At 70.7% G+C, this 56828-nt stretch carries 50 protein-coding genes (2 of these 50 running past the window's edge); 26 read left to right on the top strand and 24 right to left on the bottom strand.

Going from position 1 to position 56828, the window contains the following annotated elements; all coding sequences use genetic code 11:
- The 3 genes from C8E83_RS02900 to C8E83_RS19725 all read right to left on the bottom strand — a co-directional run.
- Window positions 1-1898, bottom strand: partial view of a DUF262 domain-containing protein gene (locus tag C8E83_RS02900; protein WP_121368354.1) — the 5' portion only. The gene continues 223 nt to the left of window position 1, outside the view; 1898 of the gene's 2121 nt are visible here — the first part of the coding sequence; its start codon is at window positions 1896-1898; its stop codon lies off the left edge, out of view.
- Window positions 1899-1990: 92 nt separating this feature from the next.
- Window positions 1991-3274, bottom strand: a complete 1284-nt coding sequence (locus tag C8E83_RS02905; protein ID WP_211331652.1) for a hypothetical protein — start codon at window positions 3272-3274, stop codon at window positions 1991-1993.
- Window positions 3275-3351: 77 nt separating this feature from the next.
- A complete protein-coding gene (locus tag C8E83_RS19725) occupies window positions 3352-3684 on the bottom strand; it encodes a DUF4190 domain-containing protein (protein WP_211331653.1) in 333 nt (110 codons plus the stop codon).
- A 161-nt stretch (window positions 3685-3845) separates the two neighbouring features.
- On the opposite strand from C8E83_RS19725, the gene C8E83_RS02915 reads away from it, so the two are divergent.
- Window positions 3846-4118, top strand: coding sequence for a hypothetical protein (locus C8E83_RS02915; protein WP_121368355.1), 273 nt, complete (start codon window positions 3846-3848; stop codon window positions 4116-4118).
- Between the two features lie 104 nt (window positions 4119-4222).
- On the opposite strand, the gene C8E83_RS02920 is transcribed toward C8E83_RS02915, so the two are convergent.
- Window positions 4223-4705 carry a MarR family winged helix-turn-helix transcriptional regulator gene (locus C8E83_RS02920; protein WP_121368356.1) on the bottom strand — a complete coding sequence of 161 codons (483 nt, stop codon included), beginning with the start codon at window positions 4703-4705 and terminating at the stop codon, window positions 4223-4225.
- A gap of 73 nt (window positions 4706-4778) precedes the next feature.
- Between C8E83_RS02920 and C8E83_RS02925 the strand changes: the two genes are divergently transcribed.
- The 3 genes from C8E83_RS02925 (at window position 4779) to C8E83_RS02935 (ending at window position 8109) form a co-directional block, all read left to right on the top strand.
- Window positions 4779-6002: an FAD-dependent oxidoreductase gene (locus tag C8E83_RS02925; RefSeq protein WP_170159826.1), complete on the top strand. Its 1224-nt coding sequence runs from the start codon at window positions 4779-4781 to the stop codon at window positions 6000-6002.
- 638 nt (window positions 6003-6640) lie between these two features.
- Window positions 6641-7201 carry a GNAT family N-acetyltransferase gene (locus C8E83_RS02930; protein ID WP_245981374.1) on the top strand — a complete coding sequence of 187 codons (561 nt, stop codon included), beginning with the start codon at window positions 6641-6643 and terminating at the stop codon, window positions 7199-7201.
- An 80-nt stretch (window positions 7202-7281) separates the two neighbouring features.
- Window positions 7282-8109: a phosphotransferase gene (locus tag C8E83_RS02935; protein ID WP_121368358.1), complete on the top strand. Its 828-nt coding sequence runs from the start codon at window positions 7282-7284 to the stop codon at window positions 8107-8109.
- A 390-nt stretch (window positions 8110-8499) separates the two neighbouring features.
- Here C8E83_RS02935 and C8E83_RS02940 read toward each other — a convergent pair whose 3' ends face one another.
- The 4 genes from C8E83_RS02940 to melA all read right to left on the bottom strand — a co-directional run bounded on the left by C8E83_RS02940 (window position 8500) and on the right by melA (window position 13358).
- Entirely contained in the window at window positions 8500-9420 is a 921-nt protein-coding gene (locus tag C8E83_RS02940) for a carbohydrate ABC transporter permease (protein ID WP_245981376.1), read from the bottom strand.
- Complete coding sequence (locus C8E83_RS02945) at window positions 9417-10424, bottom strand: carbohydrate ABC transporter permease (protein ID WP_121368360.1); 1008 nt, start codon at window positions 10422-10424, stop codon at window positions 9417-9419. The genes C8E83_RS02940 and C8E83_RS02945 overlap by 4 nt, the downstream gene beginning before the upstream one ends.
- On the bottom strand, window positions 10421-11770 hold the full coding sequence (locus C8E83_RS02950) for an ABC transporter substrate-binding protein (RefSeq protein WP_121368361.1): 1350 nt from the start codon (window positions 11768-11770) through the stop codon (window positions 10421-10423). The genes C8E83_RS02945 and C8E83_RS02950 overlap by 4 nt, the downstream gene beginning before the upstream one ends.
- 136 nt (window positions 11771-11906) lie before the next feature.
- On the bottom strand, window positions 11907-13358 hold the full coding sequence (gene melA / locus C8E83_RS02955; protein ID WP_121368362.1) for an alpha-glucosidase/alpha-galactosidase: 1452 nt from the start codon (window positions 13356-13358) through the stop codon (window positions 11907-11909).
- Between the two features lie 91 nt (window positions 13359-13449).
- On the opposite strand from melA, the gene C8E83_RS02960 reads away from it, so the two are divergent.
- From C8E83_RS02960 to C8E83_RS02970, 3 genes are all read left to right on the top strand, one after another.
- The gene (locus C8E83_RS02960; protein WP_147430066.1) at window positions 13450-14394 is read left to right on the top strand and encodes a helix-turn-helix domain-containing protein; all 945 of its coding nucleotides are present in this window, start codon (window positions 13450-13452) and stop codon (window positions 14392-14394) included.
- 76 nt (window positions 14395-14470) lie between these two features.
- The gene (locus C8E83_RS02965; protein ID WP_121368364.1) at window positions 14471-15127 is read left to right on the top strand and encodes an HAD family hydrolase; all 657 of its coding nucleotides are present in this window, start codon (window positions 14471-14473) and stop codon (window positions 15125-15127) included.
- Window positions 15128-15297: 170 nt separating this feature from the next.
- On the top strand, window positions 15298-16575 hold the full coding sequence (locus tag C8E83_RS02970; RefSeq protein WP_170159827.1) for an MFS transporter: 1278 nt from the start codon (window positions 15298-15300) through the stop codon (window positions 16573-16575).
- A 16-nt stretch (window positions 16576-16591) separates the two neighbouring features.
- Here the strand turns inward: C8E83_RS02970 and C8E83_RS02975 are convergent, their stop codons facing one another.
- Together C8E83_RS02975 and C8E83_RS02980 are read right to left on the bottom strand one after the other, a co-directional pair.
- A complete protein-coding gene (locus C8E83_RS02975) occupies window positions 16592-17641 on the bottom strand; it encodes an NAD(P)-dependent alcohol dehydrogenase (protein WP_121368366.1) in 1050 nt (349 codons plus the stop codon).
- Between the two features lie 99 nt (window positions 17642-17740).
- Window positions 17741-18346: a TetR/AcrR family transcriptional regulator gene (locus tag C8E83_RS02980; protein ID WP_121368367.1), complete on the bottom strand. Its 606-nt coding sequence runs from the start codon at window positions 18344-18346 to the stop codon at window positions 17741-17743.
- Between the two features lie 151 nt (window positions 18347-18497).
- On the opposite strand from C8E83_RS02980, the gene C8E83_RS02985 reads away from it, so the two are divergent.
- Window positions 18498-19967: a sugar porter family MFS transporter gene (locus C8E83_RS02985; RefSeq protein WP_121368368.1), complete on the top strand. Its 1470-nt coding sequence runs from the start codon at window positions 18498-18500 to the stop codon at window positions 19965-19967.
- Between the two features lie 151 nt (window positions 19968-20118).
- Here the strand turns inward: C8E83_RS02985 and C8E83_RS02990 are convergent, their stop codons facing one another.
- Window positions 20119-21315 carry an MFS transporter gene (locus C8E83_RS02990; RefSeq protein WP_121368369.1) on the bottom strand — a complete coding sequence of 399 codons (1197 nt, stop codon included), beginning with the start codon at window positions 21313-21315 and terminating at the stop codon, window positions 20119-20121.
- Between the two features lie 56 nt (window positions 21316-21371).
- Between C8E83_RS02990 and C8E83_RS02995 the strand changes: the two genes are divergently transcribed.
- A complete protein-coding gene (locus tag C8E83_RS02995) occupies window positions 21372-21695 on the top strand; it encodes an ArsR/SmtB family transcription factor (RefSeq protein WP_121368370.1) in 324 nt (107 codons plus the stop codon).
- Window positions 21696-21820: 125 nt separating this feature from the next.
- On the opposite strand, the gene C8E83_RS03000 is transcribed toward C8E83_RS02995, so the two are convergent.
- Genes C8E83_RS03000 through C8E83_RS03015 form a run of 4 tightly spaced genes read right to left on the bottom strand, consistent with a single transcriptional unit; the run spans window position 21821 to window position 25353 of the window.
- Window positions 21821-22882 (bottom strand): zinc-dependent alcohol dehydrogenase, encoded by a 1062-nt coding sequence (locus C8E83_RS03000; protein ID WP_121368371.1) that lies wholly within the window; start codon window positions 22880-22882, stop codon window positions 21821-21823.
- Window positions 22883-22885: 3 nt separating this feature from the next.
- Window positions 22886-23746 carry a fumarylacetoacetate hydrolase family protein gene (locus C8E83_RS03005; RefSeq protein WP_121368372.1) on the bottom strand — a complete coding sequence of 287 codons (861 nt, stop codon included), beginning with the start codon at window positions 23744-23746 and terminating at the stop codon, window positions 22886-22888.
- Window positions 23747-23791: 45 nt separating this feature from the next.
- Window positions 23792-24601, bottom strand: coding sequence for an IclR family transcriptional regulator (locus C8E83_RS03010; RefSeq protein WP_121371702.1), 810 nt, complete (start codon window positions 24599-24601; stop codon window positions 23792-23794).
- Between the two features lie 5 nt (window positions 24602-24606).
- Entirely contained in the window at window positions 24607-25353 is a 747-nt protein-coding gene (locus C8E83_RS03015; protein ID WP_121368373.1) for an SDR family NAD(P)-dependent oxidoreductase, read from the bottom strand.
- Between the two features lie 89 nt (window positions 25354-25442).
- On the opposite strand from C8E83_RS03015, the gene C8E83_RS03020 reads away from it, so the two are divergent.
- Together C8E83_RS03020 and C8E83_RS03025 are read left to right on the top strand one after the other, a co-directional pair.
- Window positions 25443-27155, top strand: a complete 1713-nt coding sequence (locus tag C8E83_RS03020; RefSeq protein WP_121368374.1) for an IlvD/Edd family dehydratase — start codon at window positions 25443-25445, stop codon at window positions 27153-27155.
- A complete protein-coding gene (locus C8E83_RS03025; protein WP_342768897.1) occupies window positions 27142-30108 on the top strand; it encodes an FAD-binding and (Fe-S)-binding domain-containing protein in 2967 nt (988 codons plus the stop codon). Before C8E83_RS03020 ends, C8E83_RS03025 begins: the two co-directional genes overlap by 14 nt.
- 111 nt (window positions 30109-30219) lie before the next feature.
- On the opposite strand, the gene C8E83_RS03030 is transcribed toward C8E83_RS03025, so the two are convergent.
- Together C8E83_RS03030 and C8E83_RS03035 are read right to left on the bottom strand one after the other, a co-directional pair.
- The gene (locus C8E83_RS03030) at window positions 30220-31524 is read right to left on the bottom strand and encodes an MFS transporter (RefSeq protein ID WP_211331654.1); all 1305 of its coding nucleotides are present in this window, start codon (window positions 31522-31524) and stop codon (window positions 30220-30222) included.
- A 37-nt stretch (window positions 31525-31561) separates the two neighbouring features.
- The gene (locus C8E83_RS03035; RefSeq protein ID WP_121368375.1) at window positions 31562-32245 is read right to left on the bottom strand and encodes a cyclase family protein; all 684 of its coding nucleotides are present in this window, start codon (window positions 32243-32245) and stop codon (window positions 31562-31564) included.
- Between the two features lie 134 nt (window positions 32246-32379).
- On the opposite strand from C8E83_RS03035, the gene gad reads away from it, so the two are divergent.
- Together gad and C8E83_RS03045 are read left to right on the top strand one after the other, a co-directional pair.
- Window positions 32380-33801 carry a glutamate decarboxylase gene (gene gad, locus C8E83_RS03040; RefSeq protein ID WP_121368376.1) on the top strand — a complete coding sequence of 474 codons (1422 nt, stop codon included), beginning with the start codon at window positions 32380-32382 and terminating at the stop codon, window positions 33799-33801.
- A 3-nt stretch (window positions 33802-33804) separates the two neighbouring features.
- On the top strand, window positions 33805-34629 hold the full coding sequence (locus C8E83_RS03045; protein WP_121368377.1) for a class II glutamine amidotransferase: 825 nt from the start codon (window positions 33805-33807) through the stop codon (window positions 34627-34629).
- On the opposite strand, the gene C8E83_RS03050 is transcribed toward C8E83_RS03045, so the two are convergent.
- On the bottom strand, window positions 34626-35303 hold the full coding sequence (locus C8E83_RS03050) for an ABATE domain-containing protein (protein WP_121368378.1): 678 nt from the start codon (window positions 35301-35303) through the stop codon (window positions 34626-34628). The two genes, C8E83_RS03045 and C8E83_RS03050, sit on opposite strands and share 4 nt — an antisense overlap.
- 106 nt (window positions 35304-35409) lie before the next feature.
- Between C8E83_RS03050 and C8E83_RS03055 the strand changes: the two genes are divergently transcribed.
- The 3 genes from C8E83_RS03055 to denD are packed head-to-tail and all read left to right on the top strand — an operon-like array spanning window position 35410 to window position 38899.
- Entirely contained in the window at window positions 35410-36573 is a 1164-nt protein-coding gene (locus tag C8E83_RS03055) for a lactonase family protein (RefSeq protein WP_121368379.1), read from the top strand.
- Window positions 36574-36591: 18 nt separating this feature from the next.
- Window positions 36592-37875: a four-carbon acid sugar kinase family protein gene (locus C8E83_RS03060; RefSeq protein WP_121368380.1), complete on the top strand. Its 1284-nt coding sequence runs from the start codon at window positions 36592-36594 to the stop codon at window positions 37873-37875.
- A 34-nt stretch (window positions 37876-37909) separates the two neighbouring features.
- Window positions 37910-38899: a D-erythronate dehydrogenase gene (denD, locus tag C8E83_RS03065; protein ID WP_121368381.1), complete on the top strand. Its 990-nt coding sequence runs from the start codon at window positions 37910-37912 to the stop codon at window positions 38897-38899.
- On the opposite strand, the gene C8E83_RS03070 is transcribed toward denD, so the two are convergent.
- From C8E83_RS03070 to C8E83_RS03080, 3 genes are all read right to left on the bottom strand, one after another.
- Window positions 38900-41095, bottom strand: coding sequence for a phosphocholine-specific phospholipase C (locus C8E83_RS03070; protein ID WP_121368382.1), 2196 nt, complete (start codon window positions 41093-41095; stop codon window positions 38900-38902).
- A gap of 29 nt (window positions 41096-41124) precedes the next feature.
- Window positions 41125-43194 carry an endonuclease/exonuclease/phosphatase family protein gene (locus C8E83_RS03075; RefSeq protein WP_121368383.1) on the bottom strand — a complete coding sequence of 690 codons (2070 nt, stop codon included), beginning with the start codon at window positions 43192-43194 and terminating at the stop codon, window positions 41125-41127.
- A 265-nt stretch (window positions 43195-43459) separates the two neighbouring features.
- Window positions 43460-44773, bottom strand: a complete 1314-nt coding sequence (locus C8E83_RS03080) for an MFS transporter (RefSeq protein ID WP_121368384.1) — start codon at window positions 44771-44773, stop codon at window positions 43460-43462.
- A gap of 98 nt (window positions 44774-44871) precedes the next feature.
- Between C8E83_RS03080 and C8E83_RS03085 the strand changes: the two genes are divergently transcribed.
- The 3 genes from C8E83_RS03085 (at window position 44872) to C8E83_RS03095 (ending at window position 47515) form a co-directional block, all read left to right on the top strand.
- Window positions 44872-45228 (top strand): VOC family protein, encoded by a 357-nt coding sequence (locus C8E83_RS03085; protein WP_121368385.1) that lies wholly within the window; start codon window positions 44872-44874, stop codon window positions 45226-45228.
- Window positions 45229-45295: 67 nt separating this feature from the next.
- Window positions 45296-46216, top strand: a complete 921-nt coding sequence (locus tag C8E83_RS03090) for an aldo/keto reductase (RefSeq protein WP_121368386.1) — start codon at window positions 45296-45298, stop codon at window positions 46214-46216.
- Between the two features lie 162 nt (window positions 46217-46378).
- Window positions 46379-47515, top strand: coding sequence for a hypothetical protein (locus tag C8E83_RS03095; protein WP_121368387.1), 1137 nt, complete (start codon window positions 46379-46381; stop codon window positions 47513-47515).
- 18 nt (window positions 47516-47533) lie between these two features.
- On the opposite strand, the gene C8E83_RS03100 is transcribed toward C8E83_RS03095, so the two are convergent.
- Window positions 47534-48901, bottom strand: a complete 1368-nt coding sequence (locus tag C8E83_RS03100; RefSeq protein ID WP_170159828.1) for an NtaA/DmoA family FMN-dependent monooxygenase — start codon at window positions 48899-48901, stop codon at window positions 47534-47536.
- 130 nt (window positions 48902-49031) lie between these two features.
- On the opposite strand from C8E83_RS03100, the gene C8E83_RS03105 reads away from it, so the two are divergent.
- From C8E83_RS03105 to C8E83_RS03115, 3 genes are all read left to right on the top strand, one after another.
- Window positions 49032-49877: a helix-turn-helix domain-containing protein gene (locus C8E83_RS03105; protein ID WP_121368389.1), complete on the top strand. Its 846-nt coding sequence runs from the start codon at window positions 49032-49034 to the stop codon at window positions 49875-49877.
- Window positions 49878-50092: 215 nt separating this feature from the next.
- On the top strand, window positions 50093-50410 hold the full coding sequence (locus C8E83_RS03110; protein WP_147430067.1) for a hypothetical protein: 318 nt from the start codon (window positions 50093-50095) through the stop codon (window positions 50408-50410).
- Window positions 50411-50528: 118 nt separating this feature from the next.
- The gene (locus C8E83_RS03115) at window positions 50529-51302 is read left to right on the top strand and encodes a hypothetical protein (protein WP_121368391.1); all 774 of its coding nucleotides are present in this window, start codon (window positions 50529-50531) and stop codon (window positions 51300-51302) included.
- A gap of 96 nt (window positions 51303-51398) precedes the next feature.
- Here the strand turns inward: C8E83_RS03115 and C8E83_RS03120 are convergent, their stop codons facing one another.
- A complete protein-coding gene (locus C8E83_RS03120) occupies window positions 51399-51749 on the bottom strand; it encodes a cupin domain-containing protein (protein ID WP_211331655.1) in 351 nt (116 codons plus the stop codon).
- Window positions 51746-53185, bottom strand: coding sequence for an NAD(P)/FAD-dependent oxidoreductase (locus C8E83_RS03125; protein WP_245981378.1), 1440 nt, complete (start codon window positions 53183-53185; stop codon window positions 51746-51748). The genes C8E83_RS03120 and C8E83_RS03125 overlap by 4 nt, the downstream gene beginning before the upstream one ends.
- Window positions 53186-53400: 215 nt before the next feature.
- Between C8E83_RS03125 and C8E83_RS03130 the strand changes: the two genes are divergently transcribed.
- The 4 genes in view from C8E83_RS03130 to C8E83_RS03145 are tightly spaced (each overlapping or abutting the next) and all read left to right on the top strand, a layout consistent with a single transcriptional unit that may run on beyond the window.
- Entirely contained in the window at window positions 53401-54513 is a 1113-nt protein-coding gene (locus C8E83_RS03130) for an ABC transporter ATP-binding protein (protein ID WP_121368393.1), read from the top strand.
- Window positions 54513-55712, top strand: a complete 1200-nt coding sequence (locus C8E83_RS03135) for an ABC transporter substrate-binding protein (RefSeq protein ID WP_121368394.1) — start codon at window positions 54513-54515, stop codon at window positions 55710-55712. The genes C8E83_RS03130 and C8E83_RS03135 overlap by 1 nt, the downstream gene beginning before the upstream one ends.
- Complete coding sequence (locus C8E83_RS03140; protein WP_211331656.1) at window positions 55709-56656, top strand: ABC transporter permease; 948 nt, start codon at window positions 55709-55711, stop codon at window positions 56654-56656. Before C8E83_RS03135 ends, C8E83_RS03140 begins: the two co-directional genes overlap by 4 nt.
- Window positions 56653-56828 carry the start of an ABC transporter permease gene (locus C8E83_RS03145; protein ID WP_121368395.1) on the top strand. It continues 706 nt past the right edge of the window, so the window shows 176 of its 882 coding nt (coding positions 1-176); the start codon lies at window positions 56653-56655; its stop codon lies beyond the right edge, outside the window. Before C8E83_RS03140 ends, C8E83_RS03145 begins: the two co-directional genes overlap by 4 nt.

The following is a 56828-nucleotide window of genomic DNA, read 5'->3' on the forward strand; positions in this document are numbered from 1 at the left end:
CCGGCAGAGACCGCGCCGGCGCGGAGTAGGTCGGCCACTTCAACCCGATACTGAGCCCTCTCAACGGCTGAGTCTGTCGAGCTCACGTGGCCCTGTGGCACCGGCCAGATCGCGAGGATGCTGTCGATCAGGCTCGATGTGCGGGTACGGATGTCCTCTTCGGTCCACGCCTCGGCGTGCTCGTGGACCACGTTCCGGACGAGCAGCAGGGTGTCGTGCCGAATCAAGGACGCGCGCTTACCAGCCTCGCCGGTCCAGCCTGCATTCGACAGCCGCGTGTTGAGGGACTGCGTGACCAGCGTCAGATTTCCGAGCGTCTGGACGAGCTGGTCACGATCGGTGTCGTTGACAGTGTCGTCGCCCCAGTTGGCGCGCCACTCCTGAGGCATGATGTGCTCGATCGTGCACACCCCGCGCGAAACCGGTGCCGCTGAGAATGGCCGTTGGCCATCGATCCCGAAGCCCCGATAGCGGTCCTCGACCGCCTCCAGCACCATTCGAAGACGGCCCCGACGAAGGCGTCGATAGGCCTCGAGGTCGACGAGCTCACGACGCACTTCGGCATCGTCGGGCCAATAGCCGACGGTAGATCGCTGCGACGTCAAGAAGTCTCGGGCCACGTCGTCGATGCGCGCTCCGGCAGGGCGCTGACTCAGCGTCGTCAGCAGGTCGACGATGAATCGGTTCGCGCCCTGCGACTGCACGCGCACGAGCGCTCGACGCACGAACCACGACTCCAGCACACCCAGGAACCGGTCGCGTTCGTCGTCAGTGATCGCGGCTTGCTCCCGCTCGCCCAGCCAGATCAAAACAGGCTTGGCCAGCTCGGAATCCAGGGTGCTGATTCTGTAGACGAAGAGCGCGACGCGGTCGAGGGCTCCGTCGTGCGACTCCGAGGCCTCCGTGAAGGCACGGTAGCGATCTGCCGCCGCCTTGAGGTCCTTCAGAAGTGCGTTCACATCACCCGATGACGAATTCACGTAGCGCTTGAACTGAGCGAACACCTCCCGCGCCGGGATATCGAGCAGTGTGCGCGCGGTGAGCCACTGAGTGAGGAAGAGCGAGCTCCGGGTGTAGCGGATGCGGCCCGCCGTGACTTCGGCCTCCCAGAAGGGGGTCTCGAAGGCGTACCAGTACTCCAGGTACGCCTGCTCGGTCGCCTCGTCAGTCCCATCGAATCTCTGGAAGACGAAGTTCTTGATCAGATCCGCGGCGGTCAGCGGCGTGCCGCGGGCATTCAGCGTCTCGAAGATCTCCTGCGCATCTTCATTCGCCTGCAATTGGATGGAAACGAGCTGGAGCCGCGTCGTCACGGCAGGCACGAGCAGGCCGGCTCGAGAGTCCGCGGTCGAGGCGTCGGAGTCGAGCCACGAGGCGATGCTTCGGGCGAAGAACTCGTGAGCGTCACGGAGTCGTCCTGCCGGGAGCACGCGGTAGTCGACGGGCGACGGAGCCGACATCACCGCGGCGAACGTCTCGCGGTCACGGTTGGTCGGCCACACCTTGAAGCGATCTTCGACGCCCACACGGAACGACTCACCGTTTTCGACAAGGCCTTCCACCTGGCCCGCGAGACCGACATAGCCACGATCGACCAGCTCGGCGTGGAGGGCGTCGAGCAAGACCTGGAGCGTTGTCAGCCGCTGCTGCCCGTCGATGACCGTGTGCTGTGGCAGGCCACCGAGGACGGTCTGCTGGGTCTGCAGGACCACGGCGCCGAGGAAGTGCGTGGCCTGCGAGTCGCCCGCTGCGATCGCGTCGACAAGTCTCGTGATGTCGTTCCACAGCGGCTCCCATTGGAGCTCTCTCGACCAGACATAGGGCCGCTGGAAGAGCGGAACCACCAACCTCTGAGGTGCGAAGAAGACCTGCTGCGGGGAGGTGACCTGCGTGAGCATTCGGGAGCTTTCGGTCGAGCGGGCGGGGCGGGTGATCCGACGATCTCACATCAGACCGCTCTCGGGCGGCGACGTGCAGGCGAATGTCCCGGTCAGTCCCTGTCGTCGTCAGCAGCGCTATCGAATAAACGCCCTCGAAGCGACCGCCCGCGACTCAGCGCCGCCGCGCCGAACTTGCCGGCGACAGTGACGCCCTCCGTGCCCAGACGGCTGGCGACCCTGATGCCCTCGGCGCCGAGCTGCGCTGCGGCCTCGACCCCCTCGGCTCCTGCCTCGAGAGCCTTGTCCTTCGTGTCGACGGCCGCTTCCGACCAGCGCCTCGAAGAGATCGACTCTCGGTCGCCCTCGATGCCGAGGCGCTCGTGGAAGGCGACGACGTCGGCGGCCACACCGTTGCCCGACTGGACGATGGCGCCGGGAGCGAACGGATGCAGCAGCACCTTCGAGTTCGCCGACGAGGCGGCTGCGTCCATGCGGCGCAGGAGCCCGAGCGTGGTCTGGCTGATGACGTTCCGGCGCTTGTCGCGTGAAAGCTCGACGCCGCGGCGGTGGGCGTCCAGCTCGTCGGGCGACGAGTCGAGGACGCGATCGAGTTCGAGGACCGCGAGGGCATCCTGCAGCTGGAAGCATCGCGCGATGACCGCGAGCCACTCCTCGACGGTCCCCTCGGCGTCGATGAAGGTGTCGTGGAGGTCGCCGACCTTCGAGTGGCGCTCCATCTTGTCGGCGAGGGCATCGAGCTGCCGGAGTGCGTAGGCCTGGGTGGTCTTGAGAGTCGACGACGTCCCCTGCACCTTCGACCAGGTCACCTCGGACACGCGGCCGACTTCTTCACGCAGGATCATCGCCTCGTCGATCTCGAGTTCGGCTCCGATCATGCCCGCCACGGCTTCGTCCTTCTGGGCTCGCAGCACGTCGTCGACCTTGGCGTCGATCGTGGCGAGATAGGCGGTGATCTCGTCCATGGACTGCTTCATGGCCAGCTGCGCCATGATGCCCGCGGCGCCGGCGAGGACGGCCGGGTTCGTCAGCATGGCGCCCGCACCGCGTGAGTACTCGAGAATGCTGCTGATCTGACCGTTGTTCGTCATGATCGCGCGTGCCAGCCCGGGCGTCGAACCCGCCATCGGTACTCCGGAGGCGAGGGCCGCGGCTGATGCCTGCGAGAGCTGGATCCAGCGACCCGAGTTGGCTGCGATCGTCGCGCCGGACTGCGCGGCCGCCGCGCCGACGCTGAGAGTCGACCCGAGTCGGGACAGGCCGAGGTCGCGCGACTCGGTGATGCCCTGACCGGTCAAGAATCGCTCGATCGCCCCGGGATCGCCGATGACGGCGATGCCGTTGCCATCGCGGATGAGTTCGAGTTCGTCGTTCATGCGTCCCCCCAAGGAAGCCGTGCTGGTGATCGTTGTCGTGATTGTGTCGTGAGCCGCCGACAGCGCCGGGTCGTTCGTCAGGACCCGCTCGACGCCGAGAACGGCACGACCAGCGCTAGCAGGATGAGGATGATCGGGACCGGCAGGAAGCCGCAGACGATGCCGGCGATGGCCTGGGTGCGGCGGAAGCCGCCGGCGCGGTTCGCGGTGCCGACGCCGATGAAGCCGAAGATGATGGCGAGCAGGGCCGGCAGCCAGCAGAGGAAGATGCCGGCGATCGGGATCAGCGACAGCGCGGCGCCGACGATTCCGAGGATGAGTGACGCGATCGCGAGGCCGTTCGACTGGGGCTTCGGCGCGAACTGGACGTAGACCTGCTGAACCGGCTGGTTCGGGTCGAAGTTCGACATGTGTGGCCTTTCCCGACCGAACCGCTCGGTCTCCCCGTCGACCATTCTGGTGGCTCGGGCGGGGCGTGAGGGAGCCCCAGGGCGGGGGATGGGGGTCGACCCGCGGGGCCCGCGACTGTCGGAGGCCACCCGTAGAGTCACGCATGACGAAAGGACCGCGCATGACCTCACCGTTCGAAGAAGCCCTGCTCGAGAGCCTCCGCGAGAACGCGGTCGTGCTCGACGATCCGGAGTGGAATTCCACGTCGATGCTCATCGACGGGCTCGTCGACGTGAACGCGCTGGCGATCCTGGCGTACCACCTGGCGGCCGACTTCGTCGACGAGAACACCTACGTCACGATCAACGGCCGGCGGCAGCCGCAGACGCCGATGGAGATCGCGCGGGCGCTGCGACGCAACGCGGTCGACTTCGACTCGTACACGGCGATCTAGGCCCGGCCCGCGCGGCAGACAGCGCAGCGGGCCGCTCGGCGGACCGGGAGCCGCGCGACGACGAACGCGTCCACGGCGGACGCGGCGCAGGAGCCGAAGCACACCTACCCCTCCCGCAGCACCCTCTCCTCCTCCCGTTGCACGGCCTCCGCGCGCGTGAAGAAGTCGATCATCGTGGAGAGTTCCGCGGGGGAGTATCGGGCGAGCAGCTCTGCACCGCGCCGGACGATGGGCTCGTGGAGGGCCCACGCGTGCTCCTGCAGCGACTTCGTCGTCGTCACGAGAACACGGCGCGCATCGGAGGGGTGAGGGGTGCGCACCACATGGCCGGCCGCGACGAGACGGTCGACCATCGTCGTGACACTGCCGCTCGTGAGGCCCAGGGCGGCACCGAGCTGAGCCGGAGTCGCACCGTCGGCGAACTCGAACATCAGGAGTTCGACGCAGCGTCCGTCGGTCTGATTGATGCCGAGCGCCGCCGCCACCGCGCGATCGAAGTCGTCGACGGCCGCCTGGTAGCGCCGGATCGCCTCGCCGAATGCGCCGACCAGATCAGCGGGCGCCGCCGCGTGACTTTCTCTTGACATTCAAGAGACCTTCCCTCATGCTCGTGTCGACCGATTTCACTTGAAAATCAAGATACACGGGAAGGTGGCGACAGTGAAGGTACTCATCATCGGCGGGGGAGTCGGCGGGCCCGTGCTGGCCCTCGCCCTGGCGAGGGCAGGCCTGGATGCCGAGGTCGAGGTCGTCGAGGCCCGCACGCCGAGCGAGGTCGAGGAGGGCTCGTGGATCACCTTCCAGGCCAACGGAATGGACGCCCTCCGCGCCATCGACGCCGCCGGCCCGCTCGAAGAGCAGGGCTACCCCGTCGAGACGATCTCGTTCGTCAACGGTCGCGGGCGCTCGCTCGGAAGCATGCCGCTCGCGGCGAGTCGCCCCGACCGCCTGACGTCGCGGATGCTCGCCCGCCGCACGCTCGCCGGCGGCATCGGGCAGCTCGCACGCGACCGCGGCATCACCCTCACGCACGGTGTCCGCTTCGTGAGCGCGCGCTACGAGGGCTCGCAGGTCGTCGCCACCTTCAACGACGGCAGCGAGCGGCGGGCCGACCTCCTCGTCGGAGCAGACGGCATCTGGTCGCGCGTCCGCACCTTCATCGACCCGAGCGCCGCGCGGCCCCGCTACGTGCCGGTGCTCAACGTCGGCGGCCACCTGCCCGGCTTCCGTGTCGATGTGCCGCAGGGCGAGTTCCGCATGCAGTTCGGAACCCGCTGCTTCTTCGCGTGGATGCCCACGCCCGACGGCGGCACCGTCTGGTTCGCCAACCCTCCGCACCCGGGCGAACCCGAGCGAGGGTCGCTCGAGCGGATCTCCGACGCCTCCTGGCGCTCCACGCTCCACACCCTCATGGCGCAGGATCACGGACCCGCCCACGACATAATCGACGCCGCGCCCGAACCCCTCCGCGCGTGGGCCACGTACGACCTCCCGACCGTGCGGCGGTGGCACGATTCCCGCGCGGCGGTGCTGCTCGGGGACGCCGCCCACGCGGTCGCGCCGTCCGCCGGCCAGGGCGCGTCGATGGCGCTGGAGGACGCGGTGACCCTCGCTCGGTGCCTCCGCGACGCGCCCGGAGCCACGGACTCCGCTCGCATCGCCGCCGCCCTGCCGCGGTACGAGGCGCTGCGCCGGGCGCGCACCGAGAAGATCGTCGCGTACGGGCATCGGTCGTCGAACTCGAAGGCGGCCGGGCCTCTCGGGCGGGTGGTGCGTGACGCGATCCTGCCGCTGATGTTCGCCCGTGCGGCTCGTGACGGCGGGAAGTCGATGATGTGGCTGCAGGGGCACCACGTGGAGTTCGATGCGCCCGTTGAGTTCTGAGGTCGCGGTGACGGTTCCGAGCTCGTGGTGACGCTTGCAGGCGGGCGTGCTCGCCGGCGCGCCGGCGCGCGTGCGTGCGTGGGCGAGGCGATGACGCGTGCTGGCCACGGGGCGCGCCCGCGCGCGGCCCGGCGGGGCGACGCGCCGGAGGGGGAGTCGCGCCGGGGGCGACGCAACGGTTTTCGGGCAACGGCAGGGTGCCGCGGCGGTGCGTCTTGCCCGAAAGGCGTTGGCTTGGCCGGCGGACGTTGCGTGAACCGGCGGACGTTGCGTGACCCGGCGGGCGTTGCGTGGCCTGGGGGAGCCTGCACGGACGGTCGAGCCGGCGCCTGGGCGACGAGGGGGTTGTGTCGCTCTGCGTTATACAGGTTCGCCTGAATTCAGGAATTCCTGAAGCTGGCCTCACCCTCGACTTGAACCCCAATTTCAGGTGCGCCTGAATTCAGGCGAAGCTGAAGGACGCCCGCGGGCACAGGACCCTGGCCGCCGGGCGGGCCGGCGGCTGGTGAGCGCGGGGGCGCGGCCGACCGGTCCGCGGGCTAGCGCGCGAAGGGCACCCCGGGGTCACGCCCGCAGGCGGTCCACGGGCGCGCGATCGGACCTGTCGCCGCGGGGGAGAGGCGCGGCACGATGAGGGCATGACCACGCTCCGCTTCAGCAACGACCCCGCCGACATCGACATCGAGGTCGTGCACCGTTGGTTGTCCGAGCAGTCGTACTGGGCGGCCGGGCGCAGCCGCGAAGCGCACGAGCGCGCGATGGCGGCGTCCCGCAACTACGCCGTGCTGGCGGACGAAGCTGCGCCGGGCGACCCCGCGAAAGGAGAGCGTGTGGCCAGCGACCCTGCGCCGGGCGACCCCGCGGCAGGCGAGCGTGTGGCCGGCGACTCCGCGCCGGGCGACCCTGCGCCGGGCGACCCCGCGACTGGCGAGCGCATCGTCGGCTACGCGCGCGTGATCACCGACGAGGTGACCTTCGCCTGGTTGGCCGACGTGTTCGTCGATCCTGGGTCCCGGGGCCTCGGAGTCGGCAAGCTCCTCGTGGCGGGAATCGTCGCCGAGCTGGAGCCTCTCGGCCTCAAGCGGATCGCGCTGCGGACGTCCGACGCGCACGGTCTCTACGCGCAGTTCGGCTTCGCGCCCCTCGGCGGCACGCCCGACGAGGGCATGTGGATGCAGCGCACTCCTGCCCCGGCCTGACGCCGAGTGGCACCGTTCTGCTGATGAAGCACGCCGCGCATCAGCAGTTTTCTGGCACTCGAGGGCGGCAGACTGAGGGTGTGATCGGCGACGAGGCTCCGGGCGATGAGACTCTGCGGGCGTTCGGGCTCGATCCGGGCGAGGCGGGCCTCCCCGTGCGGCTCGAGGGCGGGCGCGGGCTGACGTGGGCGGCGGGAGCCGTGATCCTGCGCCCCCATGACGAGCCCGACGAAGCGATCTGGAAGGCCGAGACCCTCGAGCGCCTGCCTCCCGGCGACGGGTTCACGGTGCCGGCGCCGCGACGCACGGTCGACGGCGGCTGGCTCGCCGACGGGTGGGAGGCCCAGGCCCGGGTCGCAGGAGCAGCCGCCCCGTCCCGCGTGGCCGACGTCGTCGCGGCCGGCACCGCCTTCCACCGAGCGTTGGCGAACGTCGAACGGCCGGCGTTCATCGCCCGCAAGACCAACCGCTGGAGCATCGCCGATCGCCTCGCCTGGGGCGACCCCGAGCCGCCCGGCGCCCCGGCCGCCGCGCTGCCGGACGACCCTCAGCTCGCCGCGCTCGTCGGCGCGCTCGAGCCCCTCGACCTCCCCTCGCAGGTGATCCACGGCGACCTGCTCGGCAACGTCCTCTTCGCGCCGGGGCTCCCGCCCGCCGTGATCGACTGGGCGCCGTACTGGAGGCCGGTCGGCTTCGGCGCGGCGGTCGCGGTCGCCGACGCGGTCGTCTGGCACGGGGTCGGGCTGCAGGAGCTGGCGCACGACCACGGCCACACCGGGTGGCGCCAGCTCCTGCTCCGCGCCCTCGTGTACCGCATCGCCACACAGCACTTCGCCGGCCGGTGGGACTCGCGCTTCGCCGCCCGTCACGCCCCCGTCGTCGCTGCCGCCCTCGCCCTCCCGCGGTAGCCCGCCGCCCTCGCCCCCGCCCGCCCTCGCCCCGCCCCGCTCCAGGGCGCCGAGTGGCAGAAAACTGCGGATGCGCGTCGCCCGACATCAGCAGCTTTCTGCCACTCGGGGGAGAGCAGGTGGGCCCGAGCATCGTGCCGGGCGCCCCGAGCTGGGCGTGGCGTCGTGTGCCGCGTCCAACGTCATTTCAGATCGCGTTGAATCCAACGCGATCTGAAATCACCGGGAGGACAACACATCCCGTGTCACGTGCCGAGCCTCCACGCTCCCGGCGAGTGGCAGAAAAGTGCGGATGCGCGGCACCCGGCATCAGCAGATTTCTGCCACTCGCGGGAGCGGGGGCGGGGCGGGGCGGGCGAGGGAGGCCAGCAGGAGCCAGCAGGAGCCCGGCTACTTCAGCCCCGACTCCGCAATACCCTGCACGAACTGCCGCTGGAAGATCAGGAAGACGATGATCACCGGGATCATCGACAGCAGCGTCACCGCCATGATCTGATCCCACGGGTGCGAGTACGCGCCGTTGAGCGAGTTGAGCCCGACCGACATCGTGAAGCGGTTCGACGTCTGCAGCGTGACCAGCGGCCAGATGAAGTCGTTCCAGCGCCAGACGAAGGTGAGGATCGTCAGCACCGCGATCAGCGGCCCGCTCATCGGCAGCACGACCCGCAGGAAGATCCGCAGCTCGCTCGCCCCGTCCACCCGCGCCGCCTCGATCAGCTCGTCGGGCAGCGCCACCAGGAACTGCCGCGCGATGAAGATGCAGATGCCCTGCGCGGCCGACGGCAGGATCACCGACCAGTACGAGTTGACGAGCCCCAGCTTCGAGATGATCACGAACTCCGGCACCACGATCACCTGGATCGGCACCATGATCGTCAAGAGCATCAGCGCGAACAGCGCGTTGCGGCCCCGGAACCGGTACTTCGCGAACGCGTAGCCGGCGAGCAGCGAGATCGACACCGAGATGAGCACGCTCGCGACCGAGATGATCGTCGAGTTCAGCATCCACGTGCCGATCGGCTGATCCTCGAACACGCGCGCGAACACGCTGAGGTCGAAGTGCTTCGGCCAGAGCGAGAAGCCCGAGCCCTGCGACAGGCCGCCGGGGCTGATCGCGGTGACGAACACCCAGTACACCGGGAAGAACATCACCAGCGCACCCAATGCCAGCAGCGCCCAGACGACCCACCTCCCGACCGCCCCGCGCGTCGACCCGCGTCGACGACGCCCCGCGCCCGACGAACCCGACGCGCCGGGCGCAGGATCCAGTACCCGCACCCCCGACGTCTTCCCTGCACCGACAGCCGTCACGACTCCTCCTCCGTCCTCTTCGCGATCCGATTCCGCAGCAGCGTCAGAAGCAGCAGCACCACGACCAGGAACACGCCGATCGCCGACGCGTAGCCCATCTGACCGTTGGTGAAGGCCGAGCGGAAGATGTACTGGATGAGCACCGTGGTCGAGAACCCGGGCCCTCCGCCCGTCATCACGTAGATCACGTCGAACGCCTGCAGCGAGAACACGACGTTCAGGACGATGAGCATGTACGTGGTGGGGTTCAGGAGGGGCCAGGTGATGCCGGTGAAGCGTCGCCAGGATCCTGCGCCATCGATCTGAGCCGCCTCGAGCAGCGACGGGTTGATGCCCTGCAGCGCGGCGAGGTACGTCACCATGCAGAAGCCGATGCGGCCCCAGACGACCGCGAGGATCACCGTCACCATGGCCCAGTCGGGCGACGTCAGCCAGCCGATGCGGGGCAGCCCGATCGCCTGGAGGAAGGCGTCGACCACGCCGTCGTTGCTGTCGAACATCCAGATGAACACCAGCGACACGGCGACGCCCGAGACCACCATCGGCAGGAAGTACAGGCTGCGGATGATGCCTCGGCCCGGCAGCTTCCGGTTCAGCATGATGGCGAGCAGGAGCCCGAGAGCCGCGCTCGTGGGCACCGTCCCCACCGTGAAGATGAGGGTGTTCTTCACCGCCTCCCAGAACAGCGGCGTCGTGAGCATCGTCTGGTAGTTCTGCAGCCCGACGAAGGTGCCGCCGCCGAACACCTGCACGTTCTCGAAGCTGAGCACGACGGAGGCGAGGATCGGGGCGAACGCGAACACCGAGAACAGCACGAGGCTCGGGGTGACGAACGCCCACGGGGCGACGCGCGACTCGCGCCGCGAGCGACCGGAGCGGCCGGAACGACCCGCGCCGCCGGTGCCTCCGACGGCGCCGGCGCCGCGACCGCGGGACGGGCGGCGCCCGCCGACGGAGATCCTCCCGTCGGCGGGCGCTTCACTGCGGGTGGGGACGCTCGTCATGACGCCGCGTTCTGGATGCCCGACGCGATGGCCTTCGCCGTCGCCGTCGGAGTCTGGCTGCCGATGAAGCACAGGTCGAGCTGGTCGGCCAGCACCTCGTTGATCGTCGCGAAGTCGGGCAGCGTCTCGACCTTCGCCATGGCCGCCGGCACCGTCTTCGCCTGCTCGCTGAACAGTGCCATCTGCTTCGACTGCGACGAGAACGTGAGCGTCTCGTCCTGCAGCGCGGTCCGGACGGGGAGGAAGAGGTCGGTCTCGCAGAAGTACTTCATGTTCGCCTCGTTGCAGACGAACTGGATGAAGTCGGCCGCGACGGCCGGGCTCTTCGACGACTTCGACACCGACAGCAGGTTGCCGCCGAGGTCGGAGGCGCGCGACTTGTCCTGCGGCATGTAGGTGATGTCCCACTTGTCGGTGGAGAAGCCCTTCGCGACCTCGCCCATGATCCAGTCGCCCCAGATCATGAGGCCGACCTGGCCCGACGTGAAGAGGTTCTCGACCGCCGCCGTCGTCGACCCCTTGATCGTGTTCGACTTCGGGATCAGGCCCTCGTTGTAGAGGTTCTGGAACCACGCGATCGCCTCGATGCCGGTGGCGTTGTCGATGGCCGGCGTCTTGCCGTCGTCCTCCAGCAGCTTGCCGCCGTGCATGTAGAGGAACGGCAGCCACCGGTACGCCGTGTTCGCCCCCTCGAAGCCGTACGCGACGGCGGCCTTGCCGGTCTCCTGCTTGACGTCCTTCGCCAGCGACAGGAACTGGTCCCAGGTCCACGCGTCGTCGATCGTCGTCGGGATCTTCGCACCGACCTTCGCCATGACGTCCTTGCGGTAGTACGTGCCGAAGGTGTCGGTGTGCTGCGGGATCCCGTGCACCTTGCCGTCGACCTGCGCGGCCTTCCAGAACGTCTCGCCGAAGCCGTCCCCGTAGCCCTTCTTCAGGTAGTCGTCGAGGGCGACGAAGCCGCCGTTCTGCGCCCACCGGCCGAAGCCCTGCCAGGTGTTGCGGATGATGTCGGGCGCGTTGCCGCCGGCGAGCTGGGTCGACATGTACTGGTTGAAGTCGCCGTTCGGCGTCACCTGCACCTTGATGTTCACGCCGGGGTACATCTTCTTGTACTCGGCGGCGAACTTGCGGTACGCGACGACGTCGGCCGGGATGTTCCAGGTGGTGAGCACCAGGTCGGCCTTCGTGCTCTTCGTCACCGCCGCGGTCCCCGCGCTGGCACCGGTCGAGGTGCTGCAGGCGGCGAGAGCGGGAGCGAGGGCCGCGAGGCCGGCGGCGCTCGCCGCGTACTTCAGGACGGTGCGGCGACTGACGCCGGGTGTCTCGCTGTCGTGTCCGGGCATGGGAACTCCTTTGTTCGTGGTGGGTGCGCGCGAGGGCGCGCGGGAGCGAGCCGGCGGCCGCTGTCGTTCCGCCGGGCGGGGTGGGTCTGAGTTCTGGTCTCTGGGGTCTGGTCGGGTGAGGTGGGGTGGGGTGGGGTCAGTGGGCGGCGTCGGCCAGCGCGGCGGGCTCAGGATCGGGGAGCGTGCTCGCTGCTCCTGCGCCCGGCACCTCGACCCCCTCGGGCAGCCGCAGCGCCTCGGGCAGGAGGGCGCGGTGGGCCTGGAGCAGTTCGTCGGTCATCGCGTGGATCTGGTCGAGGGTGCAGTGGGCCGCGGTCAGGGGGTCCATCGCGACGGCGTGGTAGACGTTCTCGCGGTTGCCGGTGAGCGCCGCCTGCACGGCGAGCGTCTGGACGTTGACGTTCGTGCGGTTGAGCGCGGCGAGCTGCAGCGGGAGGTCGCCGACGTAGGTCGGCTGCACTCCTGAGCGGTCGACGAGGCAGGGCACCTCGACGCAGGCGTCGTCCGGCAGGTTCGTGATGAGGGCGCCGCGGTTCGGCACGTTGCCGTAGATCACGCTCGGCACGCCGGTCACGAGCGAGTTGACGATCGTGGCGCCGTACTCGACGCTCGGCTCGAGGTGGTCCTTGAGCTTCGCGAGCTGCTGGTCGATGTCGCCCTGCTCGTCGTGTGCCGAGCAGATCTCGTAGTAGTCCCAGCGCTCGGGGATGAACTCGAGCGTCGTCTCGGCGTCCTTGCGGAAGTATGGCAGGTACTCCGAGGCGTGGTGGCTCGACTCGGTCTCGAAGAAGCCGAAGGCGTCCATGAGCGTCGTGCGGACCTGCTCGTTGCCGCCCTCGTAGTTGCTCTCGGCCGTGGCCGCCTCGCTGTGGTCGCCGTCATCCTGCAGGAGCCCGGCGCCACCCCGACCGCGGAGGTGCTTGGCCGCCATCACCTCGCGCAGCCGCGGGTAGAGGTCTTCGCCGTGGCGCTCGAACTTCAGGATCCACGCCTGGTGGTTGATGCCGGCCGAGATGTAGTTCACCTCGTCGTACGGCACGCCGAGAGTGCGCGCGAGCATGCGGGTCGTGCCCTGCACGCTGTGGCAGAGGCCGACGGTCGTGAGGCCCTTGGCGTTGAGGAACGCCGTCGCCATCGCCATCGGATTGGCGTAGTTGATGAACTGCGCGTCGGGGCAGAGCTCGAGGGCATCCTGAGCGATCGCCTCGTAGACGGGTGCGGAGCGCAGGAACCGGAACACGCCGCCGGGGCCGACGGTGTCGCCGACCGTCTGGTCGACGCCGTACCGGCGCGGGATCTCGACGTCCCAGCGGTACGAGTCGATGCCGCCGACCTGGAAGGTGATGATCACGACGTCGGCGTCGGTGAGGGCCTCCCGTCGGTCGCTCGTCGCGACGATGTCGGTGTCGAAGCCGTGGTGCTCGGCGAGCTCGCGGGCTCCTGCCGCCACTCGCTCGACGCGCTCGGCGTTGATGTCCATCAGGCACAGCTGCGCGTCGCGCAGGGCCGGGAAGCTCAGGAGGTCGCCGATGAGGCGGAAGGGGAACACGAAGCCGCCGGCTCCGATGATCGTGATTTTCGTCGTCATGAAGGGCAGGTTAGGAACCGACGCCGGGTCGTGACCTCCGTCTGGCGCGGTGGTTCTTCCAGAATCCTCAGATCGTGTCTATGGTGATCGCGTGAGCCAACGACGGCTTCTCGAAGCCCCCCTCCAGTCCGAGTCCTTCTGCGACCAGCCGCGCCTGAGTGACGTCGACGTCGAGGTCGACGTCCCCGCCATCTGGGTGCGACACGGCCGCCCGCCGCACATGCCGCGGCCCCACCGGCACGACGATCTCGAGCTGAACTTCGTCGTCTCGGGCGAGCTCGACTACCTGTTCGGAGGCATGCCGCTCAAAGTATGCGCTGGGCAGATCGCCGTGTTCTGGGGTGCCACTCCCCATCGTCTCGTTGAACAGGACGACGAGTCGTCGATCGAATGCCTCTGGGTGCATATACCGCTGGAGACCGTCTTCGGGTGGGCTCTGCCGCGCGACTACCTCAGCGACCTGCTTACCAGTCGACCGATCGTGCTGCCGTCCGACTCGGCCGGGCGCGACGTCGAGTCGATGTTCCACTCCTGGATGAGCGACCTCATGGACGAAGGGGCGCAGGACTTCGCGCTGCTGGAGATCCATGCGCTCGTGCGGCGTCTGCTGCATCGGCACGCGGAGCATCTGGCGGCGGTCGCGGCGTCGGAGGGGGCGGCGGGGGCCGATCCTGCGCCCCTGGGGCTGACGCCGACACCGGGTGCGCACGCCGACGGCATGCAGCACGTGGTCGAGATGGCGCGGTACGTGACGGCGAACTTCCGGTCGGAGATCGCGGCCGCCGACATCGCCCGCGCGACGCACCTCAACCCGAACTACGCGATGACGCTGTTCCGAGAGACGGTGGGCACCACGCTCGGCGCGTACCTCACGCGGTGCCGGGTGGCGGAGGCGCAGCGACTGCTGCTCACGACGAGCCTCACGACGGTCGAGATCGCCGACGCGGCCGGGTTCGGGTCGCAGTCGTCGTTCTACGCGCACTTCACTCGCACGTGCGGGGTGTCGCCGAGCGCGTATCGGCGCAGCCTCCGCTAGCCGGCCGCGCCGCCGCGCGCGCCGTCAGACAGGGCGGGCGGGGCGGAGGCGGGCGGCCGTCTGGCAGGGTGGAGGCATGCTCTCCCCGCTGCTGCGCGCCTGCCTCTTCGACATGGACGGCACCATCGTCGACTCGACACCCGTCGGCAACCGGGCCTGGGGGCGGTGGGCCGACGAGGCGGGCATCGTCGATCGCACGTTCATGGAGACGTTCCACGGGAGGCCGGGGCTCGAGGTGCTGGCCGAGATCCTGCCCGCCGACCAGATCGACACGGCCTTCGCGCGCCTCGTCGACCTCGAGGCGAACGACGTCGAGGGGGTCGAGGCGATCGCAGGAGCCGAGGCGCTCCTGTCGAGCCTCGACGACACGCAGCGCGCCATCGTCACGTCGAGCCAGCCCAGCATCGTGCCGGTGCGGCTGGCCGCGGCCGGGCTCGACCGCCCATCGATCGTCGTCACGGCCGACCAGACCGCGCGGGGCAAACCGCACCCCGACCCCTTCCTGCGCGGTGCGTCGTTGCTCGGCGTGGCGCCGGGGGAGTGTGCCGTCTTCGAAGACACACCGCCCGGCATCGAGGCCGCTCGGGCCGCCGGGGTCGCGTTCGTGGTGGGCGTGCGGGGCACGCATCCCGATGCCGCGCTGCAGGGTGCCGACGTGATCGTCGACGACCTCTCCGCCGTGCGCGTCGAGCCTGCCGCCGAGGGCGCCTTCCGGCTCGTCGTCTCCGCGTAGCCCGCCCTCCTCTGCGACAAAACGCGACACCTGCGACGCGCTCCGACGTCGCAGGTGTCGCGTTTTGTCGCGCGGGGAACCGGGAGCGGCGCGAAGGGGCGTGCGGCGGCGCGCCAAACTTGTTAGTCTGGCTAAATAACTATCGCCGACCGACAGGAGCGCCACCACCCGTGAAGAGACGATTCGCGTCCGGTTTCTCCCGCACCTTCGTGTCGCTGGGCACCCGCAACTACCGTCTCTTCTTCATCGGCCAGCTGGTGTCGAACAGCGGAAACTGGCTCACGAACGTCGCCCTGACGCTGCTCGTCCTCGATCGGACGGGCAGCGGCACGGCCGTGGGGTGGCTCGTCGCCTGCCAGTACGGGCCGATCCTGTTCTTCTCGATCTACGCCGGCTCGATCGCCGACCGGGTCGACAAGCGCAAGCTGCTCTACGTCACGCAGTCGCTCGAGATGGCCGAGTCGGTGCTGCTGGCGGTGTTCGCGTTCATTCCGGGCACGTCGCTCGCCGTCTTCTACGTGATCGCGACCCTCGGCGGCTGCCTGCTCGCGGCCGACAATCCGGCGAGGCGCTCGTTCGTGCGCGAGCTGGTGCCGCGCTCGCAGGTGTCGAACGCCGTCACGCTCTACAGCTCGATGGTCAACCTCTCCCGCATCGTCGGGCCCGCCATCGCCGGTCTGCTGGTCTCGACGCTCGGCTTCGGCTGGGCGTTCGCGATCGACGCCGCGTCGTACTCGGTCGTGATCGTCGCGCTGATCCGCATGAACGGCGCCGAGTTCTTCACCTCGCCGCGCGCCGTGAAGGCTAAGGGGCAGGTGATCGCGGGCGTCAAATACATCTGGCGCACGCCCGAGCTCGCGGTCTCGTTCGCCATGCTCCTGGTGATCGGCCTGCTCAGCTACAACTTCAACGTCACCTACCCGCTGCTCGTCGAGAAGGGTCTGCACGGCTCGGCGCTCCAGTACACGCTGCTGTACTCGTCGTTCAGCATCGGAGCGCTCGTCGGCACCCTGTTCGTGGCTCGGCGCACGACGATCACGCTCCGCACCATCATCCTGAGCGCAGGAGCCTTCGGAATCGCTCTCACAGCCCTGGCGTTCGTGCCGAACATCCCGGTCGCGTACCTCGTCGCGGCCGCCGTCGGAGCCGTGTCGATCTCGTACATGACCGCCACCACGGCGATGGCGCAGCTGCGCGCCGAGCCGTCGATGGCGGGTCGCGTGATCGCCGTGCAGACGGTACTGCAGATCGGCACCACACCGATCGGCGGGCCGCTGCTCGGATGGGTGGCCGATGTCGCAGGAGCCCGCGTCCCCATCCTCATCGGAGGCGTCGCCGCGCTCGCCACCTTCGCCGTGGCGGCGGCGACGGCCCGGCGCAGGATGAACGCCGACCCGCTCGAGGAGGTCGCGCGCGACACGGCGGCTACGCCGACCGTGTCGCGCTGACCGCCCGCCGCACCGGCTACGCGTCAAGGTCGGCCAGGTCGAGCACGAATCGGTACCGCACGTCGCCGCGCTCCAGGCGGTCCAGTGCCTCCGAGACGCGAGCGGACGGCAGCACCTCGACGTCGGCCGTGATGCCGTGCTCGGCGCAGAACGCGAGCAGCTCGGCCGTGTGCAGCCGGCCGCCGGTGCCTGACGCGAACACGCGCTTGCGGCCCGGGAGGAAGGCGAAGAAGCGCGGCGGGGTCATCAGCGGATTGCCGAGCATGCAGAACGAGCCGTCGAGACCGAGCATGCCCAGCAGGGGCTCGAGGGCGTGCTCGGCCGAGATCGTGTCGATGACGAGATCGAAGCGACCACGGGCATCCTGCACCGCCTGCTCGTCGGTCGTGTCGAGCAGGGCGGTGGCGCCGAGGCTGATCGCGTCGTCGGTCTTCGCCGTGCCGCGGCTCAGCACCGTGACCTCGGCGCCGAGAGCCGCGGCGAGCTTGACGGCGAGGTGACCGAGGCCGCCGAGCCCGGCGACCGCGACGCGGCTGCCCGGGCCGATGCCGGAGGCGACGAGGGGCTCCCAGACCGAGATGCCGGCGCACATCAGGGGTGCGGCCGCGGCCGCGTCGAGGCCGTCGGGCAGGCGGTAGGCGAAGGTCGACTTCAGCACGTACTCGCGGCTGTAGAGGCCCTGCGTCTTCGTGCCGTCGACGCGGTCGGTGCCGCCGTAGGTGGTGACGGGCCCCTGCCAGCAGTAGTTCTCCTGGCCGGCGAGGCACATCGCGCACTCACCGCACGAGTCGACGATCGTGCCGATCGCGACTCGATCGCCCATGACGAGGTCGGTCACGGCCGGTCCGACGGCGGTGACGACGCCGGTCGCCTCGTGCCCGGGCACGATGTCGCCCTCGCCGAGCATTCCCTGGATGCGGTGGAGGTCGCTGTGGCAGACGCCGCAGAAGTCGACTCGCACGGCGATGTCGTCGTCGCGGAGGTCGCGGCGCTCGAAGGCGGTGCGCTCCAGATCGGTGGGTCGGTCGCTCGCACTGTTGCTCTGCCAGCCGGTGGTCGTTCGCATGGGGGTCCTCTCGAAATCGTCCGCACGAAGCGGAATGACGATTCCGATACTACGCTTAAGCGGAAGATGGATTCCGCATAAGACCATGAAGAAGCGGACTCAGGAGGCGAGCGGCGTGCCTCCCGATGGTCGAAGCCCGTCGATGTGCACTCTGACGAACCGGCGCCAGCGCTCGTCGTCGGCCTCGGGCAGGGCCTCCATCACTCCTCGCAGAGCCACGAGTAGCGCCTTGATGTCGGCGCCTGTCACGTCGGATGAGAGCACGCCTGCGGCCACCGCGTTGACCGTGAGCTGCTCGACCTTGGCGTTCGTCACCGGACGATCGGTTCGCTCGCCGAGGCGGTCGAGCAGCGCGGCCGAATAGAGCCGCTTCTCGGAGGTGAATCGGCCGACGTAGTCGAGAAAGGTGAGCAGCCCGCGTTCCGCGTCGCCGTCGTCGAGGGCGGCGTCGGCGGCCGCGTCGAGTTCGGCGGAGAGCTGCTCGGCGATGGCGTCGAGCAGGGCGTCCTTGCCCGCGAAACGTCGGTAGATCGTGCCGACGCCGACTCCCGCGCGAGCCGCGATCTCTTCCATGCTGGCATCGGGGCCGCGTTCGGCGAAGGCTGCGCGAGCGGCCTCGATGACCCGCTGCTCGTTGCGCACGGCGTCGCGCCGAGGAGCACGAGCGCTGGCGAGAGCTCGCGAGGCGTCGGCGGTCGATGGCATGCCACGAGCGTATCCCGACGGCGCCGCGCCCTCGACGCAGCGTGTCCGCCGTCGGAGCGCTCCATTCCGAAAAGTGGAAGAATGGCTTGCGCAAATGACAGGACATAGGGGTAGGGTTCACGTGTCCTAATGTCAGAACAAAGGAGTTCCCGTGTCGACAACGACTGGTACGTCGGACACAGCCACGGGCGGCGCGATCTCGCTGCCGCCCCTCACCACAGGGCCCCACAGCAAGCGCCTCGGAATGGTCGCGCTCGTCGCCACCTTCGGCGGCCTCCTCTTCGGCTACGACACCAGCGTCATCAACGGCGCGCTCAGCCCGATGGTGCAGGAGCTGCACCTGACGGCGCTCTCTGAGGGCGGCGTCACCTCAGGACTCCTCTTCGGCGCCGCGGTCGGCGCCATCACCGGCGGTCGCCTGTCGGACGCCTGGGGTCGACGCAAGTCGATCATGCTCATGGCGGTGCTGTTCTTCATCGGCGCGATCCTCTGCGTCATCGCGCCGACGTTCGGCGTCATGCTCGCCGGCCGCATCGTTCTCGGCCTCGCCGTCGGCGCAGCGTCGACGATCGTCCCGGTCTTCCTTGCCGAACTCGCTCCGTACGAGATCCGAGGATCGATCGCGGGCCGCAACGAGTTCGCGATCGTGCTCGGCCAGCTCCTGGCCTTCTGCATCAATGCCGCCATCGCCATCATCGCCGGCGGCGAGGGCCACGGCGTGTGGCGCATCATGCTGGCCGTCGAGGCCCTGCCGGCGATCGCGCTGTTCATCGGCATGATCCGCATGCCCGAGTCGCCGCGCTGGCTCGTCTCGAAGGGCCGCGACGCCGAGGCGCTCGAGGTGCTGTCGACGCTCCGCACGAAGGAGCGCGCCGAGGCCGAGCTCAAGGACGTCGAGCGCGTCACGACGGAAGACAAGAACGTCGTGAAGATGGACCTCGGGTCGATCCTGCGCAACAAGTGGCTGATCCGGATCCTGCTCGTCGGCATCGGCCTCGGCGTCGCCCAGCAGCTCACCGGAATCAACGCGGTCATGTACTACGGCCAGTCGGTGCTCCGCGAGGCCGGCTTCGGCGCGCAGGTCGCGCTCATCGTCAACATCGGCCCCGGCATCGTCGCGGTGATCGGCGCCATCATCGCGCTGCGGATGATGGACCACTTCTCGCGCCGCCTCACGTTCATCCTCGGCTTCACGCTGACGACGATCTGCCACCTGCTCATCGGCATCGGCTCGGTCGCGCTGCCCGTCGGCAACCCGGCCCGCCCGTGGGTGCTGCTCGTGCTCATCATCGCGTTCGTCGGCTCGATGCAGACCTTCCTCAACGTCGCCACCTGGGTGACGCTGTCGGAGATCTTCCCGCTGAAGATGCGCGGCTTCGGCATCGGCGTGTCGGTGTTCTGCCTCTGGATCGCGAACGCCTTCCTCGGCCTGTACTTCCCGACGATCATCAGCGCGTTCGGCATCACGGGCACGTTCTTCGGCTTCGCCGTCGTCAACGCCCTCGCGCTGCTGTTCGTGTGGCGCGCCGTCCCCGAGACGCGCGGCCGCACGCTCGAGAAGCTCGAGGAGGACGTCACCACGGGCGCGATCTACACGCAGAACGTGAAGTCGCGCGCCTAGCCCCCCTCTTGCGACAAAACGCGACAATCGCGACGTCTCCGGGCGTCGCGATTGTCGCGTTTTGTCGCGGAGGAGTGGTCTCCGGCCAGGGCCTCCCGAAAACGACTCCGCGCACCCGATTTCGCGTGCGCAGAGTCGTTTTCGGGAGGCGCTAGGAGGTGTGCGGGCGCGGGCGACGCCGCGCGGAGCCGACGGCGAACGCGACGAGGGCCACGAGGGCGAGGGCCGCGCCGGTGAGCGGGATGGCGATCGACGCTCCCGATCCTGCGAGCTCGAAGCCGCCCAGGACGGGCGCGAGGGCGATCCCGACGTACATCGCGGTCGAATACCACGACAGGGCGATGCCGGCGGTGGCCGGGTCGATGCTCACGAGGCGGTGTTGCACCGGCACGACGGCGCCGAACGCGAGCACGCCCCAGACGAAGAACGCCACGGCGAGGAGCGCGTACGACCCTGCCAGCACGGGCACCAGGCCCAGCACGACGACCTCGCCGCCGAGCCCGATCGCGACCATGGCGCGAGAGCCGAGCCGGTCGGTCAGCCGCCCCGACAGGTTCGTGCCCACGACGCCTCCGAGACCGAAGAGCAGCAGCAGGATGGCGAGAAGCCCCGACGACCCCGACGTCGACGCCGCCGTGACCGGGCTCACGAAGATGTAGACGATGTTGAACCCGGCGGTCAGGAGCAGCGCCGACACGAGCGTCAGCACCATCGCGCCGCCTCGAAGCGTCGCCAGCCGAGCCCGCAGGCCGATCGCCGCACCGAGGGGCACGTCTCGCACGAGAACGCCGATCGCGACCGCGAGCAGGGCACCCAGGATCGCGAGAGCGCCGAGCGGCAGACGCCATCCACCGACGCCGGCCAGCGCCGTCCCGACCGGTGAGCCGAGTGCGGTCGCGAACGTGAAGCCGAGGGCGGCGATCGCCAGTGCTCGACCCCGCTGGTCGGCCGGAAGGAGCGTGGGCGCGGCCGCGGTGGCCGCGGGGACCAGCGCGGCACCGCCGATCGCGGCGAGGACGCGGCCGACCTCGAACATCCCGAGGCTGGTGCTCACCGCGGTCACGGCGGTGCCGACCGCGATGACGGCGAGCCCGGCCGTCATGAGGTGCGTGCGGTCGATGCGCGCGAGCCCGACCGAGAGGGCCGGCGAGACGACGGCCACGATGATCGAGTACAGCGTGATCGTGTAGCCGACGCTGGTCTCTGTCGTGCCGAGCCCGCGGGCGATCTGGGGGAGGAGACCGGCGATGACGAACGCGTTGGTGCCGACGACGAAGAGGGCGCCGGCGAGGATGCCGAGGCGTGCCGTCACGATGCGTGAGGCGTACGATTGTTCGATAACCGTCATACGATCAGAGTACGCCGTAGTTCGATAGTTGTCGAACTGTTTTTCGAAGGAGTCGCATGTCCGACTACCCCGTCCCCGACATGGCCGACGTGACGATGGTCGAGATCCTGCGAGCCGTGGCCGATCCGATCCGCCTGCACATCGTCGGCGTGCTGGCCGACGGCGAGCCGAAGGCGAAGACGCTCGACGGGTGGGGCGTCGACATCACGAAGTCGACCATGTCGCACCACTTCAAGATCCTGCGCGAGGCCGGCGTCACGCGCACGCTCGTCGACGGGCGCAACCATGCGATCCAGCTGCGGCGGCAGGAGCTCGATGAGAGATTCCCGGGGCTGATCCCTGCGCTCATCGCGAGCATGCCCGCCCCGCCCGCGGCGTAGCGAGCCTCCGACGCCTCCGTCCCCCGAGCCCGTCTCTTCGAGCCCCGGGCGACAAAACGCGACACCTGCGACGCCCCGATGTGTCGCAGGTGTCGCGTTTTGTCGCAGAGGGGGAGAGTGAGGGGCTAGGGGAGCCGCGGGTCGACGTGGAGCTTCGGCCCGGGCCCGGCGCCGGCGGGGCGTGAGCCGGCGAGCACGGGTCCGACCCCGTCGAGCGACACGGTGGCGGCGACGAGAGGCCGAGGGTCGACGACGCCCGACGCGTACGCCTCGATCGCCCCGGCGAGTCCGCCCGAGGCGCTGAGCACTCCGACCGCGGTCACGTCTTTCAGGGCGAGGTCGCGCGAGTCGACGAGCGACGGCGCGCCCGACAGCCCGATGAAGACGACGCGGCCGCCCGGCTCGACCAGGTCGACGGCGAGGGCGGGAGACGAGGCGCCGTTCGACGCGTCGATGACGGCGTCGAACGGGCCGGCGGGCGGCGAGTCCGCTCCTGCCGGGAGACCGGCATCGGCCGGCGCCGCGGACCCGTCGGCCAGCGACACGGTGTCGAACTCCAGGGAGCGGGCGAAGGCGAGCGAGCCTGGCGTGACCCCGGCGAGCTGTACCGCGGCTCCTGCCGCCTGAGCGAAGAGCGCGCAGAGCAGGCCGATGGTGCCCGGCCCGAGCACGAGCACGCGTGACCCTTTCGACAGCGCCGCACCGCGCACGGCCCGCAGTGCGTTGCCGCCGGGCTCGACGAGCGCCCCTGCGACCGAGTCGACCGACGAGGGCAGCGCGTGCAGCGACGACGCCGGCACCACGAGCTGCGAGGCGAGGGCTCCGGGCCAGCCGCCGCGGATCCCGATCTCGTACCGGTCGTCGCAGAGGTGCTGGCGCCCCGAGAGGCATCGGCGACAGTGGCCGCAGCCGAGCATCGTGTCGCCGGTCGTCCGCGTGCCGACGAGCGCCGGAGAGACGCCCGGGCCGACGGCCGAGATCGTGCCGCACCACTCGTGCCCGAGCCGCAGCGGGTACGCCGCGTGCCCCTGGTGCAGGTACGCCATCTCGCCCGAGAAGAACTCGGCGTCGGTGCCGCACACCCCGACCCGTTCGACATCGACGACCACCTGGCCCTCCGAGGGCGCAGGATCGGGCACCTCCTCGACCGCATACCTCCCCGGCCCGGTGACGACGAACGCGCGCACGGCCTACCGCGGCCCGACGACGGTCTGGCGCTGCGACCCCAGCCCGTCGATGCCGAGCTCCATCACGTCGCCCGGCTGCAGCCAGATCTGCGGGTCGAAGCCCATGCCGACGCCGGGAGGAGTGCCGGTGTCGATGAGGTCGCCGGGCTCGAGCACCATGAACTGCGACAGGTGGTGCACGATGAAGTAGGGGTCGAAGATCATCGTCGACGTCGAGCCGTCCTGCCGCCGCACGCCGTTGACGTCGAGCCACATTCCGAGGTCGCCGACGTCGGAGATCTCGTCGGGCGTGACGAGCCACGGCCCGGTCGGGTTGAACGTCTCGGCCGACTTGCCCTTCGACCACTGCCCGCCGCGCTCCATCTGGAACGCGCGCTCGGAGACGTCGTTGACGACGGTGAATCCGGCGATGGCGTCGCGGGCCTCGTCGACCGAGTCGAGGTACGAGGTGCGGCGGCCGATGACGATGCCGAGCTCGACCTCCCAATCGGGCTTCGTCGACCCGCGGGGGATCCGCACGTCGTCGTTCGGGCCGACGAGGGTGTTCGGCGACTTCGTGAACAGGATCGGCTCGCTCGGCACCGCCTGCCCGGTCTCTTTCGCGTGGTCGGAGTAGTTGAGGCCGATGCAGAGGATCTGGTGCGGGCGGGCGATCGGAGCGCCGACGCGTTCGTCGGTGAACGGGGTCGCTGCTCCTGCCGCCTGCTTCGACGCCACGAGCGCCGGAAGCGTGGCGAGGCCGCCCGAGCCGAAGAACGCCTCGTCGAAGTCGGGCACGACGTCGCCGACATCGACGTAGTGGTCGACGTCGACGCGCACGACCGGCCTCTCGTGGCCGGGTTCGCCGAGGCGCATGAGCTTCATGGTTCTCCTTCTGGGGTGGGGTGGCTGGAGGGCGCAGGATCCGAGTCAGTCCGCTCCCGACACGATCGCTCGGATCGCGCTGAGATCGCGCACGAGGTCCCCGATCGGCATGCGGTAGGCGAGCCCCGAGATGCTGATGCCGCCCGTGGGGACAGTCGGCGACGCGAGGAAGGCCGGCAGCGCGAGGCAGTTCACGCCGGCCTCGTTCTCTTGATCGTCGATCGAGTAGCCGCGCTCGCGGATGAGCTCGAGCTGGTCGTGAAGGGCCTCGGGTGTCGCGGCCGTCGTCTCCGTCCGCGCCTCGAGCGGCTCGTCGCCGATCCAGTCGCGCACGGCGTCGAGGGTCGGCAGCTCGTACGACAGCAGGAGCTTGCCGACGGCCGTCGAGTGCGCGGGGTTGCGCCCGCCCACGGTCGACGAGAGCTTCACGGCGCCGACCAGCGGGTCGACCTTCGACCGGTACACCACCCAGCGCCCGTCGAGGACGGCGTAGTGCGCCGTCTCGCCGTAGCGGTGGGCGAGGCGCTCCAGGATCCCGGTGACCCGCACGTGGTCGGGCCGCCCCTCGGCGTGCGCGAAGGCCAGGCGCAGGAACTCGTCGCCGAGGATGTAGTGGCCGTGGCCGTCCTGCGCCGCGAGGCCCGCGCGCCGCAGCGACGCGAGGGCGCGGTGCACCGTCGGCTTCGGTGCCCGGATGACCGTGACGAGCTCGTCGAGGCTCGCGCCCTGGGTGTGCTTGGCCAGCTCGACGAGCACCGCCAGCACGCGGTCGGCGCCGACGACGCGGTCGGGCTCGGCCGAGGCGGCGCCGGTGGCGGCGGCGCCGGTCGCCGTGACGGTCGTCGGAGCAGCCACGGCGCTCACACCCGCAGCGACGTCATGCCGCCGTCGACGCGGAGGATCGAGCCGGTCGTCGACGCGGCGACCGGCGAGGCGAGCGAAGCGATGGCGTAGGCGACCTCGTCGGCTGAGACAAGACGGCCGAGCGGCTGCCGCGCGCGAAGCGCCGCTGCCGCGGCAGACGGATCGGGCGCGGCGTCGAGCAGGCGGCCGACCCACGGGGTGTCGGCGGTGCCTGGTGCGACGGCGTTCACGCGGATGCCCTCGTGCACGTGGTCGGCGGCCATCGCGAGCGTCAGCGCGGCGACGGCGCCCTTCGACGCGGCGTAGAGGGCGCGCTGCACGACGCCGACGAACGCGACCGACGAGCAGGTGTTCACCACCGAGGCGTGGGCCGACCGGCGCAGGTGGGGGAGCGCGGCCCGCGTCACGCGGGCCATCGCCACCACGTTCACGTCGAGCACGCGATGCCACTCGTCGTCGGGGTTCTCGGAGACGTCGCCCGCGGCGCCGATTCCCGCGTTGTTGATGAGGACGTCGATGCCCCCGAGCTCCTGCGCCACCCGCTCGATCGCCGTGTCGACGGCCGACGAATCGGTGATGTCGCACTCGATCGCCAGCACGCCGTCGGGCGCCCCCGAGATCGCGCGATCGAGCACGGCGACGCGGGCCCCGCGTGACAGGAGGAGGCTGGCGGTGGTGGCGCCGATGCCACTCGCCCCGCCCGTCACGACGGCGACCAGCCCTTCGAACTCCGTTGTTGTCATGCCACGAGTATGGCTACAGTGAAGAAGATTTCCAACCCGCGGTTGTGAGTTCCAATAAATGGAACACGCGGCACCGAGAACGGACTGCAATGGAGCATCGGAGCTCTCAGTGGTACGGCGGCGACGACCGCAACGCGTACATCCACCGCGCATGGATGCGCCGCGGGCTGCCCGCCGACGCCTTCGACGGCCGGCCGCACATCGCCATCGCGAACACCGCGAGCGACCTCACGCCGTGCAACGCGCACCTCACCGAGGTGGCGCGGTCGGTGAAGGAGGGAATCTGGGCGGCCGGGGGAGTGCCGCTCGAGCTCCCCGTCGTCTCGCTCGGCGAGACGAACGTGCGCCCGACGGCGATGCTCTGGCGCAACATGGCCGCGATGAGCACCGAGGAGATGCTCCGCGCGAACCCGATCGACGGCGTCGTGCTCCTCGGCGGGTGCGACAAGACGATCCCGTCGCTGCTCATGGCCGCGGCCTCGGTCGACCTGCCGGCCCTCGTGATCCCCGGCGGCCCGATGCTCACCGGCACCTTCCGCGGCGAGGCGCTCGGCTGCGGCACCGACGTGTGGCGGCTCAGCGAGGAGGTCCGGGCCGGCACCCTCACGAACGAGCAGTTCCACCGCAGCGAGTCGTCGATGATCCGGTCGCGGGGCCACTGCAACACCATGGGCACGGCGTCGACGATGGGGTTGCTGGCCGAGGCGCTCGGGACGGTGCTTCCTGGGCTCGCCGGGACCCCTGCTCCTGACAGCCGCCTGCTCGAGATGTCGCACGAGTCGGGACGGCTGATCGTCGACCTCGTCGAGCGCGACCTGCGCCCGTCGCGTCTGCTCACGAAGGCGTCGTTCCACAACGCGATCGTCACCCTGGCCGCGATCGGCGGCTCCACGAACGCGGTCGTGCATCTGCTCGCGATCGCCGGCCGCCTCGGCATCGACCTGACGCTCGCCGACTTCGACCGCATCGGCTCCGGCGTCCCGCTGCTGGTCAACCTCCAGCCGGCGGGCACCTTCCTCATGGAAGACCTCTTCCGCGCGGGCGGCCTGCAGGCGGTCCTCCGCGAGGTGCAGGATCTGCTCGACCCCACGGCCATCACGGTCTCCGGCCGGCCCCTCGTCGACCACCTGAACGAGGCGACCGTGTGGGACGCCTCGGTCATCGCGCATAGAGAAGAGCCCCTGCAGCCCGACGCCGGGATCGCCGTTCTGCGCGGCAACCTGGCCCCGGACGGCGCGATCATCAAGCCCGCCGCCGCGTCGATCCACCTGCTGAAGCACCGGGGCCGGGCCATCGTCTTCGACTCGATCGAGGACTTCCGCGCCCGCATCGACGACCCCGACCTCGACGTCGACGCCGACTCCGTGCTGGTGCTTCGAGGCTGCGGCCCTCGCGGGTACCCCGGCATGCCCGAGGTGTCGAACATGCCGCTGCCGAAGAAGCTGCTCGAGCAGGGCGTGCGCGACATGGTGCGCATCTGCGACGGCCGGATGAGCGGGACGGCGTACGGCACCGTGATCCTGCACGTCGCCCCGGAGGCCGCCGCCGGCGGGCCCCTCGCGCGCGTGCGGACCGGCGACTGGATCACGCTCGACGTGCACCGGCGCCGCCTCGACGTCGACGTGCCGCAGGACGAGCTCGACGCGCGCGAGCCGAACCAGGCCACGCTCGACGGGTTCGCGAAGCCGCGCCGCGGCTGGGAGCGGCTCTACGTCGACCACGTGACGCAGGCCGACACGGGCGCCGACCTCGACTTCCTCGTGGGGTCGAGCGGAGACGCGGTGGCGCGTGAGTCGCACTGACGGGCGTCGCACGAGCGCGGTCGGCTCCGGCGGGAAGGCGTTCACCACGATCGGGGTCTCGGATCCTGCGCTCGTCGCGGCCCTCGAGCAGGCGGCGCCCGGAGCCGTGAGCTCGCGGCCGTCGGACCGCCTCGCCCTCGCGCACGACGCGTCGCACTACCTCGTCACGCCGCAGGTCGTCGTCACGCCGCGCACGGCAGCGGAGGTCGGGGCGGTCGTGGCGGCGGCTCGGGCACGCGGTGCCGGGGTCACGTTCCGCTCGGGCGGGACGAGCCTGTCGGGCCAGGCGCAGGCGCCGGGGGTGCTGATCGACACTCGCCGCCACTTCCGCGGCATCGAGCCTCTGGGCCCCGACGCCGCCAGGGTGCGGGTCGAGCCCGGTGCGACCGTGCGGCAGGTGAATGCCCGGCTGGCGGGGGCGCGGCGGCGTCTCGGGCCTGATCCTGCGTCCGAAGCGGCCTGCACGCTGGGCGGGGTGATCGCGAACAACTCGAGCGGGATGACGTGCGGCACCACGGCGAACACCTACGCGACGCTCGACACGATCGTGGTCGTGCTCGCCGACGGCACGGTCGTCGACACGTCGCTGCCCGACGCCGACGCACGTCTGCGGGCGGCGCGCCCCGACGTCCACGACGGTCTGCTCGCGCTGCGCGGGCGGGTGATGCAGGAGCCGACGCTGGTCGCCTCCGTCGCCCGCCACCACTCGCTCAAGAACACCATGGGGTACGGGCTGAACGCTCTGACGGACTTCGCCTCGCCCGCCGAGATGCTGGCCCACCTCGTCGTCGGCAGCGAGGGGACGCTCGCGTTCGTCGCGTCGGCCGTGCTCCGGACGCTGCCGGTGCGGGCGCACCTGGCGACGGCGATGCTGTACTTCTCATCGCTCCGCGACGCCACCGACGCCCTGCCGGTGCTCGTCGACTCGGGAGCCGCCGCGATCGAGCTGCTCGACGCCACCAGCCTGCGGGTGGCCCAGCGCGACGCCGGCGCCGATGCGTCGCTGCGCGATCTCGCCGTGGACGGTCATGCGGCGCTGCTCGTGGAGTACCAGGAGACCACGGCGGCTGGGCTGAGGTCGCGACTCGAGGTGGCCTCCGGCTTGCTGACCGCGCTGCCGCTCGCGCAGCCCGCCGCGTTCACGACCGATGCGGCCGCACGCGCGGCCCTGTGGCACATCCGCAAAGACCTCTACGCGACCGTCGCGGGCGCTCGCCCCTCGGGCACGACAGCGCTGCTGGAGGACGTCGCCGTGCCGGTCGCGAGCCTCGCCGACGTCTGCGAGCGTCTCGTCGGGCTGTTCGCCGAGCACGGCTACGACGACGCCGTGATCTTCGGGCACGCGAAAGACGGCAACATCCACTTCATGCTCACCGAGCACTTCGACGACCAGGCCTCGCTCGCCCGCTACGACGCCTTCACCGAGGAGATGGTGGCGCTCGTGCTGGCCGCCGGCGGCACGCTCAAGGCGGAGCACGGCACGGGGCGCATCATGGCGCCGTACGTGCGGCTGCAGTACGGCGACGAGCTCTACGAGGTGATGCTCGGGGTGAAGCGGCTGCTCGACCCCGAGGGCGTGCTGAACCCCGGCGTGGTGCTGCCGGCCGGGGACGTGTGGCCTGGCGCGGGCGCGACCGCCGACGTGGACGCCGCCGAGCGGCATGGTGCGCACCGTGCCGCCACCGTGCCCCTCAAGACGTCGCCGCCGATCGAGGTCGAGGCCGACTCCTGCGTCGAGTGCGGCTACTGCGAGCCCGTCTGCCCCTCGAAAGACCTCACCCGCACCCCGCGGCAGCGCATCGTGCTCCGTCGCGAGCGTGCCCGCGCGCTCGCCGCCGGAGACACCGCCCTCGTCGCCGAGCTCGACGCCGACTACGACTACGACGGACTCGACACCTGCGCCGCCGACGGCATGTGCCAGACGGCGTGCCCGGTGCTCATCGACACCGGCAAGCTCGTGAAACGCCTGCGGGCGACGCAGACGACCCCCCTCGAGCGGGCGGCGTGGGCCGGCGCGGCGAAGCACTGGGGCGCAGCGACGCGCGCCGGGTCGGCGGCGCTCACCGCGGCCGCGCACCTGCCGGCTCCGCTCGTCACCGGGGCGTCGCAGCTGGCCCGCGGGCTTCTGGGCGACGACACGGTGCCGCTGTGGGCGCGCGACCTGCCGGCGGGCGGAGGCGTGAGGCACGGGCAGACCTCCCGCGATCCTGCGGCCGTGTTCTTCCCCGCGTGCATCCAGACGCTGTTCGGGCCCGCGGCCGACGGCCCGGGAGCGTCGGGCGCCCTGCAGGCCCTCTGCGACCGGGCGGGCGTGGCGCTGCGCGTGCCGCAGGGCATCGGCGCCTTCTGCTGCTCGACGCCGTGGAAGTCGAAGGGCATGGGCGCAGGATCCGAGACCATGGCGGCGACCGTCCTCCCGGCCCTGTGGGAGTCGTCCGACCACGGCCGCCTCCCGGTCGTCTGCGATGCGGCCTCGTGCACCGAGGGACTCGAGGGTCTCGTGGCCGCCGCCGCCGCGTACCCCGGGCTGCGCGTGGTCGACGCGGTGACGTTCGTCGACGAGGTGGTGCTGCCACGGCTGCGCTCCGCGGGGCTCGTGCCGGTGCCAGCGCCTCTCGGCCGGCTCGCCCTGCACCCGACGTGCTCGTCGACGCGCCTCGGGTCGAACGACGCCCTGCTGCGCGTGGCCGGCGTCGCGGCGCGCGAGGTCGTCGTGCCCGACGACTGGGGCTGCTGCGCCTTCGCCGGCGACCGCGGCATGCTGCACCCCGAGCTCACGGCGTCGGCCACGGCGCGGGAGGCCGCCGGAGTGGTCGCCGCCGCACTCGACGGGGGAGCGTTCGACGCCTACGCCTCATGCAACCGCACCTGCGAGCTCGGCATGACCCGCGCGACCGGGCACCCGTACGAGCACGTGCTCGAGGTGCTGCTGCGCGCCCTCCCGCCCCGCTGAGCTCGCCTTCCACCCCACCCCCTCCGCGGCGAGCCGGCGCGACAAAATGCGACACCTGCGACACACGGGGGCGTAGCAGGTGTCGCGTTTTGTCGCAGGGCGGCGCCGGGACTACGCGTCGACGCGCGCCGCAGCCTCCGGCGCGGCGACGGCCAGCCGCGGCCGCCGAGGCGTCACGGCGGCGAGCAGTACCCCGCAGCCGGCGATCGCCGCCCCGAGCAGCACGAAGCCGAGCGCGGTCGAGCCCGTCACGTCGTCGAGCCAGCCGACGATGTACGGCCCGAGGAACCCGCCGAGGTTGCCGATGCCGCCGATGAGGCCGAGACCGACCGCGAGCACCTCGGTGCGCAGCAGCAGCGGCGGCAGCGCGAAGAACGCCCCGTGCACGTAGAGGCCCGCGGCGACGACGCAGAGCAGGACGTACTCGGGCACTCCGCCGCCGACGAACTGCCCGACGACGAGCGCGACCGCAGCAACCGAGAGCGGCACGAGCACGGTCGTGCGGCGCGAGCCCAGGCGGTCGGTGCGCGTCGAGATGACCACCATCGCGGCGAGTCCGAAGACGTACGGGATCGCCGTGAGGAACCCGACGAGCTCGGTCGACCCGCCGGTCATGTCACTGAGCACCTGCGGCAGCCACAGCGTGAAGCCGTAGAACCCGGCGTTGTAGAGGAACCAGGCGGCGACGAGCGCGATGACGATCGGGTTCTTCACGACGTCGCGGTAGCGGGTCGACGTGGTGATCGACTCGGTCTTGATGACCTCGTCGGCCGCGATGGCCGTCTCGATGTCGGCCGCCTCGCGAGCGGATGCCCAGCGGGCCCGGCGCGGGGTGTCGGCGATCACGAAGAACCACACGATCGCCCAGACGAGCGGCGGCAGCCCCTCGAGTATCATGACGCCGCGCCAGTCGAACGACGACAGCAGCGTGCCCGTGATCGGCGCCGCGATGATCGGCGCGAGCGGAATGGCGAGCAGCCACAGGCCCGAGGCGCGAGCGCGCTCCTTCTGCGGGAACCACCGCGACAGCAGGATCAGGGTCGCCGGCTGCACCCCGCCCTCGAACACCCCGAGAAAGAATCGCGCCGTGAACAGCTCGCCCGTGTTGTGCACGAGGCCCGTCCAGACGGCGCAGAGACCCCAGAAGACCATCAGGATCAGGACCACGTACTTCGCGCTCCACTTCTGCGCGATGATCGCCGCCGGCACCTGCGTGAAGAAGTAGCCGATGAAGAAGATGCCCGACACGAGACCCTTGTCGGTCGCGGTGAGGTGGAGGTCGTCGTCCATCTGCGGCAGCACGAACGAGAGGTTCGTGCGGTCGAAGTAGGCGAGGAGGTACATGACGCTGGCCACGGGGATGAGGAGGATCCAGCGGCGCCCGAGCGGCGGGCGAACGGAGGGTGCGGTAGTCACTGCGGTGTGTCCTGTCGACGGTGGGATGAGTGAAGGGCTAGGGGAGGGTCGCGAAAGCCCGCACGGGCGCCCCGTCGCTGCCCGGCACGTTGAGCGGCAGCGCGTAGAACGGCACCCGTTCGGCCGGGAGCGACCAGAGGTTCGTGAGGTACTCGATGAGCGGCGTGCCCGAGGCCAGCAGGATCGAGTGGCACGCCCAGTCGTCGGCGTGACCCCGCGGGTGTCGCTCGAAGTGCGGGTCGTAGGGGGCGCGCGTCGCACGATCCTGCGGGAAGTCGAATCCGGCGGCCGAGACTCCGCGCTCCTGCAGCCAGGTGGCGGCGGAGGCCGAGACGTAGGGGGAGCGCAGCCAGTAGTCGGGCGACGTGGTCGGGTGGCGGAGCTCGTGGTCGGTGCGGAGGAGCGCGATGTCGCCGGCGGTGACCGCTGCTCCTGCGCCCTCGAGGTGCTCGGCCGTGATCTCGGTGTCGTCGCCGAGGCCGGAGAGGTCGATCACGACCGCGTCGCCCGCGAGACGAGAGAGGTCGACCTCGCCGAGCGGCGGGAGCGCGTCGTCGAGGTGGCTGGGCGCGTCGACGTGCGTGAAGGCGTGCGCGGCGATGTCGAGCGTGGTCGACGTGAATGGCTGGCCCTCGGCGACGGCGTGCTTGTGCGCGAACGAGACCGAGAAGCGCCAGTGGTCGACGATCGGCATCGAGAGGTCGATGAGAGTGGGAGGCATGGGACTCCATTGTCGTGCTCGGCGATCGGCTGATCGTCTTTCCTATACGATATAGCGCCTCAGTGCGAGGCCGCAACACGCGCGAGTGAAGCGCTGTCAGCCGCACGAAGGCATCGGCGAGCAGGATCAGCAGCATGACCGACGATGCTCTCGACGACACCTTCTCGGGCAGCCCGCTCACGCGGCGCTCGCCGAAGACCCGCTTCCCGCTCCACGAGCAGGAACCCCGCGACACCTACCAGCTGGTGCACGACGAGCTGATGCTCGACGGCGTCGCCCGCATGAACCTCGCGACGTTCTGCACCACCTGGGTCGAACCCGAGGTGCGGGCCCTCATGGCCGAGTCGCTCGACAAGAACATCGTCGACAAAGACGAGTACCCGCAGACCGCCGAGCTCGAGACCCGCTGCGTGCGCATGCTCGCCGACCTCTTCCACTCGCCCGACCCGACGTCGACCAGGGGCACCTCGACGACGGGGTCCAGCGAGGCCGCGATGCTAGCCGGGCTTGCCGCCAAGTGGCGCTGGAAGGCCCGTCGGGCATCGGCGGGCCAGGGCGCAGGAGCAGGCACCCCCACCCCGAACATCGTCTCCGGGCCCGTCCAGGTCTGCTGGGAGAAGTTCGCGCGGTACTTCGACGTCGAGCTGCGCCAGGCGCCGATGCCCGAGGGCTTCACGCTCACGCCGGAGCAGGCGCTCGAGCGCATCGACGAGAACACCATCGCGGTCGTGGTCACCCTCGGCCAGACCTTCACGGGCCTGTTCGAAGACGTGGCGGCGATCAGCGCCGCCCTCGACGACCTCGAGGCGCGCACGGGTCAGAGCGTCGACATCCACGTCGACGCCGCCTCGGGCGGGTTCGTGGCGCCGTTCTGCGCGTCCGACCTCGTCTGGGACTTCCGGCTGCCGCGGGTGAAGTCGATCAACGCCTCGGGGCACAAGACCGGCCTGGCGCCGATCGGCGTCGGCTGGGTGATCTGGCGCGAGGCCGCCGACCTGCCCGACGAGCTCGTCTTCGACGTCAACTACCTCGGCGGCAGCCTGCCGACCTTCGGCCTCAACTTCTCACGGCCGGGCGGCCAGGTGATCGCGTCGTACTACGACTTCGTGCGGCTAGGGCGCGAGGGCTACACGAAGGTGCAGTCCGAGACGTACGCGGTCGCGAAGCACCTCGCCCGCGAGATCGCCGCGCTCGGCCGGTTCGCGATCGTGCACGACGGCAGCGCGCGGCGCGGCATCCCGGCCGTCACCTGGTCCATGCCGCAGGGCGACACGTCGCCGTTTACGCTCTTCGACCTCGCCGAGGAGCTCCGGACCCGCGGCTGGCTCGTCCCCGCCTACACGCTGCCCGCCGATCAGCAGCAGACCGCCGTCCAGCGCATCATCGTCCGCCACGGACTCAGCCTCGACCTGGCCGACCTCCTGCTCGACGATCTCCGACGGGCGCTCGAGAAGCTCGACGACCGGCCGCCGTCGCGGTCGCTCACCCCCGCCGAGGGGCGGAGCTTCGACCACACGGCGATCGCGCGGGTGGCCGACGCGAGAAGCGGCTCCTGAGCCATGTGCCGTCTCTTCGGGCTGCACGCCGGCACCAAGCCCGCCGACGCGACGTTCTGGCTGCTCGACGCGCCCGACAGCCTCTCATCGCAGAGCCACCGCAACCAGGACGGCTTCGGCATCGGCACCTGGTCGCCCTCGGGCGAGGCCGTCGTCGACAAGGCGCCGCGGCCGGCCTGGTCGGACTCCGACTTCGCGACGGCGGCCCACGACCTCACGGGCACGACGTTCGTGGCGCACGTGCGGCATGCCACGGCGGGCGGGCTGACCGACGAGAACACCCACCCGTTCCTGCAGCAGGGCAGGCTCTTCGCACACAACGGCGCCCTCGGCGGAGGCGACCTCGCGACCCTGGACGCGCATCTACGTTCGCTGTCGGTCGGCGGGCGGCCCGCGCTCGACCTCGTGCTCGGTCAGACCGACAGCGAGCGGTACTTTGCGCTCGTCACCGCGTCGATCGAGGCGCGGGGCGGCGACGTCGAGGCGGGCGTCGCCGACGCCGTCGCCTGGATGACCGGCCGCCTGCCCGTCGTCTCGCTGAACTTCGTCCTGACGACGCCGACCGACGTCTGGGCGCTTCGCCTGCCCGCGACCGACACGCTCTACGTGCTCGAGAGGCCCGCCGGCGGCGAGTCGGGCGGCGCTCTCCGGGTGCGGGGCAGTCAGCTGGCGGCAGGATCCGCGGCACTCGCCGACCGGGCCTCCCTCGTGGTCGCCAGTGAGCCCCTCGACGGAGAGCCCGGCTGGCGCGGCCTGGAGCCCGGCGAGCTCGTGCACGTCGGCCCGTCGCTCGCGGTGGAGTCGACCCGCCTGCCGTCGGCCTCCTAGCCCCGCGACCTGGCGGCGTGCCGCGCGACGCGCACCCGGTCGCCGCAGGCCGTCGAGCACCAGATGCGTCGGGCGTGATCCTGCCGGAACAGCCGGGAGCAGTCGGGTGCGGCGCACTCGCGCACCCTCAGAGCTGCGGGCGAGGCGAGGAGGGCGATGGCGTCGCGGGCGAGCGCTGCGGCGGCGTCGTCGACCCGAGCGCGGGCGCCTCGCGCGTCGGCGCCTCGCCCGTCGGCGCCCCGACCGCGGGCGCCGGGCGCGCCGGCGCGGTGCGGGACGAGGCGGGCGATCGCCGGGGCGTGCGGATCGCCGTGTCGGGTGCGGTGGCCGTGCCCGTCGACGAGCGCGGGGTCGGCGACGCCGGCCACGACGAGGGCGGGCACGACGGGCACTCTCGCGGCGGCGTCGTTGATCCGCCGCACCGCCTCCTGGGGCAGGCGCGACGGCCCGGCTTCCAGCGCCGCGCGCACGGCCGCTCGCAAGTCGGTGATCCGAGGCCCGGGCGCAGGATCCGAGTCCCCGACCGGCAGAGCGTGCTCCGTCGCCCACTCGCGCCACGCCGCCGCGTCGGCCACGAAGTCGACGGCACCGCGCGCCCCCACGACGAGCGTGTTCACGAGCGCGAGCGCGATCGAGTCGGACTCGCCGGGGGCGGGCGGGGGGAACGTCGCCATCGGGACGCCTTTCTTACGAAGTGATTACCGGGCTCCTGCGCCCCTGTCGTCGTCTCGACGCTAATGGTAAATCTTGGCAATATCCATTAGTTCTAAGGAGCATGTCATGAGAGCACTCACCCGCATCGGTGCCGTCTCGGCCGCCTCGATCGCCCTGGTCGGCGCGTTCGGTTCGGCCGCGCAGGCTGCGACGCCGTCGGCTTCGGCGGTCGCCGCGCACGCCTCGTTCAGTGCGCACGGCTCGTCGTCCGGCGCCGTGTTCGTCGAGACCGACAGCACCGTGGGCAACGCCGTGGTGGCCTATCGCCGCGCCGCCGACGGAACGCTCACCCAGTCGGGCCGCTACGCCACCGGCGGCGTCGGCGGCGTGCTGGGCGGCTCGGTCGTCGACCACACCGCCTCGGAGGGCGCCGTCGCGCGCAGCGAGGGCGACCTGCTCACGGTGAACGCCGGCAGCGACACGGTCACGTCGTTCCGGGTCGACGGAGACCGGCTCGCGCGCGTCTCGAGCGTCTCGTCGGGCGGCGACTTTCCCGTGAGCATCGCCACGCGGGGCGCCTACGTGTTCGTGCTCAACGCCCGAGACGGCGGATCGGTGCAGGGCTACCTGAATCTCGGCGGGCGTCTGGTCGCGCTGCCCGGCTCGCACCGCGCTCTCGGGCTCGACCCCGCCGCGACGCCGGAGTTCACGACGACGCCGGCACAGGTGTCGTTCACCCCCGACGGCAGCCACCTCGTCGTCAGCACGAAGGGCAACACGAGCGCGTTCGAGGTGTTCGGCGTGCGCGGCCTCCTCGGCCTCTCGGCGAAGCCCGTCACGACGACGGTCGCCGGCGCCGTGCCGTTCGGCTTCACCTTCGACGCGCGCGGCCGCATCGTCGCGACCGAGGCCGGCCCCAACGCCGTCGCCACGTTCGCCGTGCAGCCGTCGGGTGCCGTGACGCCCGTCTCGCAGACCCTCACGGGGCAGGCCGCGACGTGCTGGATCGTCGAGGCCGACGGGCGCTTCTACGCCTCGAACGCCGGCAGCGGCACGCTCTCGACCATCGCCGAGACCGCCTCGGGCCAGGTGTCGGTGCAGGCCACGACCGCGACCGACGCCGGAACCGTCGACGCCGCGGCCACGCCCGACGGGCGCTACGTGTACGCGCAGACCGGTGCGACCGGCACGCTCGACGAGTTCCGGGTGGGGGCCGACGGGTCGCTCGTGCGGATCGGCTCGGTCGTGGTGCCCGACGCGGTCGGCGGCGAGGGCATCGTCGCCGAGTAGTCGGGCTAGCGTGGAGGGATGAGCCAGCAGCGCCTCACCGTCGTGCTCGACGACGACCCGACCGGAACCCAGATGGCCACCGACGTCACCGTCCTGCTCGACTGGTCGGCCGAGGCGATCGCCGACGTGCTCCGCGCCGAGCGCGCCGTCTACGTGCAGACGAACTCGCGGGCGATCGACGAGTCGGCCGCCCGGGCGCTGGCCGCCGACCTGCGCGCCGCGATCGATCAGGCGGCGCAGGAGCTCGCCGAACCCGTCCTCGTCGTGCTCCGGGGCGACTCCACGCTGCGCGGCCACGTGTTCGCGGAGTCCGACGCCTTCCTCGGCGACGCGGGCCGGATCCTCTTCGTGCCGGCCTTCCCCCAGGGCGGCCGGACCACGATCGGCGGGGTCCACCGGGTCCGGATCGACGGCGTCGACGTGCCCGCGGGCGAGACCGAGTTCGCCGGCGACCCCGTTTTCGGCTTCCACTCGTCGAACCTCGTCGAGTGGGTGGCCGAGAAGGGAGAGCGGGCGGCGTTCACCGTCTCGCTCGCCGAGCTGCGAGACTCCGATCGCGAACCGGGAGCCGCCGTCGCCGACGCACTGGCCGCGGCGGCTCCCGGCGAGGTCGTCGCGCCCGACGCCGAGACCGACGACGACGTGCGCCTGATCCACGCGGGCCTCGAGCTGGCACTCGGCCGGGGAGTGCATGTGGTGGTGCGCTCGGCCGCGACGCTGGCCGCCCTGTGCGCAGGCAGGCTGAGCGACGGCTTCCTGCCGCGGCCGGTCGTGACCGCGGCTCCTGCGGCCCTGGTGGTGTGCGGGTCGCACACGGGTGCCGCGACCGAGCAGCTCGACCGCCTCGTCGCGCACCTCGGCGTGACGCCCGTCGAGGTCTCGACCGACGACGCCCTCCGCGAACCCGAGGCCGCCGGGCGCGCCGCCGCAGCCCAAGCGCGCAGGAGCCTCGAGACCGCCCGCGTGGTGATCCTCTCCACCGAGCGCCAACGCCGCGCCGCCGACGACACCCTGCAGCACGGCGAGCGCGTCATGCGGGCCCTCATGGTCGCCGCCCGAGAGCTCGCGCCGGGCTTCGCCGTGGTCGTGTCGAAGGGCGGGATCACGTCCGCCGAGGTGGCCCGCACGGCGATCGGCGCCGAGCGCGCGCACGTCCGCGGCCAGATCGCGCCGGGCATCTCGGTGTGGAGCCTCGACGGCGCGGCCGGCCCGACGACGCAGATCGTCGTGCCGGGCAACGTCGGCGGCGCCGAGACGCTCGTCGACGCCCTCGCGGCCGTCGGCCACGGCGCCGCCGGCTGAGGCGCTCGTTCCGGGCGAGGGCTAGCGTGGGGGCATGAGCCAGAGCAGCCTCACCGTCGTCATCACGGGGGGTGCGGGCTTCCTCGGCTCGCTCCTCGCCCGCACGCTTCTCAAGGCCGGGTCTCTCGGCGTCGGAGGGGCGGCACCGCAGGCGATCGGCCGGCTCCTGCTCGTCGATCTCGTGGCCCCGAGACCCGAGCTTGCCGCCGACGAGCGGGTCGAGGCCGTCGTCGGCGAGCTCGATGACGTGGCGCAGGAGCTCCCCGACGCCGACGTGGTGTTCCATCTGGCGGGTGTGGTCAGCGGCGCGGCCGAGGCCGACTTCGACCTCGGGCTGCACACCAACCTCGACGGCACGCGCCTCGTGCTGGAGCGCGCCCGCGCGCAGGCCACGCCGCCGGTGCTGGTGTTCGCGTCGTCGGTCGCGGTCTTCGGCGCCGACCCCGCGCTCGGGCCGATCGGGCGGGTCGACGACGACACGCTGCCCAGGCCGCAGTCGAGCTACGGCATCCAGAAGTTCATCGGCGAGCAGCTCGTCGCCGACTACGCCCGGAAGGGCTTCGTGCGCGGCCGCAGCGTGCGGCTGATGACCGTCTCGGTGCGGCCGGGAAAGCCGAACGCGGCGGCGTCGAGCTTCCTGTCGGGCATCATCCGCGAGCCGCTCGCGGGCGAGCGCGCCGTGTGCCCGGTCGATCCCGACCTGCCCGTCGCGCTGTCGTCGCCGCGGAAGACGATCGAGGGCATCATGCTCGCCGCGACCGCCGCCGACGACGCGTGGGGGAGCCTCACGGCGATGACGCTTCCGGGCCTCACGACCACGCCGAGGGCGATGGCCGCGGCCCTCGACGCGGTCACGGGCGAGGAGACGAGCGCCCTGATCGACTGGGCGCCTGATCCGGCGATCGAGGCCATCGTCATCACCTGGGCCGCCGACGTCGCGACTCCCCGGGCCGAGTCGATGGGACTCGCTCCCGAGGCGTCGTTCGACGACATCGTGCGGCAGTACGTGGAGTCGCTGGGCTAGCTACTCCACGCGGCCGGCGAACCGGTAGCGGAACCCGTCGCCGGTGTTCGCGGTGACGATGACGTCGTAGTAGCCCCACTCGTCGACCGGCCAGAAGACCGTGGAGGTCTTGCCGCCCTTGACCGTGACCGTCTGCGTCTTCGTGACGAAGTCGTTCGACGTGAGCGTGAAGATCGCCTGCGGCGTGCCGCCGTTCGCCAGCGCGAGCGAGAGGGCCGGCTTCTTCCCGGTGACCAGCGTCGCCGTCGCCGACGGGATCGGCACGTCGGTGTGAGTGCCTGAGAGGACCGTGCCGGCGAAGCGGCGGAGGAACCGGTCGGGGCCGTAGACCGAGAAGTCGTAGCGGCCGTCGAGGCCCGGGAGGGCGGCGTTCCAGGTGTACGAGGCCGTCGTCTTCGGGGCGAGGGTGTGCGGCGTCGACGCGAACGCGATCCAGGCGTTCGGGAACACCTGGTGCGAGACGCCCTGCGTGCCGTCGTTGTGCATCGTCAGCGTGACGGCGCCGTTCGCGCGGTTCACCGCCACGTTGGCGTACTGGCGGTAGGGGAGTGCGCGGTGCTGGGCGGTCCCGGGATCCTGCACCGGCATCTTCTGCGCACCGACGGCGGGTTCGCGGATCGACGGCTTGGACGCGTCGGCGTCCGCGGCCGCGACGAGCTTCTGCGTCTCCGAGAGGGGCAGCACCTCGGCGGCCGTCGGGATCGAGAAGTCGGGGTTCTGGAAGTCGAAGCACGACGTGAGGTCGCCCGAGATGGTGCGGCGCCAGGCCGAGATGTTCGGCTCTTCCACGCCCGTCCAGGTCTCGAGGAACCGGATGATCGACGTGTGGTCGAAGACCTGCGAGTTCACCCAGCCGCCGCGGCTCCAGGGCGAGACCACGGTGAGCGGCACTCGCGTGCCGTAGCCGATCGGCAGCCCGTCGACGTACTCGTCGGTCGTGCCCGGCTCGGCGAGCGGCGGGATCATGTGGTCGAAGTAGCCGTCGTTCTCGTCGTAGTTGATGAGCAGCACGGTGCTCGCCCAGGTGTCCGGGTTGCTCATCAGCGCCTGGATCACCGCGTTCGTGTAGTGCGCGCCGTAGTCGGGGCTCGCCGCCGGGTGCTCGCACCAGCCGTAGGGTGCGACGACGTACGACACCTCGGGCAGCGTGTTCGCCGCGGCGTCCTTGCCGAACTCGCTCAGCAGGTAGGTGACGTCCAGGCCCTTGCCGGAGTCGGGCTTCCAGCCGGTGTTGAGGCCGCCGTTGATCGCGAGGGCCTGGGTCGCAGGATCCGAGGACGCCAGCGCGTCGTGGTACTGGTGGAACAGCCACAGCGGGTTGTCGCCGTAGTCGCCGACATAGGGGTGGCTGCCGGAGTCGCCGACCTCGTCGTTCGAGTACGTCTTCCAGGTGACGCCGGCCTTCTGCAGGCGCTCCGGGTAGGTGGTCCAGCTGTAGACGGGGTTGTAGTCGGCCGGGTTGTCGGTCGCCGGGCCGCCGAGGCCGCCCTGCGGGTTGATCATGCCGGTCCACTGGTAGAGGCGGTTCGGCGTCGTCGGGCCGATCAGCGAGCAGTGGTAGTGGTCGGCGATCGTGAAGGCCGACGCGAGCGTGTGGTGGAACGGGATGTCGTCCTTGGTGAAGTAGCCCATCGTCTGCTCCGACTTGGCCGCCACCCAGTTGTTCCACGCGCCCTTGTTCCACGCCGTGTGGCCGCCGCCCCACGAGTGGTCGAGGCCGCCGGCGTTCTGCGCGTTGTAGTTCGCGGAGTCGAGCGGGAACGGCAGCATGTGGCCGCCGTCGGTGCGGGTCGGGTCGGGCTGCGCGAAGATCGTCCCGCCGCCCGGCAGCTCGAGGGCCTGCTTGTCGCTGTAGCCGCGGACGCCCGGGAGGGTGCCGTAGTAGTGGTCGAACGAGCGGTTCTCCTGCATGAGGATCACCACGTGCTTGACGTCCTTGATCGAGCGGGTGGCGCCCTTCTTGGCTGCTGACGCGGCGGACGTCGTCGCGGCGTCGGCGGAGGCGCCCTGCCCGAACGCGCCCGTCTGGGATCCTGCGGCCACACCCGCCATGATCGCGGCCGCGCCGCCGAGGAGGATCGTGCGACGGCTGACGCCCGGGCGGATCTCGGTCGGGTAGGAGTGGCCCTGGTCGAGGGGAGGGGCCGCGTTCAGCGTGACCTTCGGGGCGTGCTCTTCGGGCTTCGACTTGCTCATGGCTTCTTCTTCTCGTGTCGGTGTCGGTGCTACTTGACGGTGAAGGTGGTGACGACGGCCGCGCGGTTCGAGATCCACGCGTTGCCGCCGGTGTTCGTCGGGCCCTGCGGGAACCCGTCGACGAGCGTGTGCGACTCGTCGACCGAGAGCTTCCCGGAGTAGTCGACGTAGTCGAGCCGCTCCGGCCCGTCGGTCTGCGCCGTGCTCGTCGACGACGTGCCGGCGGCCGTGGCGGCGTCAACGGTCGCGGCCGCGCCGGTGGTGACGGGCGGGAAGATCGACGTGGTCTGGCCCGAGTCCTTCGCGGCGTTCGGGTGCTCGGCGCGGTAGGAGTCGGTGAGGCCGGCATCGAGCAGGAGCTGCGGAACCGGCCAGGCGACCGACCCGATGCCGCAGTGGCTCGCCGCCGTCTTGGACGTCCAGTCGCTCGCCGCGGGCGACTCGAGGTCGCCGAGCACGAGGTTCGGCACGTTCTTCGTCGTGGCCTTCTCGATCGCCTTCGACAGCGCCTTCGCCTGGCTGTAGCGGAGCGTCGCCTTCTCGGTCGCGACGATCTCCTTCGAGGTCGGCGTCGCCGTCGCTGCGCACGCGGCGGCCGGACCGAACGCGTCGGAGTCGAGCTGCGTGCTCCACACCTGGAGGCGGGTGCCCGCGACGTTCACGAGGGCCGCGACGGCGGGGACGCCGGTGGGCACGGCGCCGTTGTCCTTCGCCAGCGGGTAGCGGCTGATGATCGCCTGCCCGCCGGCCGACTCGACGTGACCCCAGCCGAGCAGCTTCGCGACCAGCGTGGCCTGCGTGCCGAGGGTGTCCTGGAGGCCGACGACGTCGAGGCGGTTCGAGACGATGGAGCCGACGAGCTTCTCGCGGGCTCCTGCGACATGGCTGCCGCCATCCCACATGTCGAGCGTCGCCGCCTTGACCTGGGGCTTCGCGTTCTTCGCGCTCAGCGGGAACTCGACCGTGATCGTGCCCGTGACACCAGCGGTGTCGGTCGCCTGGATCGTGACCGTGCCCTCGTCGTTCGCCGACTTGCTCGGGCTCGACGGCGTCGTGCCGGTGATCTCGCCCGTGGTCGAGACCTTGAGCCAGGAGCTGCCGGAGGTCTTCGCGAACGAGACCGCTGCCGTCGGCGAAGCTCCGCCCGGCCCGAACCAGAGGCCGTTCACGCTCGTGTCGACGGCGGTCACCGGGGCGGTCGCGGCGACGGTCATGTCGTCGGTGACGAAGTGGGCCGTGGTGGGGGTGGGGTCGTACGGCGGCGGATCCTGCACCTGGAAGGTGATCGGCTTGGCCAGCCAGGTGTAGCCGTCGTCGTAGAGCAGGTAGGCGGTGATGTCGTGCCCGCTGGTGAGGCCGGCGCCGCTGACCGTGAGGGTGCCGGACGTCGCGCTGCCGGTGTAGGTGTAGGCGGTCGACGGGCTGTTGTACGACTGGCTCGTGGGGCCGTCGGCCGGGTCGTTGTACACGCCGACCCAGTTGAGGGAGTTCGGGGTGTCGGTCGACCAGCTGAAGGTGAGCGGCTGGCCCGCGATCGGGTTCTTCGTGTCGAGGGTCAGCGTGCCCGTCGGCGAGGGAGCCGGGGCGGCCGCGACCTGGAACGTGATCGGCTGCGACAGCCAGGTGTAGCCGTCGTCGTAGAGGAGGTAGGCGGTGATGTCGTGGCCCGCCGTGAGCTTCGCGCCGCTCACGGTCAGGGTGCCCGAGGTGTCGTCGCCCGAGGCGGCGTCCTTCGTGTACGTGTAGGCGGTGCTGCCGCCGACGTACTTCTGGTTCACGGGGCCGTTGCTCGGCGTGTTGTAGACGCCGACCCAGTTGAGGTCGTTCGGCTGGTCGGTGGTGTAGCTGAACGTGAGGTCCTGCCCGGCGACCGGGTTCTGCGTGAGCAGCTTCAGCGTTCCGGTCGGGGTGGGCGCCGTCGCCGTCGGGGTCGAAGTGGCAGTCGGCGTGGACGTTGCGGTGGCGGACGCGGCGGTCGCCGCGGTGCCACTCGTCGCTGTGCCTGCTGTGGCCGAGGCGATGGACGGGATGGCGATGCCGACCACGGCGAGCGAGGCGACGATCACCCCGATCAGCAGCTTGCGCGAAACACGGGGCATGGGTGTCGATCTCCCTCGGACGCACGATCACCGGCTCGGCCGGTCGGCGCCTCTCAGGCGCCGGGACGACTCTTTCTGCATGATGTGAATCGACTCGGCCGCCCGTGTGACCGGACTCGGAATGGCGTCTGAACTTCGCGTGCCCCGGGGTACACCGGTGTCCGCCATGGAGCTCGCTCGGCGCTCCGCGCGTCGAATCGGCGACCGCGCGCGCCCTAGGGCCCGCGTTCACGCCGGTCGGGCGCGCCGACGCCGCCAAAGCGGGTCAGACGGAGTCGGCAGCCAGCGCAGGCCGGTCGATCGACTCCGGCAGGAGGCGGCCGAGCGCCAGCGCCCCGAGCGACGTCACGCCCATCCCCACGGTGGCGACGATCGCCCAGGTGATCGGCGTCGCGCTGCCGAGCAGCACACCGGCGAGCTGGGGCCCGATGAGCCCGGCGACCGACGACATCGTGAAGCTCGCCGCGTTGTAGCGGCCGCGCAGCTCGTCCGGGGCCAGCTCGTTCGGCAGCCCGCCCTCGACGGGTGCGTACATCGTCTCGCCGAGGCCGAACACGCCGAGCGAGACGACCAGGGCGACGCTCGCGCCGACGGTGCCGAGCCCGGGAAGGTCGGCGAACAGAGTGATCGCCCAGGCGAGCGTGAAGATGCCGCCGGCGACGAGCAGCATCCGGCTGCGACGCCAGCGGTGGGTGAGGCGGCTGACCAGGAGCTGCGTCACGACGATCGCGGCGGTGTTCGCCGCGAACGCGAACCCGACCGCCCGGGGCCCCGCCCCGACGACGAGCGTGGCGTACGCACCGAACGGCCCGTTGAGCTGGGCGTACCCGAAGAGGAAGAGGAGGAAGTTCACCGCGAGGAACGCGACGAAGGCCCGGTCGCGGAGCACGGCCCGGTAGCCGCCGTGCGTGCGGGTCTGGGCGTGCTCCTGCGCGCCTGCGTCGACCGCCACGGGCCCGAAGCCCGGGCTCGTGCGCAGGAAGACGACGACGATCGCCGCGAACGCGAACGTCGAGGCCGCGTCGAGCAGGTAGATGAGCTCGAAGGTCGCAGGATGCGCGACGCTGACGAACAGGCCCGACACGAGGCCGCCGATGCCGATGCCGGCGTTGAGGATGCCGAACCGCAGGGCGAACGCGTGCGGCCGCTTGTCGGGCGGGAGCTGAGCGGCGACGAGGCCGTTCATGGTCGGCCAGGTCATCGCGCTGCCACCCGACTCGAGGGCGACCGCGACGAACGAGACGACGACCGCGAAGCCGCCGGAGCCGACCGGCGCCGCGAGGAGCACGCCGCTGAGGCCCATGAGGGTCATTCCGACGACGATGAGGCGGCCGAGCCCCAGACGGTCGCTCAGCGACCCGCTCACCGGGGCGAGCGCGAACGCGGCGACCGCGCCGACGGCCACGATCGTGCCGGCCAGAGGCAGGCTGATGTGCCGCACGCCGTGCAGGTAGACGAAGAGGAACGGCAGCGTGAGGCCGGTGCCGAGCGACGAGATCATCGTGCCGGCGAGCGAGAACCGCCACGCCCGCCGCCCCGCGGCGATGCGTTCGTCTGACCAGATCTCGGTGGTGCTCACCCGACGACGCTAGCGCCTGCGACCGACACTGCCGCGCCGCGCCCGCCGGTCGTAGGGTGGGCGTGACGACGCGCCGGGCGTCTCGGACGGGAGCGATCATGACGGTGACGGGCATCGGCGGGCTGTTCTTCCGCAGTTCCGACCCCGAGGCGAGAGCCGCCTGGTACCGCGACCATCTCGGCATCGACGCCGGCGGCGACCGGGTGTGGGCGCAGGACCCCGGAGACACCGTCTTCGCCCCGTTCCCGGCCGACACCGACTACTTCCCCGCCCAGTCGCAGTTCATGCTGAACCTGCGCGTCGACGACCTCGAGTCGCTGGTCGCCCGCCTGGTCGAGGCCGGCATCGAGGTGGAGCGGCGGGAGGAGTGGGACTCCGCGGGGCTCGGGCTGTTCGCCCGGCTCAGCGACCCCGAGGGACTGCAGATCGAGCTCTGGGAGCCCGCCGCCGACTGACGGGTACTGCCAGAGGGGTACCGCCCAGGCCTGTCAGCGGCGAGAGCCCGGCCGTAGCGTCGGAGCCATGACAGAGACAGCGACCACCACGCAGTCAGCCCAGCCCACACTCACCCTGAACAACGGCGTCGTCATGCCGGCCGTCGGCCTCGGCGTGTTCCAGTCGAGCCCCGACGACACCGTCAGCGCGGTGAAGACCGCCCTCGAGCTCGGCTACCGCCACATCGACACCGCCGCCGCCTACCGCAACGAGCGGCAGGTCGGCGAGGGCCTCCGCGCCTCCGGCGTGCCCCGCGAAGACGTCTTCCTCGAGACGAAGATCTGGATCAGCCAGTACGGCTACGACGAGACCCTGCACGGGTTCGAGGTCGCGGCCCGCAAGCTCGGGGTCGAGCAGATCGATCAGCTGATCCTGCACCAGCCCGCTCCCTGGATCTTCGACCGCACCCTCGAGGCCTACCGCGCCCTCGAGACCCTGCTCGCCGACGGCCGCGTCCGCTCGATCGGCGTGAGCAACTTCACCGGCGAGCACCTCGACCGCCTGATGCAGGAGCGCACCGTCGTGCCGGCCATCAACCAGATCGAGCTGCACCCGTACTTCGCCCAGCACGACAACGTCGCGGCCGACGACGCGCTCGGCATCGTCACGCAGGCGTGGTCGCCGATCGGCGGCATCACGTTCTACCCGGGCTACGACAACGCCGGGCACAAGAACCCGCTGACCGACGACACGATCCGCGCCATCGGCGAGGCCCACGGCAAGACCAACGCCCAGGTGATGATCCGCTGGCACGTCCAGGAGGGGCGCAGCGCGATCCCGAAGTCGGTCAACGCGGGCAGGATCGCGGAGAACTTCGACGTCTTCGACTTCGAGCTCTCGGCCGACGAGCTCGCGGCGATCGACGCCCTCGACCTCGGCAAGCGGTCCGGGCCGAACCCCGACACCGTGCGGGGCCCCGAGGCGATGTTCGAGATCTCCGAGGACTGACCCGCAGCACCCCGCAGCACCCCGCAGCACCCCGCGACACGCCCCCGGACGACCCAGTTCGGGGGCGTGCGCGCGTCGGCGGCGCCCGCTACTGTGTTGCCGATCAGCTCACCTCGGCGCGCGAGGCCGATCACCCTCCGCGCCGACGCTCCCGGGGGACTCATGTACTACGCACCAGAACGCCCGCCGCTCCGCTTCGTCACGCCGCCGGAGTGGCCTCAGCCGTCGCCCGCCTGGGTCGCGCGCAACCAGGGCTGGCAGCCTCCCGTCGGCTGGCTGCCGCCGGTCGACCATCCCGGTGTCAGCCTCCGCCCCGCATCGCCCGAGTGGCAGTTCTGGGTGCAGGATCCGATCGCCTGGCCGGCCTTCCGCGCCCCGTACGCGAAACCCGCCCACCGCGCGATGCTCTGGGGTGCGATCTTCTTCGTCGTCGGCATCGTCGTGACGCTGATGGGCTACCTGGGCGAGCTCGGCGGCACCTTCCTCATCCTCTGGGGCGCCATCATCTTCGGCGGTTTCCGCCTGGTGCGCGGGATCGTCGCGTACCGCTCCGTCGACGCCACGGCCCGCGCGGGGCTCGGCGCGGCGGTCCGCCAGACGCGGGCCGAACTCGACCAGAGCGCCTACGCGGCCTACCTCGACCAGACGGCCAGGGACCGCGCCGCGACGGGGCGCCCGGCGATGAGCCTCGACGAGTTCGGCATCGCGCGCGACGCCGAGCCGTGGACCTTCGAAGCGCCCGGCTACTCGTCGTGGTCGACGCAGGCACCCGCTGGTCCGGTGCCGGTCGACTCGCCGTGGGCGTCAGGCTCGACGCCGGCCGCCGCGCCCGCCTGGTCGCAGGCCTCGGTGCCGCTGGCCTCCGCCGCGCCGACCCAGCGGCCCTCGCGCCGAGTCATGTGGATCGCCATGGGTTTCGCGGTCGTCCTCGTGGCCGGAATCGTGATCCCCATCGCGATCGCGCACGGCGGGTCGGCGTCGGCCTCATCGGGCGACGCCTCCGGCTCCAGCGTCGACGGCAACTACTACGTCGCCGACCACGACTGGAAGATCGACAACGCCGACTCGTGCGGCGACGCGGGAGACCGCTGCTTCGTCCTGAAATTCACCCCCGAGAAGACCTGCAGCGACCTCGACCTCACGTGGGGCTTCTCGTCGACCTCCACCGGCGACGAGAAGGCGCACCGCAGCACGAAGCTCTCCGTCGTCGCCGGTCACACGCAGATCGTGCGGATCCCCGACGACGCCGGGATCGACAAGCTCGACTACGTCGGGCTCGACGCCGCGAACTGCGGCTGAGGCAGCCGGCCGCGGCCCCTACCGTCCGGCGCGCAGCGAGTAGCCGGGATGCGTGGCAGGCAGGTGTGCCGTCCCCTCGGGGAAGAGCCGCTCGCGGAAGGTGCGGGCGGGCTCGCCGGGCGCCACGACCGGGGCGATGAGCCCGCGTCGCCGCAGCTCCGGCACGACCAGGTCGAAGAACGAGGCCGAGTCGCCCGTGGGGCCGGGCTGCACCAGGAGGCCGTCGGCTCCTGTGTGCTCCATCAGGGCCACGGTCTGGTCGACGACCTCGGCGGGGCTGCCGACGAACGGGTTGCCCATCACGCCGTTGACGCGGAACTCCTCGAGGATCTCGCCCACGGTCGGCGCGGCCGCCCCGTCGGACCCGGTGAAGCGCTCGATGTTCGTGCGGCCGGTCTCGCTGTCGGTCGTGGCGAGCGGCTTGGACGGGTCCATCTTCGTGAGGTCCAGGCCGGTGAAGAAGGCGTATTGCACCGCGGCGTCCTCGAGCGTGAAGAAGGCGGTGACCTTCTCGCGCAGCGCGACCGCCTCGTCGTGCGTCGGCGCGACGATGAACGTGCCGGCGACCAAGAACTTGATCGCGTCGGGCTCACGGCCGGCGGCCACCGCGCGGGCGCGGATGTCGGCGATCTGATCGCGTACCGCATCGGGCTCCGCGGCCAGGAAGACGCCCTCGGCGTAGCGGGCGGCGAGGTCGCGCCCCGAGGCCGACGCCCCGGCCTGGAAGAGCACCGGCGTGCGCTGCGGCGACGGCGGCACCGAGAAGATGCCGTCGGCCCGGTAGAACGGGCCCTCGTAGTGGATCTCGTGCACCTTCGCCGAGTCGGCGTACACGCCGGCCTCGCGGTCGACCTTCAGGGCGTCGGCCTCCCACGAGCCCTCCCACAGCGTCATGGCGAGTTTCAGGTGGTCCTCGGCGGCGGCGTATCGCTGATCGTGGGGCCGCATGGGCTCGCCGAAGAGGCGTGCCGAGGCGTTCTGGCCTGCGCCCGTGACGACGTTCCAGCCGATCCTGCCGCTCGAGTAGTGGTCGAGGCTGGCGAAGCGGCGCGCCAGAGGCACGGGCCGTTCGGCACTCGTCGACATGGTGACGACGAGGCCGAGGTGTTCGGTGACCGTCGAGAGGGCCGACATGATCGTCGCGGGGTCGGCGCGAGGGAAGAGCAGGGCGTGCTCGATGGCGGTCGGCGAGACGGTGCCGTCGATGAGGGGGTAGCCGAAGTCGTCGGCGATGAACAGGAAGTCGGCGCCGGCGGCTTCCGACCGCTTCGCGAGATCCATCCAGTAGTCGAGGGTGAGGAAGTTCACGCCAGTATTGTCGGGCAGGCGCCACGCGCCGAGCGGGCCCATCGTCTGGAATAGGCCGAAGGTCAGCGGCTTCGTCATCGGGGTCCTCTCGTGAACTGTTTGGTTCACTCTGCCGTACGCACATGTCGCGCGTGTTACGGCTAGTCGATGTGAAGACATGACCCAGGCTCAACTATTGTCGACAGAAACCCCGACACCGAGGAGCCCCGTGCCCGACGCCCCGCAGAGGCCCGACGCCGACGACACGACGGCCGCATTCGCGGCCGACCTGCGCACGCTCCGGCACGACGCCGGCAACCCCACCCTCGGCCAGATCGAGCGGGAGTCCGGCGTCTCGAAGTCCGTCGTCTCCGACGCGCTCGCCGGGCGCAAGCTGCCGAGTGCCCGCACCGTGCGCGGCGTCGTCGCGGCGTGCGGCGGCGACGCGGCCGTCGTGGGGGAGTGGGTGGCACGGCGCGACGCCCTGGCCAGCGCCACCTCCCGCGATCCCGAGCCCGACGACCAGGCGGCGCAGGAGCAGGCCGACACCCCGCGCGGGGCCCGCGTCGTCCGCCTCAGCACCGCCCTCGTGGCCGCCGCCGCCGCGCTCGTGGTCGGCGTCGGCGGCACCCTCGCCGTCGTGACGGGCCTGTCGGCCGGCAGCGCGAGCGCGGACTCCGAGCCGACGCCGACCGCGATGTACGCACCGCAGATCTCGGTGAAGGTCGGCGCTGACCCCGCCGACACGAAGTGCCTCGACGACGCCGTCGTCGCCGCGAGCGAGACCGGCTCGCGCGGCACGCAGCTGCAGATCATCTACTCGACGGCGTGCCACGCGGCCTGGTCGCGGATCACGCGGTTCGACAACGAGGCCACCGGCAACGAGGTGTCGACGAGCATCTTCCGGGTGATCGCGCCTCACGCGAAAGACCGCCAGTCGACGACGGAGCCCGATGCGCAGAGCGCCTACACGACCCTCCTCGTGCGGCCGACGCCCGACACCGAGATCTGCGCCACGGGCAGCATCACGGTGAAGGGCCAGACCATCGCGGTCGGCAAAGAGGTCTGTCTGTAGCCGGGGCGATTCTTCCGGAATCGTTCGTTCGGAGAAATCGGACGCCGCGAGGCTTGGCCGCTGCTCCTGCGCCCCGTAGATTCGCCCCGACGGCTGTAGCTCCGCCGTCCGACTTGAGGGAGTCGCGGGGGCGGGGCGTCGTCACGTGACCCGAAACGCGTGGCCGGCCGTCATCTTCTTTCGCTCCGAACCGAGAGACCGCGATGACACCCGACATGTCCACCGCTCTTCCGCCGAGCCCGCTCGCCGTGCCGCATCAGGCGGTCGCAGGATCGGCTCCCGCACGCCTCGAGGCCGTGTCACGCCGCACGCGCGACGCGCTAATCGTGCGCGTGCTCACGTCTCTCGCCGAGGAACTCGCCTTCAGCCCCACCATGCGAGGGCTCGGCGGCAGCGCGCAGCCGGCCATGGGCGCGATTCTCGTGGCCGTCGACCACCTGGTGCGCTGCGTCGACGACGGCGCCCCGGCGGAGGTCGTCGCCGGCCGCGCTGCGGCGATCAGCGGCTCGCTCGCTGTCGCCGACGCGCTCTAGCCCGCCGCCCCGCCGCCGGCCGGCCGCCGAGCCCACCCGCCAAGAGGGGGCAGAGCCGCGCCGAACGGGACAGTATGCTCGTGCTCGCCCGACCGCGGGCCCGCACGTGAGGACTCCGATGACGCTCTCCCTCTCCCGCCCCTTCTCGCGCCGGCGACTGCTACTCGCCGCGATCGCCCTGGCCGCGTCGGCGGCCGTCGTCGCCGCCATGGGCCTGGCCCACCCCGCGCACGCCACGCTCCCGCAGGACCCGTATTACCTGGACGCCGGCCAGGGGCTCACTGCCGGGCAGTCGGTCTACTCGGTGTTCAACCAATACACGCTCGAGATGCAGTCCGACGGCAATCTCGTCGAGTACGGCAACGGACACGCCCTCTGGCAGACACGCACGAGCGGGGCCGGCAACCACCTGCTGCTGCAGACCGATGGCAACCTCGTGGTCTACTCGAATAAAGGCAAGGCCCTTTGGCAGTCGGGGTCGCGGGGCAAGAACGCGGAGCTCTTCGTGAGCGACATCGACGTCTGGATCCAGGCCGGGGGTTACGAGATCTGGTCGGAGCACCCCGCAGACACTCACACGGCCACGACCGGCGACGTGATGACCGCGGATCAGAGCCTCGACAACGCCGTGTCCCGGCTCACCCTCCAGACCGACGGCAACCTCGTCGAGTGGAACACCAACCGTGTGACCTGGTCGTCCGGCACCGGTGGCAATTCCGGTGCCACCCTGCACGTGCAGAAGGACGGCAACGTCGTCATCTACTCGTCGAAAGGCAAAGCCCTCTGGAGCACGGGAACCGGGGGAGCGGGGTCCTCAGTGGTCTTCACAGAGACGAGCAAGGGCGTCGCCGAGGTGGTCAAGGCCGGCAAGGTCCTCTGGCACGCGGGCTGACGCGACAGCCGCGCACGAACCTTCTAGCGGCCGACGAACCTTCGCGCGCGGCGGTTCGTCGGCCGTTCGGAGGTTCTTAGCGGCGGACTGGCAGCGTCAGCGGGCCACGTACAGCTTCCGCAGCGGCTCGCGGACCGTCCAGCGCGTGCGCTCGCCCGCGTGCAGGGCGAGCAGCAGCCCCGGCGCCAGCTCGACCGTCTCGACCACCGCTCCGGCGTCGTCGAGGAAGTCGACGGTCGCGCTGCCGGCCACGATGAGCGACACCTCGTCGACCTCGACGTCGCTCGAGGCGCCGACGGTGTGCTCCCACACGCCGACCTCGACGTCGCCGAGCGTCGCGATCTCATGAGTCCCTGACTGCGGCGACCCCGAGATGACGTTCGCCTCGTCGACGTCCTCGAGCGAAGGCGCGATCTCGGCCAGCATCCGGCTGCGGAAGCCGCTCACGAGTCGAACCCCAGCCCGACCGCGTCGAGGGTCCGCAAGAGCAGGTTCCGCTTACCGCGCGAGTGGTCGGCGCGGTTCAGCGCCCACCGCGTCGCCTGCACGCCGAGGAAGGCGACCGGCTCGGGCGGGAACGGCAGCGGGCGCTTCGTCACCATCGAGAGGGTGGCCCGCTCGGTGTCGAGACCGGCCAGGCGGTCGAGCATCACGTCGGCGGCGAAGTGGGTCGACGCGACTCCGAGCCCCGTGAATCCTGCTGCTGAGGCCACACGCCCGCCGTGCGACAGCCCGAAGAACGCGCAGAACTGCGTCGAGGTGTCGATCGCGCCGGCCCACCGATGGCTGAACCTCACGCCGTCGAGCTGCGGGAAGGTCGAGAAGAAGTGGGCCGCCAGCTTCGAGAACGTCGCCGAGCGCTCTTCGTACGACGGGTCGACCCGCCGGCCGAAGTGGTAGACGGCGTCGTACCCGCCCCACAGGATGCGGTTGTCGGCCGTCAGCCGGTAGTAGTGGAACTGGTTCGCCAGATCGCCGATGCCCTGTCGCCCCTGCCAGCCGATCGAGGCCAGCTGAGACGGCGTCAGCGGCTCGGTCATGAGCACGTAGTCGTACACCGGCACGGTCATGAGGCGATCCCGGCCCACGAGCGACGGGAACACATTCGTCGCGAGGGCGATCTGCGCGGCTCGGACGGTCGCCCGGTCGGTCGTCACGCTCACGCGCGAACTCAGGCGCGCCGAGCCAGAGCCCCCGCGAGTGTCGCTCGACAACCCGGCGACCGCACTGTGCTCGAACACGTCCACACCAAGCGACACCGCGGCGCGCGCCAGTTCTTTCGCCAGTTTCGCCGGGTGCACGAGCGCCGACGTCCGACGGTTCCACGACCCGGCGAGGTACGTCGGGCTGTTCACCTGCGCCCGGATCGCCTCCTGGTCGAGAAAGACGCCGTCGCCCTCGCGCAGCCACTCGACCTGGTGCTCCTCCACGGCGACGTCGAGCGAGCCGTTGCGCTCGAACTCGCAGTCGAGGCCCAGTTCGGCGACGCTCCGCTCGATGGCGTCGAGGTTCTCCATGCCCAATCGATCGAGCACGGACATCTCGTCGGGCCAGCGCGCCTCGCCGTTGCCCTCGCCGTGGGTGAGGCTGGCCTCGCAGAAGCCGCCGTTGCGGCCGGAAGCCGCCCAGCCGACCGTCTTCGCCTCGAGGAGCACGACGCGCGCTCCGGGGTCGCGCTGCTTCGCGCGGATCGCCGTCCAGAGCCCGCAGTAACCGCCGCCGACGACGACCAGGTCGGCCGTCGTGTCGGCGGTGAGCGTCGGGTAGCGGGTCTCGTCGCCGGCATCCTCGAGCCAGAACACGGCCTGACGCGTGTCGCGCAGAGCGTTCTCGACGGCGCCGCGCGGCGGGAGGTTTCGTTCGAATGCGGTGGAGTGCGACACGGTGCCCTGTTCCTGATGCTTTTCGGAGCTTCGTCTGCTGAAAACGTAGCGGATCATGCGTTTCGCGCTGAATACCGTTGTTTCAAGTGCGTTTCGTCGATTGAACCGGTCGTCGGGTCGAGTATAGGATCGGCCCACCGTCCGAACGTACGTGTTCGGCGTGAGAACGACCCAAGGTTTATCCCGATACCACCGACCCGGGGGGGGCGTGCCCGATGACTGTTGCTTCCGAGACCTCCGCGAGCGCGCCCGGGGGCGCGCCCGCCCCGAGCACGACAGCCGGTGGCGCGGGCGCGTCGAGCGGCGCCGCCGTCCGCCTCGACGGCATCGGCCGCCGCTTCGGCGACTCGGTCGCGGTCGAGAGGATCGACCTCGAGCTCGCCCCGGGCGAGTTCTTCGCGCTCCTGGGCCCCTCCGGCTGCGGCAAGACGACGACGCTGCGCATGGTGGGCGGCTTCGAGACGCCGAGCTACGGCCGCATCTCGCTCGGCGGCCGCGACGTCACCGACCTGCCGCCGTATCGCCGTGACGTCAACACGGTGTTCCAGTCGTACGCGCTCTTCCCGCATCTGTCTGTCTTCGACAACGTCGCGTTCGGCCTGCGCCGCACGGGCGTTGCGAAGGGGCAGATCAAGGAGCGCGTCAACCGCTACCTCGAGATGGTCGGCCTGCACGGCTTCGGCCGCCGCACGCCCGGTCAGCTCTCGGGCGGTCAGCAGCAGCGCGTCGCGCTCGCGCGGGCCCTCGTCAACGAGCCGAAGGTGCTGCTGCTCGACGAGCCGATGGGCGCCCTCGACGCGCGCATCCGCAAGACCATGCAGGTCGAGTTGAAGCGCATCCAGCGCGAGGTCGGCATCACGTTCCTCTACGTCACCCACGACCAGTCCGAGGCGATGGCGATGGCCGACCGCCTCGCCGTGATGAACAAGGGCATAGCCGAAGACATCGGAACCCCCGACCGCGTCTACGACCGCCCGGCCACGCACTTCGTCGCGGACTTCCTCGGCACCTGCAACCTGCTGCCGGCCCCGAGCGGAACGACCGAGCGCCTGGGCATCCGGCCCGAGAAGCTGCACCTGCACCGCGTGGCTGAAGGCGCAGGAGCAGGCGCACAGCCGACCGGCGAGAACCTCCATGCCCGCGTCGAGACCGCCACCTACTTCGGCGCGTCGAGCGAATACGTCGTCCGCACCGCCAACGGCGACTCGCTGATCGTCTACGCGCAGAACGTCCACGACTCGGCGAGGGCCCACGAGGGCGACGACGTCGAGGTGTCCTGGGCGCCCGAGCACGCCTTCCCGCTGCCCGACGCCCCCGCGGCGGCCTGATGCCGGCGCACGAGACGCGCTTCTCGCGGCGGGCGCTGCTGCGCGCGGGGTTCGCAGGAGCAGGGGCGCTCGCCACGAGCGCGATCCTCAGCTCCTGCAGCATCGAGGGCACCATCGCCGAGCAGGCGCAGACGAAGACGAACTGGGCCAAGTACTGGCGGGAGCACCGGAAGACCGGCACGCTGAACTTCGCGAACTGGCCGCTCTACATCGACTCGGAGAAGGGCAAGTCGAAGTCGCTCGAGCTCTTCACGGCGTCCACCGGCATCAGGGTCGACTACCAGGCGGTGATCCAGGACAACGCGACGTTCTACGCCACCGTCTCGCCCGAGCTGCGTGCCCACGAGGCGACCGGCTACGACATCGTCGTGATGACGAACGGGTGGGAGCTCACGGAGATGATCCAGAACGGGTTCGTCGTCGAGCTCGACCACTCGCGGCTGCCGAACTTCGCGAAGTACGCCTCTTCCAGCGTGAAGAGTCCGAACTACGACCCGGGCAACAAGCACTCGGTGGTCTGGCAGACGGGGTTCACCGGCATCGCCTACAACTCGAAGCTGATCGACCGCGAGATCACCTCGTTCGAGGACCTCTTGGATCCTGCGTTCACGGGCCACGTCGGCATGATGAGCGACAACACCGAGCTCGGCAGCGCCGCCCTCCTCGCGATCGGCGTGAAACCGGCCGACTCGACCCCGGCCGACTGGCGTCGGGCCGCCGCGTGGCTTTCGAAGCAGCGGCCGCAGGTCACCGGCTACTACGACCAGAGCTACATCGACAAGCTCGAGAACGGCGACACCTGGATCTCGCAGGCGTGGTCGGGCGACGTGTTCCAGGCGCAGCAGTCGGGATTTCCGCACATCAAGTTCGTCACGCCCAAAGAGGGCCAGATGATGTGGCACGACAACATGATGATTCCGATGCAGGCGTCGCACCCGGTCGATGCGCTCGAGTGGATGAACTTCTACTACACGCCGAAGATCGCAGGCATCGTCGAGGACTGGGTCAACTACGTCTGCCCCGTGCCCGGTGCCGAGCAGTACATCCGTGGCCCCCTCGACGACAAGACCGTCGCGAACAGCCCCCTGGTGTTCCCGACCGACGAGGTGCTGTCGCAGTCGAACGAGTTCTACGTCTATAAGGACTACGACGAGTACGAGGAGTGGAACACCGTGTTCAACCCCATCATCCAGTCATGAGCACCGCGACCATGGCGACCGACCAGGTCGCAGGAGCAGGCCCCGCGCCGACCGGCCAGACCCGCCGGCCCGTGGGGCGTCGCGGCGTCCGAGCCGCTCCCTACCTGCTGAGCCTCGCAGGCAGCGCCTGGCTGCTCATCCTCTTCGTGATCCCGCTCGTGTCGGGCCTCATCGTGTCGCTCATGTCGGGCAACCCCGAGAAGGGCTTCACGTTCACCTGGGACTGGGGCGTCTACTCGAGCATCTTCGTGAACCCGGCCGTGCCGTACGCGACGTTCTTCGTGAGGTCGCTGGTCTACGGCGGAGCGGCGACGCTCATCACGATCATCGTCGGGTACCCGATGGCGTACTTCATCGCCTTCCGGGTGTCGCCGCGGTGGAAGAACGCGCTCCTCTTCCTCGTGCTGCTGTCGTTCCTGGTGTCGTTCGTGATCCGGATCGACATGTGGGCGTTCATCCTCGCCGACCAGGGGCCGCTGCTCACGATCCTCCGCGACCTGCATCTGGCGTCGAAGGACTTCCACATCCTCGGCACGTCGGCCGCGGTCATCGGCGGCGACGCCTACAACGACCTCGCGTTCATGGTGCTGCCGATCTACGTGGCGCTCGAGAAGATCGAGCCGCGGTTCCTCGAGGCCGCCGGCGATCTCTACGGGTCGCCGCGCACCGTGTTCTCGCGGGTGGTGCTGCCGCTGTCGCGGTCGGGCATCTTCGCCGGCGTGCTGCTCGTCTTCATCGACACCGTCGGCGACCCGGTCGACGCGTCGCTGCTCGGCGGCACGAACACGTACACGATCGGGCAGGCGATTCAGGACGCCTACCTCACCAACCAGCAGTACAACGTGGCCGCCGCACTGTCGACGGTGCTCATGATCCTGCTCGGCATCATCCTGTTCGTCTACGCCCGGATCGCGGGCACCGAGAACATCGAGAACCTCGTATGAGCGCTGTGACGCAGGATCCGAACGTCGTCGGCGGAGAGTCGCTCGACACGACGTCGCGGCGGGTCGCTGGGGAGCCTCGGCGGCGGCGTCGCCCGATCCTGCCCCTCATCTACTGGGTCGTGGTGGGCATCACGATGGTGCCGATCGTGTTCATGATCGTCTACAGCTTCAA

It is taken from the genome of Frondihabitans australicus (assembly GCF_003634555.1).
In the GTDB taxonomy this organism is placed as follows: Bacteria; Actinomycetota; Actinomycetes; order Actinomycetales; family Microbacteriaceae; genus Frondihabitans; species Frondihabitans australicus.

What these genes read in the sequence shown, in the direction of transcription:
- C8E83_RS02905 (WP_211331652.1), bottom strand. Translation starts at nt 3,274, where the DNA reads ATGAACGACGAACTCGAACTCATCCGCGATGGCAACGGCATCGCCGTC.
- C8E83_RS19725 (WP_211331653.1), bottom strand. Translation starts at nt 3,684, where the DNA reads ATGTCGAACTTCGACCCGAACCAGCCGGTTCAGCAGGTCTACGTCCAG.
- C8E83_RS02915 (WP_121368355.1), top strand. Translation starts at nt 3,846, where the DNA reads ATGACCTCACCGTTCGAAGAAGCCCTGCTCGAGAGCCTCCGCGAGAAC.
- C8E83_RS02920 (WP_121368356.1), bottom strand. Translation starts at nt 4,705, where the DNA reads ATGTCAAGAGAAAGTCACGCGGCGGCGCCCGCTGATCTGGTCGGCGCA.
- C8E83_RS02930 (WP_245981374.1), top strand. Translation starts at nt 6,641, where the DNA reads ATGACCACGCTCCGCTTCAGCAACGACCCCGCCGACATCGACATCGAG.
- C8E83_RS02945 (WP_121368360.1), bottom strand. Translation starts at nt 10,424, where the DNA reads ATGACGAGCGTCCCCACCCGCAGTGAAGCGCCCGCCGACGGGAGGATC.
- C8E83_RS02950 (WP_121368361.1), bottom strand. Translation starts at nt 11,770, where the DNA reads ATGCCCGGACACGACAGCGAGACACCCGGCGTCAGTCGCCGCACCGTC.
- melA (WP_121368362.1), bottom strand. Translation starts at nt 13,358, where the DNA reads ATGACGACGAAAATCACGATCATCGGAGCCGGCGGCTTCGTGTTCCCC.
- C8E83_RS02965 (WP_121368364.1), top strand. Translation starts at nt 14,471, where the DNA reads ATGCTCTCCCCGCTGCTGCGCGCCTGCCTCTTCGACATGGACGGCACC.
- C8E83_RS02975 (WP_121368366.1), bottom strand. Translation starts at nt 17,641, where the DNA reads ATGCGAACGACCACCGGCTGGCAGAGCAACAGTGCGAGCGACCGACCC.
- C8E83_RS02980 (WP_121368367.1), bottom strand. Translation starts at nt 18,346, where the DNA reads ATGCCATCGACCGCCGACGCCTCGCGAGCTCTCGCCAGCGCTCGTGCT.
- C8E83_RS02990 (WP_121368369.1), bottom strand. Translation starts at nt 21,315, where the DNA reads ATGACGGTTATCGAACAATCGTACGCCTCACGCATCGTGACGGCACGC.
- C8E83_RS02995 (WP_121368370.1), top strand. Translation starts at nt 21,372, where the DNA reads ATGTCCGACTACCCCGTCCCCGACATGGCCGACGTGACGATGGTCGAG.
- C8E83_RS03005 (WP_121368372.1), bottom strand. Translation starts at nt 23,746, where the DNA reads ATGAAGCTCATGCGCCTCGGCGAACCCGGCCACGAGAGGCCGGTCGTG.
- C8E83_RS03015 (WP_121368373.1), bottom strand. Translation starts at nt 25,353, where the DNA reads ATGACAACAACGGAGTTCGAAGGGCTGGTCGCCGTCGTGACGGGCGGG.
- C8E83_RS03020 (WP_121368374.1), top strand. Translation starts at nt 25,443, where the DNA reads ATGGAGCATCGGAGCTCTCAGTGGTACGGCGGCGACGACCGCAACGCG.
- C8E83_RS03035 (WP_121368375.1), bottom strand. Translation starts at nt 32,245, where the DNA reads ATGCCTCCCACTCTCATCGACCTCTCGATGCCGATCGTCGACCACTGG.
- gad (WP_121368376.1), top strand. Translation starts at nt 32,380, where the DNA reads ATGACCGACGATGCTCTCGACGACACCTTCTCGGGCAGCCCGCTCACG.
- C8E83_RS03045 (WP_121368377.1), top strand. Translation starts at nt 33,805, where the DNA reads ATGTGCCGTCTCTTCGGGCTGCACGCCGGCACCAAGCCCGCCGACGCG.
- C8E83_RS03050 (WP_121368378.1), bottom strand. Translation starts at nt 35,303, where the DNA reads ATGGCGACGTTCCCCCCGCCCGCCCCCGGCGAGTCCGACTCGATCGCG.
- C8E83_RS03055 (WP_121368379.1), top strand. Translation starts at nt 35,410, where the DNA reads ATGAGAGCACTCACCCGCATCGGTGCCGTCTCGGCCGCCTCGATCGCC.
- C8E83_RS03060 (WP_121368380.1), top strand. Translation starts at nt 36,592, where the DNA reads ATGAGCCAGCAGCGCCTCACCGTCGTGCTCGACGACGACCCGACCGGA.
- denD (WP_121368381.1), top strand. Translation starts at nt 37,910, where the DNA reads ATGAGCCAGAGCAGCCTCACCGTCGTCATCACGGGGGGTGCGGGCTTC.
- C8E83_RS03070 (WP_121368382.1), bottom strand. Translation starts at nt 41,095, where the DNA reads ATGAGCAAGTCGAAGCCCGAAGAGCACGCCCCGAAGGTCACGCTGAAC.
- C8E83_RS03075 (WP_121368383.1), bottom strand. Translation starts at nt 43,194, where the DNA reads ATGCCCCGTGTTTCGCGCAAGCTGCTGATCGGGGTGATCGTCGCCTCG.
- C8E83_RS03085 (WP_121368385.1), top strand. Translation starts at nt 44,872, where the DNA reads ATGACGGTGACGGGCATCGGCGGGCTGTTCTTCCGCAGTTCCGACCCC.
- C8E83_RS03090 (WP_121368386.1), top strand. Translation starts at nt 45,296, where the DNA reads ATGACAGAGACAGCGACCACCACGCAGTCAGCCCAGCCCACACTCACC.
- C8E83_RS03095 (WP_121368387.1), top strand. Translation starts at nt 46,379, where the DNA reads ATGTACTACGCACCAGAACGCCCGCCGCTCCGCTTCGTCACGCCGCCG.
- C8E83_RS03100 (WP_170159828.1), bottom strand. Translation starts at nt 48,901, where the DNA reads ATGACGAAGCCGCTGACCTTCGGCCTATTCCAGACGATGGGCCCGCTC.
- C8E83_RS03110 (WP_147430067.1), top strand. Translation starts at nt 50,093, where the DNA reads ATGTCCACCGCTCTTCCGCCGAGCCCGCTCGCCGTGCCGCATCAGGCG.
- C8E83_RS03115 (WP_121368391.1), top strand. Translation starts at nt 50,529, where the DNA reads ATGACGCTCTCCCTCTCCCGCCCCTTCTCGCGCCGGCGACTGCTACTC.
- C8E83_RS03130 (WP_121368393.1), top strand. Translation starts at nt 53,401, where the DNA reads ATGACTGTTGCTTCCGAGACCTCCGCGAGCGCGCCCGGGGGCGCGCCC.
- C8E83_RS03135 (WP_121368394.1), top strand. Translation starts at nt 54,513, where the DNA reads ATGCCGGCGCACGAGACGCGCTTCTCGCGGCGGGCGCTGCTGCGCGCG.
- C8E83_RS03140 (WP_211331656.1), top strand. Translation starts at nt 55,709, where the DNA reads ATGAGCACCGCGACCATGGCGACCGACCAGGTCGCAGGAGCAGGCCCC.